The following is a 54,092-nucleotide window of genomic DNA, read 5'->3' on the forward strand; positions in this document are numbered from 1 at the left end:
CGGCTTCGGTCGAGGTCGCATGGTCGCGGCGCAGTGCCACCAGGGCGTACAGCGACAGCGACATCATTTCCAGGCCCAGGTAGATCGGCAGCATGTTGTTGCCGGAGATCATGATCATCTGGCCCAGCATGGTGAACAGCGCGAGCACGTAGAACTCGCCGCCCATGTTACCGGACATCATGCCGCGGTCGCCGGTGTACTGGCGCGAGTACACCAGGGTGATGCCGACGGCCAGGTAGGTGAACAGCTTCAGCAGGTTCGCCATCGGATCCGACACGAACATGTTGAAGAAGGTGTAGGTCGTGGTGCCGGCGCTGAAGTCGGTCCAGGTGATCGCCGCGCAGCCCACCAGGGTGAGCAGCGACAGGATGTAGGTCAGGTTGCGCTTCCCTTCCTTCAGGAACATGTCGATCAGGAGGATCGCACAGGCGGCAATCACCAGGAAGATTTCCGCGGCGAGCGGCGCCATGTTGATGGACGCCACCGATACAGTGTTGTTAATCATCGGATTCATATCGTTGTAGTTTCCTGCTTAGTGCAACGGCGGCAGCTTGCTGACCGAGACGTGCTGCAGCAGGTCGGCCACCGACACTTGCAGCGAATCGGTGAACGGCGCCGGATACAGGCCCATGTAGATGGTCAGGATCGCGAGCACGCCCAGCATGAAGAACTCACGGCCGTTCAGGTCGGTCAGTTCGGCCACGTGCTTGTTGCCGATCTTGCCGAACACGACGCGCTTGACCATCCACAGCGAATACGCTGCGCCCAGGATAAGGGCGGTGGCGGCCAGCAGGCCGGTCCAGAAGTTGAACTTCACGGCGCCCAGGATGACCATGAATTCGCCCACGAAGCCCGAGGTTGCCGGCAGGCCGCAGTTGGCCATCGCGAACAGGACCGAGAAAGCGGCGAACTTCGGCATGCGGTTCACGACGCCGCCGTAGTCGGCGATTTCACGCGAGTGCATGCGGTCGTACAGCACGCCGATGCACAGGAACATGGCGCCCGACACGAAGCCGTGCGAGATCATCTGCACGATACCGCCCTGCACGCCGATCTCGTTGAAGATGAAGAAGCCGAGGGTGACGAAGCCCATGTGGGCGATCGACGAGTAAGCGACCAGCTTCTTCATGTCCTTCTGGACCATGGCGACCAGGCCGATGTAGATCACGGCGGTCAGCGACAGCACGATGATCAGGGGCGCCAGGTAGTGCGAGGCGTCCGGTGCGATCGGCAGCGAGAACCGCAGGAAGCCGTAGCCGCCCAGCTTCAGCATGATCGCGGCCAGCACCACGGAACCGCCGGTCGGCGCTTCCACGTGGGCGTCGGGCAGCCAGGTGTGGACCGGGAACATCGGCACCTTGACGGCGAAGGCCATCAGGAAGGCCAGGAAGATCAGGACCTGTTCCTTCATGTCCAGCGGTAACTGGTGCCATGCCAGGATGTCGAACGAACCGCCCGACTTGTTGTACAGGTAGATGATCGCGATCAGGGTCAGCAGCGAACCCATGAAGGTGTACAGGAAGAACTTGAATGCCGCGTACACACGGTTCGGGCCGCCGAACACGCCGATGATGATGTACATCGGGATCAGGGTGGCTTCGAAGAAGAAGTAGAACAGCAGGCCGTCCAGCGAGACGAACACGCCGATCATCAGGCCCGACAGCATCAGGAAGGAACCCATGTACTGGGCCACGCGTTCCTCGATCACCTGCCATGCGGAGATGACGACGATGATGGTGATGAAGGCGGTCAGCGGCACGAACCAGAGGCTCAGGCCGTCGATACCCAGGTAGTAATGGATGTTGAAGCGCTCGATCCAGGCCGCCTTCTCGACGAACTGGGGACCGTGGGCGGTATTGCTGAAGCTCGACATCAGCGGGATGGTCGGCAGGAAGCTGACCACCGCGCCGATCAGCGACAGCACGCGGGTGAAGCCCGCCTTGCTGTCACGGCCGACGGCCAGCACGATCATGCCGAAGATGATCGGTAGCCAGACCGACAGGCTCAGGTACGGAGGAAATGTGGAAATCGTGGACTGCATCTTGTTTTTCTCTCTGTTTAAGCGCGCCAGAACGGGAAGAAGTACAGCAGCGTACCCAGCACGCCCAGGATCATCACGAACGCGTAGTGGTAGATATAACCAGTCTGGAACGTGCGGACGACGGTCGAGAACCAGCCCACCAGCTTGGCGGAACCGTTGACGACCAGGCCGTCGATCAGCACGCGGTCACCCACCTGCCACAAGGCCTTGCCCACGCCGCGGGCGCCACCGGCGAACACCACCTCGTTGAACTTGTCCATGTAGTACTTGTTGTCCAGCAGGGTGTGGAGCGGGCGCAGCTTGTTGTAGAACCAGGCCGGTACGCGCGGATTGATCATGTAGCAGTAGTAGGCGGCAACGACGCCGGCCAGTGCCAGCCAGAACGGCAGCGCGGTGAAGCCGTGCAGGGCCATCTGCAGCGGGCCGTGGAATTCTTCGGCCAGCTTTTCCATCGCCGGGTGACGCTCGGCGTTGATCGTGATGACCTTGTCGAAGAAGCCGCCGTACAGCATCGGCTTGATCGCGAAGAAACCGATGATGACCGACGGGATCGCCAGCAGGATCAGCGGCAGGGTCACCACCAGCGGCGACTCGTGCGGCTTCTGGCCCGGGGCCAGGCCGTGGTGGCCGTGATCGTCGTCCTCGTCCTCTTCGTGGTGGGCGGTGGCTTCGTGCAGGGCGGTCGGGTCCTTGCCCTCGTCGCCCTGGTTGCTTGCATGATGCGCATGGTCGTCATGGTGGTCATGCGCATGGGCCTTGCCAAAACGTTCTTCGCCGTGGAACACCAGGAAGTACATGCGGAAGGAGTAGAAGGCGGTGATGAACACGCCGGCGATGACCGCGAAGTAGGCGAAGCCCGAACCCCACAGGTGGGACTCGTGCACGGCCTCGATGATCGAGTCCTTCGAATAGAAACCGGCGAAGAACGGGGTACCGATCAGGGCCAGCGAACCGAGCAGCGAGGTGATCCAGGTGATCGGCATGTACTTGCGCAGGCCGCCCATGTTGCGCATGTCCTGGTCGTGGTGCATGCCGATGATGACCGAACCGGCGCCGAGGAACAGCAGGGCCTTGAAGAAGGCGTGGGTCATCAGGTGGAACACGGCCACGTTATAGGCCGACACGCCCAAGGCGACGGTCATGTAGCCCAGCTGGGAAAGCGTGGAATAAGCAACAACGCGCTTGATGTCATTTTGAATGATGCCCAGGAAGCCCATGAACAGCGCGGTGATCGAACCGATGACGATGATGAAGGACAGCGCGGTGTCCGACAGCTCGAACAGCGGCGACATGCGCGACACCATGAAGATACCGGCGGTAACCATGGTGGCGGCGTGGATCAGCGCCGAGATCGGGGTCGGGCCTTCCATCGAGTCCGGCAGCCAGACGTGCAGCGGGAACTGCGCCGACTTGCCCATCGCGCCGATGAACAGGCAGATGCAGGCGGCGGTCAGCAGCGGCCAGCCGAGGCCGGGCACGGTCATGCCGGCCAGGTCGTGGGCCTTGGCGAAGGTTTCGCCGTAGTTCATGGTGCCGGTGGCGGCCAGCAGCAGGCCGATGCCGAGGATGAAGCCGAAGTCACCGACGCGGTTGACCAGGAAGGCCTTCATGTTCGCGAAGATGGCGGTCGGACGGGTGTACCAGAAGCCGATCAGCAGATACGAGACCAGGCCCACCGCTTCCCAGCCGAAGAACAGCTGCAGGAAGTTGTTCGACATGACCAGCATCAGCATCGAGAAGGTGAACAGCGAGATGTACGAGAAGAAGCGGTTGTAGCCTTCGTCCTCGGCCATGTAGCCGATCGTGTAGATGTGGACCATCAGCGACACCGAGGTCACCACGCACATCATCATTGCCGACAGCGCGTCGATCTGGAAACCGACCGTCATCTTCATGCTGCCGATGGTCATCCAGGTGTAGACGTCGCCGTTAAAGGTCGCGCCGCCGAGCACGTCCATCAGGGTCATGATCGAGATGACCATGGCGATGAACACGCCGGCGATGGTCGCGGTATGCGACACCTTGCGACCGACCACGTTCCCGAAGAACTTGGTGCCCAGCAGGCCGGCGATCGCCGAGCCCGCGAGCGGTGCGAGTGGCACCGCCAGCAAGAGGTTAGGGTTAATTGGCCCCGTCATTTTCTATAGCCTTATGTCTTGTTTATCGAGGAGTTCACAGACCAAACCGCTTAGCCCTTCAGGCTGTCGAGGTCTTCCACGTTGATCGTGTCCAGGTTACGGAACAGGACCACCAGGATCGCCAGGCCGATCGCCGATTCGGCGGCCGCGACAGTCAGGATGAAGAACACGAAGATCTGGCCTGCCGCGTCTCCCAGATAATGCGAGAAGGCGACGAAGTTCAGGTTCACTGCCAGCAGCATCAGTTCGATGGCCATCAGCAGGATGATGATGTTCTTCCGGTTCAGGAAAATACCGACCACCGAGATCGCGAACAGGATCGCGCCGAGGATCAGGTAGTGAGCGAGCGACAGAGTCATGGAGCCTCCTTCTTGGCTTCTGCGGCGGCCACTGCGGCTGCATCGATCGCCTTCTGGTTCACCGTCTGCATCTTGATGATGCGCAGACGGTCGTTACGCTTGACGCTGACGGCCAGGGCCGGGTCGATGGCCTTGGTGTCCTTGCGCTTGCGCAGGGTCAGCGCCACGGCGGCGATGATCGCGACCAGCAGGATCAGGCCGGCGATCTCGAAACCGTAGATGTACTGGGTATAGATCAGCTTGCCCAATTCCTTGGTGCCGCCGATGTGGCCGACGGCGCTTTCAGCCGGCGCTTCCGAAGTGCCCAGGAAGCCGCGCCACAGGACGGCCGCCATCTCCAGCACGACCAGCGCGCCGATGCCCGAGGCCAGGGGCAGGTAGCCCCAGAAGCCTTCGCGCATGCGGTCGACGTTAATGTCGAGCATCATCACGACGAACAGGAACAGCACCATGACGGCGCCGACGTAGACCAGCACCAGCACGATGGCCAGGAACTCGGCCTTCAGCAGCATCCAGATGCCGGCAGCGTTGAAGAACGCGAGCACCAGGAACAGCGCGGCGTGAACCGGGTTCTTGGCGGTAATGACGCGCAACCCGGCGATGACCATGATCGCCGAGAACACGTAGAAAAGAACAGTTGTGAATTCCATGACTTACGCAGGAGCCCTCTTGTTATTAGCGCGATTAACGATATTTGGCATCAGCGGCACGTGCGGCGGCGATGTCGTTCTCGTAGCGGTCACCCACGGCCAGGAGCATTTCCTTGGTGTAGTACAGGTCGCCACGCTTTTCGCCGTGGTATTCCAGCACCTGGGTTTCGACGATCGAATCGACCGGGCAGGATTCTTCGCAGAAGCCGCAGAAGATGCACTTGGTCAGGTCGATGTCGTAGCGCGTGGTGCGGCGGGTGCCGTCTTCGCGCTGCGCCGATTCGATCGTGATCGCCATTGCCGGGCACACCGCTTCGCACAGCTTGCAGGCGATGCAGCGCTCTTCCCCGTTGGGGTAGCGGCGCAGCGCGTGCAGGCCGCGGAATCGCGGCGAGATCGGGGTCTTTTCTTCCGGGTACTGCACCGTGATCTTGCGCGAGAACGCGTATTTTCCGGTCAGCGCCAGGCCCTTGATCAGTTCGGACAGCATCAAGCTGCCGAAAAAGTCTTTTACTCGAGTCATTTCTTGCGCCTCTTTACTTCCAGGGGTTCCACGACGTCTGCATGACGCCGGCGACCAGGACCAGCCACACCAGGGTCAGGGGGATGAACACCTTCCAGCCCAGGCGCATGATCTGGTCATAGCGGTAACGCGGGAAGGTACCGCGCACCCACACGAACAGCGACACGACCAGGAAGGCTTTCGCGAACAGCCAGAAGAAGCCGCCCAGCGCGCCGAATTCCAGGAAGGAGAACGGTGCCGCCCAGCCGCCCAGGAACATGATCGACGCCAGCGTGGCCACCAGGATCATGTTGGCGTATTCCGCCAGCATGAACATCGCGTAGGACATGCCCGAGTACTCGACCATGTGGCCGGCCACGATTTCCGATTCGCCTTCCACCACGTCGAAGGGGTGGCGGTTACATTCGGCCAGGCCGGAGGTAATGTAGATCACGAACAGCGGCAGCAGCGGCAGCCAGTTCCACGACAGGAAGCTCAGGCCCATGCTGGCGAAGTGGCCGCGGGTCTGGGCGCCGACGATGTCGGAGAAGTTCAGCGAACCCGACACCATCAGGATCACGACCATCACGAAGCCCATCGGGATTTCGTAGGAGATCATCTGTGCCGAAGCGCGCATCGCACCCATGAAGGAGTACTTCGAGTTCGAGGCCCAGCCGGCGATGATGATGCCGTACACCTCCATCGAGGTGATGGCCAGCAGCAGCAGCAGGCCGGCGTTGACGTTGGCCAGCGCCGCTTCCGGACCGAAGGGAATGACGGCCCATGCGGCCAGAGCCGGCATGATGGTCATGATCGGGCCGATGATGAACAGGCTCGGGGTGGCCTTGGCCGGCACCACGATTTCCTTGAGCAGCAGCTTGAGCGCGTCGGCGATCGGCTGCAGCAGGCCCAGCGGGCCCACGCGGTTCGGACCCACGCGGATGTGGATCCAGCCGATCAGCTTGCGCTCCCACAGCACCAGATAGGCCACCAGGCCCATCAGCGGCAGCAGGACGCAGACGATTTTCAGCAGCGTCCAGGCAAAGGTCCAGACGGTCGGACCCACCAGGTGTTCGCCGCCAGCGTAAAAACTATTGAGTACGTCAGGCATCGACATTTTTATTAAGCCTTTTCAATCGAAATCGGACCGAACATGGCGCCCAGCGACGAGGTCAGCTGGTGAGCCGCGGCCACGCGCACGACGTTCGCCGGCAGGCGCGCGTCGACGGCGGCGACCAGGGTCGCACTGCCCTCCCCTTGCTGCACGGTGACCATGTCGCCGGCCTGCACGCCCAGCACTTCGGCCAGCTTGGCCGAGATGGTGGCCAGCGGCGCCTGGGCGTCGGCGGTGCGCAGCAGCGGTTCCGAACGGCGCGCGATGGCGTCGGCGAAGTAGATCGGCACGTCGGCCAGGCGCTCCAGCTTCAGCTCGCCGTCCTTGACGTCGGCATACTTGGCCGACACCGGCGCCAGCCTGGCGACGTTGTTCAGCCTGGCCGACAGGTCGACGTCCTTGCCGCCCAGCGCTTCGTCGCGGATCGACTCCGAGTTCTCGTAGTCGAAGCCCGACAGGCCCAGCAGGTTACCCAGCACGCGCAGCACTTTCCAGGCCGGACGGGTCTCGCCCAGCGGCTTGACGGTGCCGTTGAAGCTCTGTGCGCGGCCTTCGCAGTTGACGAAGGTGCCGGCGGTCTCGCTGAACGGCGAGATCGGCAGCAGCACGTCGGCGTAGTCCATGCCGTGCTTGAAGGCCGACATCGCGACGACCATCTCGGCGCCCTGCAGTGCCTTGATGGCTTGCTGCGGGTTGGCGGCGTCCAGTTCCGGCTCGGCGTTCAGCAGCACATAGGCTTTCTTCGGCTGGGCGAACAGGTTCGCGGCGTTCTTCGACGTGGCGTTGACCAGGTAGCCGCCGACGGTGTTGGCGGCGTCGACGAAGTAACCGAACTTGGCGCCGGTCTGCTCGGCGATCCACTGGGCACAAGCGTGCAGCTTCGAGGCTTCCGGATGCTGCATGGCGGCGTTACCCAGCAGGACGGCGCCCGGCAGGTCTGCGGCGTTCTCGACCACCAGGGTCGCGGCGATGGCCTTCACCGCGGCCGACACTTCGATGCCTTCGAAACCGGCCGGGGCTTGGACGCCCTTGGCGGCGGCGACGGCGACGGCGATTTCCGACAGCGCAGCCAGCCAGTCCGTCGGTGCGGCGATGATGCGGCCGTGGGTCGGGATCAGGTTGTCGTCGTCCGAACCGTGGACGATCGTCAGCTTGGCGCCCGACTTGACGGCGGCGCGCAGGCGGGTCGCGGCCAGCGGGTGATCCTTGCGCAGGAAGGAACCGACGACCAGCACGCGCTTGAGCGTCGACAGTTCGGCGATCGGCATGCCCAGGTGCGGGACCACCGTGCCGTCCAGCGCGAAGTCGCTCTGGCGCAGGCGGAAGTCGACGTTCTCGATGCCGAAGCCGCGCATGGCTTTCTGCAGCAGGAACAGTTCTTCGACGGTCGAGTGCGGGGTCGCGACGGCGGCGATGCTGTCGGCGCCATGCTCGTGACGGATGTTACGCAGGCCGTGGGCGACGTACTCGAGGGCGGTCTGCCAGTCGGTGTCGATCCACTTGCCGTCCTGCTTGATCATCGGGTTGACCAGGCGCTCGGCGTTGTCCAGCGATTCGTAGGCGAAGCGGTCCTTGTCCGACAGCCAGCACTCGTTGATGTTCTCGTTTTCCAGCGGCAGCACGCGCATCACCTTGCCGCCCTTGACCTGGACGATCAGGTTGGTGCCCAGCGAGTCGTGCGGCGACACCGAACGGCGGCGCTGCAGTTCCCACGGACGTGCCGAGTAGCGGAAAGGCTTGGAGGTCAGCGCGCCGACCGGGCACAGGTCGATCATGTTGCCCGACACTTCGGAGTCGACGGTCTTGCCGACGAAGGTGGTGATCTCCGAGTGCTCGCCGCGGCCGACCATGCCGAATTCCATGACGCCGGCCACTTCCTGGCCGAAGCGCACGCAACGGGTGCACTGGATGCAGCGGCTCATCTCTTCCATCGAGATCAGCGGACCGGCTTCCTTCGGGGTCACGACGCGCTTTTCTTCGCTGTAGCGCGAGCCGCTCTTGCCGTAGCCGACGGCCAGGTCCTGCAGCTGGCATTCGCCGCCCTGGTCGCAGATCGGGCAATCCAGCGGGTGGTTAATCAGCAGGAATTCCATCACGGACTTCTGTGCCTGCACCGCCTTGTCGCTGTGCGTACGCACGATCATGCCCGGCGAGACCGGCGTGGCGCAGGCCGGCATCGGCTTCGGCGCCTTCTCGACTTCCACGAGGCACATGCGGCAGTTCGCTGCGATCGACAGTTTCTTGTGATAGCAGAAGTGCGGGATATAGGTTCCCAGTTTGTTCGCGGCGTCCATCACCATGGAACCTGGTGGGACTTCTACTTTCTTGCCGTCTAATTCAATTTCAACCATTTGATCGTTACCTGACCTGGTTTAAAGGTATGCGGGCACGAGGCAGTGCTTGTGCTCGATGTGATATTCGAATTCCTCGCGGAAGTTCTTGATCATCGCTTCCACCGGCATCGCGGCGGCGTCGCCCAGCGCGCAGATGGTGCGGCCCTTGATGTTGAAGGCGATGTTGTTCAGCAGATCCATGTCTTCCGGACGACCCTGGCCGTGCTCGATACGGTGGACCATGCGGTACATCCAGCCGGTGCCTTCACGGCACGGGGTGCACTGGCCGCACGATTCCTCGTAGTAGAAGTAGGACAGGCGCAGCAGCGACTTGACCATGCAGCGGGTCTCGTCCATGACGATCACGGCGCCCGAACCGAGCATCGAACCGGCCTTGGCGATCGAGTCGTAGTCCAGGTCGGTGTCCATCATGACTTCGCCGCGGATCACCGGAGCGGACGAACCGCCGGGGATGACGGCCTTGATCTTCTTGCCGCCGCGCATACCGCCAGCCAGTTCCATCAGCTTGGCGAACGGCGTACCCAGCGGGACTTCGTAGTTGCCCGGACGCTCGACGTCGCCCGAGATCGAGAAGATCTTGGTGCCGCCGTTGTTCGGCTTGCCGAGGCCCATGTAGTTCTCAGGACCCATGTTCAGGATGAACGGGACGGCTGCGAAGGTCTCGGTGTTGTTGATGGTGGTCGGCTTGCCGTACAGGCCGAACGAGGCCGGGAACGGCGGCTTGAAGCGCGGCTGGCCCTTCTTGCCTTCCAGCGACTCCAGCAGCGCGGTTTCTTCGCCGCAGATGTAGGCGCCGTAGCCGTGGTGGGCGTGCAACTGGAACGAGAACTGCGAACCCATGATGTTATCGCCCAGGAAGCCGGCGGCGCGCGCCTCTTCCAGCGCCTCTTCGAAGCGCAGGTATTCCTGGAAGATCTCGCCGTGGATGTAGTTGTAGCCCACCGTGATGCCCATCGCGTAGGCGCCGATGGCCATGCCTTCGATCAGCGCGTGCGGGTTGTAGCGGATGATGTCGCGGTCCTTGAACGTACCCGGCTCGCCTTCGTCGGTGTTGCAGACGAGGTATTTCTGGCCCGGGAACTGGCGCGGCATGAAGCTCCACTTCAGGCCGGTCGGGAAACCCGCGCCGCCGCGGCCGCGCAGGCCGGAGGTCTTCAGGTCGGCGATGATCTGCTCGGGCGGAATGCCTTCTTCCAGGATCTTGCGCAGGGCCGAGTAGCCGCCACGCTTGACGTAGTCGGCCAGGTGCCAGTTGTCGCCGTTCAGATCCTTCAGGATCAGCGGATTGATGTGGCGGTCGTGCAGGCTGGTCATTTGTTCAGTTCCTCCAGCAGGGCGTCGATCTTCTCGTCGCTCATGAACGAGCACATGCGGTGGTTATTCACCAGCATGACGGGTGCGTCGCCGCAGGCGCCCATGCACTCGCCTTCCAGCAGGGTGAACTGGCCGTCTTCGGTGGTGCCGCGGTAGTCGATGCCCAGGGCATCCTTGATGCGCTGGCCGGCGCGCTCGCCGCCCGACAGGGCGCACGGCAGGTTGGTGCACACGGTGATCTTGTGCTTGCCGACCGGCTTCAGGTTGTACATATTGTAGAAAGTCGCGACTTCCTGCACGGCGATGGCAGGCATGCCGATGTAGTCGGCGATTTCCTGCATCGTTTCCGGCGCCAGCCACCCCTTTTCGACTTGTGCGTGGGCCAGCGCGGCCATCACGGCCGATTGACGCTGGTCGGCCGGGTATTTCGCCAGCTCGCGGTCAATTTTTTGTAAGCACTGCTCAGATAACATTTTTTCTCTTCCTTATCGACCGGATCAGCGGTCAATCGAACCGAACACGATGTCCTGCGTACCGATGATGGTCACGGCGTCGGCAATCATGTGGCCGCGCGCCATTTCGTCCAGGCTCTGCAGGTGCACATAGTCCGGGGTACGGATCTTCAGGCGGTACGGCTTGTTGGCGCCGTCCGACACGATGTAGATGCCGAACTCGCCCTTCGGATGCTCGATGCCGGTGTAGACCTCGCCCGGCGGCACGTGGAAGCCTTCGGAGAACAGCTTGAAGTGGTGGATCAGCGATTCCATGTTCGACTTCATGTCGACGCGCGACGGCGGCGCGATCTTGTTATTGTCGATCATGACCGGACCCGGGTTCGCCTTCAGCCAGGCGACGCACTGCTTGACGATGCGGTTGGACTGGCGCAACTCTTCGATGCGGACCAGGTAGCGGTCGTAGGAGTCGCCGTTGGTGCCGACCGGGACATCGAACTCGACCTTGTCGTAGGCGGCGTACGGCTGGACCTTGCGCAGGTCCCAGGCGATGCCCGAGCCGCGCAGCATCGGGCCCGAAAAGCCCATGCCCTTCGCGTCTTCCGGGGTCACCACGCCGATGCCGACGGTACGCTGTTTCCAGATACGGTTGTCGGTCAGCAGGGTCTCGTATTCGTCGACGTAGCCGTCGAAGCGCTTGGTGAAGCCTTCGATGAAGTCGAGCACCGAACCCTGGCGGATTTCGTTCAGCTCGTCCACGGCGCGCTGGTTGCGCACCAGCGACGGCTTGTGCTTCGGCATTTCGTCCGGCAGGTCGCGGTACACGCCGCCCGGGCGGTAGTAGGCCGCGTGCATGCGCGCGCCCGACACCGCTTCATAGACGTCGAACAGGTCTTCGCGGTCGCGGAAGGCGTACAGGAAGGGACCCATGGCGCCGATGTCCAGCGCGTGCGCGCCCAGCCACATCAGGTGGTTCAGGATGCGCGTGATCTCGTCGAACATGGTGCGGATGTACTGCGCGCGGATCGGGGCTTCGACGCCCAGCAGCTTCTCGATCGCCAGCACGTAGCCGTGCTCGTTGCACATCATCGACACGTAGTCGAGGCGGTCCATGTACGGCACCGACTGCAGGTAGGTGCGGGTTTCCGCCAGCTTCTCGGTGCCGCGGTGCAGCAGGCCGATGTGCGGGTCGGCGCGCTGGATGACCTCGCCGTCCAGTTCCAGCACGAGGCGCAGCACGCCGTGCGCTGCCGGGTGCTGCGGACCAAAGTTCAGGGTGTAATTCTTAAGCTCAGCCATTATTTCATCCCGTAGGTTTCTTCGCGGATCACGCGCGGAATGTTTTCACGCGGCTCGATCGTCACGGGTTGGTAGATCACGCGCTTCTGCTCGGGGTCGTAGCGCATCTCGACGTAACCCGAAATCGGGAAGTCCTTGCGGAACGGGTGGCCGATGAAGCCATAGTCGGTCAGGATGCGGCGCAGGTCGCCGTGACCTTCGAACAGGATGCCGTACAGGTCGAACGCTTCGCGCTCGAACCAGTTGGCGTTGCGCCAGATGCCGGTGATCGACTGGACCAGGGGCATTTCGTCGTCCGGGCAGAACACGCGGACGCGCACGCGCCAGTTGTGCTCGATCGACAGCAGGTGCACCACCACCGCGAAACGCAGGCCATCCCAGGTGCCTTCGCCATAGTTCAGGTAGTCGACGCCGCAGAGGTCGATCATTTCTTCGAACGCGAGCGATTTGTCGTCGCGCAGGGTCTGCATCGCCGCAAGATAGTCGGCGGCCTTGACTACCACGGTTACTTCGCCGAGAGCCGACGAAATGGCGGCGCGCTCGCCGAGCGCATTCTTCAGGGCGAGCTCAAGGACTTCGAGTTTTGTCGTCATGGTGTTAGCTGCTTGGTTTTATCGCGCGATGGTGTTGGTGCGCTTGATCTTGTTCTGGAGCTGGATGATGCCGTACAGCAGAGCTTCAGCGGTCGGGGGGCAGCCCGGGACGTAGACGTCGACCGGCACGATGCGGTCGCAGCCGCGGACGACCGAATAGGAGTAGTGGTAGTAGCCGCCGCCGTTGGCGCAGGAACCCATCGAGATGACCCAGCGCGGCTCGGCCATCTGGTCGTAGACCTTGCGCAGTGCCGGCGCCATCTTGTTGCACAGGGTGCCGGCGACGATCATCACGTCGGACTGGCGCGGGGACGGACGGAACACGACGCCGAAGCGGTCGAGGTCGTAGCGGGCGGCGCCCGCGTGCATCATTTCGACCGCGCAGCATGCGAGACCGAACGTCATCGGCCACATCGAACCGGTACGGGCCCAGTTGATCAGCTTATCGGCTGTGGTGGTAACAAAACCTTCGTTTAAAACGCCTTCAATAGCCATGGCTTATTCCCAATCAAGGGCACCTTTCTTCCAGATGTACCAGAAACCGACAACGAATTCGGCGATGAAGACCATCATCGTGACGAACGCCGGCCAGCCCAGGTCGCGAATCGAGACGCCCCATGGGAAGAAGAATGCCGTTTCCAGATCAAACAAAATAAACAGGATCGCGACCAGGTAGTACCGGACGTCGAATTTCATGCGCGCATCTTCGAATGCTTCGAAACCGCATTCGTACGGCGACAGCTTGGCAGCGTCGGGACGGTGCGGCGCAATGATGCGGCCAAGGACTTGCGGAGCGACGCCAACGCCGATGCCGACAAGAAGGAACAAAAGGACGGGGAAGTAATTCTCGAGGTTCACAGCAGAAAAGCCTTATTGAACGATCGGTTGATAAAACACTGCATTGACTGCAGCACCGCATCGCGCAATCCTGGCTTTTTGCCTACCACCAGGATCGTACGACCGAAGACCCTGGGATGTTTTCCAGGATCCTCAGAGATCCTCGTAAAAAAGCCAGCTAGTGCAGGAGCGGAGCCCGTGCGCCCTAGCTGGCTTCTGTATCTTGGTGCCGACGGCGAGACTCGAACTCGCACAGCTTGCGCCACTACCCCCTCAAGATAGCGTGTCTACCAATTTCACCACGTCGGCTGGAGACCAGTATTCTACCCTGCCTTAGCACCTTTTTTCAATGCTCAAATTGCGCTAGATCAAGGAAAACTACTGTTTTTTCTCTACTGTGTTTTCGCTGTATTCACAGCCTGGCGGGTCGAGAAGCCGCCAGGGCTTGCTGGCGGAGAGAATCCACCGATACTACACCACCCCGCGCAAGCCTGCACGGAGGGGTCCGCATTTGCCCGTGCGGAGCGGAGCTTGCCTTACTTGGACGGAGCCGGAGCCGGAGCCGGAGCCGGAGCCGACGGCACGCCGGCGGCCGCCGGGACGTCCTGGGTCGCGGCCGGCGCCGGAGCCTGGGCGGCCGGCGCCGTGTTCGGCACGGCATTGCCGGCATTGTTTGCAGGCGCAGTCGCCGGAACGGTCGCGTGCTCCATCACCCCGCCGCCGATGCTGGCTGCCGGACGGTTGGTGCCGAAGTAGGCCAGCGCGAGGGTCGAGGCGAAGAAGATCGCTGCGGCGACTGCGGTCGACTTCGACAGGAAGTTGGACGAGCCGCTGGCGCCGAACAGGCTGCCGGACGCGCCGGAACCGAAGGCGGCGCCCATGTCGGCGCCCTTACCGTGCTGGACGAGCACGAGGCCGATGATGGCCAGCGCGGACACGACCTGCAGAACAACGATCAGATTGAACAACACGTTCATTATTATTCCATTCCAAGGTTAACTACGTTGCAAATTCTATTCTGGCGGCATGCTCAGGTCGCGTGAATAATAGCCAGAAAATCCTGCGCCTTCAACGCCGCCCCGCCGATCAGTCCGCCGTCGATGTCGGGCTGGGACAGCAGTTCGCGCGCATTCTCCGGCTTCATGCTGCCGCCGTACAGGATGGCCACGCCATCCGCCGCTTCGGCGTTACGCACCCGCAGCTGCTCGCGCAGCCGCGCATGTACTTCCTGTGCCATCTCCGGCGTCGCAGTCCTGCCGGTACCGATCGCCCACACGGGTTCGTAGGCAACCACGATCTTCGCCACCGCTTCGGCCGGCAGCAGCTCCAGCACCGCGTCGAGCTGGGCGCCGACCACGTCGAAGGTCTGCCCCGCTTCGCGCTGCTCCAGGGTTTCGCCGACGCAGACGATCGGGGTCAGCCCCTCCTTCAGCGCCGCCTGCGCCTTGCGCGCCACCAGCTCGCTGCTCTCGCCATGGTAGGCGCGGCGCTCCGAGTGGCCGACGATCACGTAGCGGCAGGCGAAGTCGGACAGCATCTTCGCGCACACTTCGCCCGTATAGGCGCCGCCCTCATACGCGGACACGTCCTGCGCACCCCAGGCAATGACACTGCCTGAAAGCAGGTCTTCGCACTGCTGCAGATAGGGTGCCGGCACACACACGGCGGCCGATGCCTTCGCATCGCCGAGTCCCGCGGCGATATCCGCCAACAAGGCCGCATTGACCAAACGGCTACCGTTCATCTTCCAGTTACCTACGATGAGCTTGGGCCGCATCAGAACCTCACGGTCAAATAACCCGCTATTTTAGCGGTCGTTGAATGGACGGTCAAACGAAGGCTGACCAAAGGCTTGTCATTCATGGTGTTTTCCAAAGTTGTGGGTATTCGTTTCCCGGTAGCCTGCGCCGGCTCAGGCGGGCGCCACCTGCAGCATGATCTTGCCGACGTGGGCGCTGCTCTCCATCAGGGCATGGGCCTGGGCGGCCTGCTCGAGCGGGAAGCTGCGGTAGATCACCGGCCTGATCTTGCCGGCCTCGATGAGCGGCCAGACACGTTCGCGCAACTCGCGTGCGACCTGCGCCTTGAAGGCCACCGGGCGCGGACGCAGGGTGGAGCCGGTAATCGTCAGGCGGCGGCGCAGTACCTGGCCGAGGTCGACTTCGGCGCGCGCGCCGCCCAGCAGCGCGATCAGGGCGATGCGGCCATCGTCGGCCAGGCAGGCGATCTCGCGCTTGATGTAGTCGCCGCCGACCATGTCGAGCACCACGTCGACGCCCTTCCCGCCCGTCAGCTCCTTGACCACGACCGAAAAATCCTCGGTCTTATAGTTGACACCGCGTTCGGCGCCGAGCTGCTCGCAGGCGCGGCATTTGTCTTCGCTGCCGGCGGTGGCGAACACGCGGTGGCCCATGGCGCTTGCGAGCTGGATCGCGGTGACGCCGATGCCCGAGCTGCCGCCCTGCACCAGCAGGGTTTCGCCCGGCTGCAGGGCGGCACGCTGGAACACATTGCTCCAGACGGTAAAGAAGGTTTCGGGCAGCGAGGCCGCTTCCAGCGGGCTCAGTCCCTTCGGCACCGGCAGGCATTGCTCGAGCGGGGCCGCGCAGTATTCGGCATAGCCGCCGCCCTGCACCAGGGCGCACACCAGGTCGCCCTTGTTAAAGCCGCTATCGCCGAGTTCGCCGTCGACGATCTCGCCGGCCACTTCGAGGCCGGGCAGGTCGGAGGCGCCGGGCGGCACCGGATACTGGCCGAGGCGCTGGAACACGTCGGGACGGTTGACGCCGGCCGCGATCACGCGGATCAGGATTTCGCCGGCCTTCAGCACGGGCAGCGGACGTTCGCAGGGCTGCAGCACCTCGGGCGAGCCGGGCTGGGTGATTTCGATTGCGCGCATGGAGACTCCTGTGCGGATAGGCCTGTTGAACAAGTGGCAATTGTACGCCACCGGCAAGCTGCGACCAAGCGAACTGCCGCCCGGAAATTGCTGATAACGTTACCATTGCGCAACTAAATGCTCAGCCGCAGTCAAAATGCAACGGGGCTTGGCGTCAGCTCAACAACAGTGCCGGGCCGGCGTGTTGGGACGGTCGCGGCTGCCGGATTGGCTCAGCGGGCTCATGCGTAGCGCATTCCCCATCACCAATGAACGCAACATGAAGTTGAGCTTACAGGGGGCCCAGGACTGGAGCACCGAGCGCCGGGTCGGCACCTGGAGCGCGGGCCAGGGCGGCCCGCCGGACCTTCACCGACCAGACCTTGCGCCTGATCGTGCACTCCAGTATCGGAGGAAATAAGGTCCGGATCCGGATCTCAAACGGAATGGGCGCGCCCACGCCCAGCGGCGACCACCTGCACCCGAACGGCCTGGACTACCAAGGCGATGGGGAATGCCGTGCCTCTGGAGTTGTTCCGTTTCGCTGGGGACCGCGGCGGTGAAGGACTGGTGCAGCCGGCGGCGGCCACGCCGGGATAAAGGTCGTCCCCGCGAAGGCGGGGACGAGGTGGTTAGTAATTACTGAGTGGTTGGTGGTAATTACTTCTTGTTGTCGTTCTTGTGGCTCTGCGAGCCAGCCTTCGCATGCTGCGCCGACGAGCCGCCGCGAGTGCCGCCGCCGCTGCCACCGCTGCCGCTCTGCTGGCTGCCGCCGCCCTGGCTCTGCTGGCTGCCGTCGTTCTTGTGGCTCATGGAGCCGGCGCGGCGGGCTTCTTCCGAGTTGAACTCGTGGGCATTGCCCGAAGCGTGTGCTGCCTTGCCGCCTTCCGAAGCGATTTCGCGCTGTTTTTGCGGATCCATCGATGCGAAGCCGCGGTTGCTGGTGTCGCTCTGGTTGTTACCCTTGTTGCCGCCGCCTTGATTGTTCGATGCCATGCTTACCTCCGATAATTGGTGAGTTATGCACCAGCCCGTTCGAAAACTGGCTGAGACAAGACCATGGTAGTCACCATGCACCAACCCGCCCACCATGAAAGCCCCATGGCTTTGTAGGATCGGGCCTTCAAGCCACGTCAGCCTGGTCTTTGCACCTGAAAGCAACTCAAGGGGTGTTGTTGCCGGTTCTGGACTGGGTCGGCAAGGGGGTGCCGGGCTTCCAGTTGCGCGACAGCGCCTGCCCTTCCTCGACCTGCTCCTGGGTCATCTGGCGCGCGATCAGGGCGCGCTGCTCGGTGGCGCTGCGGTGGCCGCTGGCGGCCGCCAGGTTCCACAGCATGTAGGCGATGACGAAGTCCTGGGGCATGCCGGCCACGTGGTAGCGGTACATCAGGCCGAGCGCGTGCTGGGCATCCGGGTGGCCCTGCTCGGCCGCCTTGCGGAACCAGGTGACGGCCAGCTTCTGGTCCACGGGCACCGCGTTGCCGGTGTAGTACATCGCACCGATCACGTACTGGGCGTCGGCCTTGCCCTGCTGGGCCGCCTTGTAATGCCAGGCGAAGGCCTGCTTGTAGTCGCGCTGCACGCCGCGGCCCATGTAATACATCAGGCCCAGCAAGTGCTGGGCATCCGCGTCGCCGGCCTTGGCGAGCGGCGTGATCTCCTTCAACGCCAGCGCATAGTTGCGGGCGTTGTAGGCGTTGGCGCCTTCCGTGAAGCCTGCCATCGCACTGCTGTGCAGCCCCAGGGCCAGCAGGATGGCAACGATGTGTTTTCTCATTGTCTCGTTCGGAACGGTATTTTTATTGTTGTGCTACTTCCAACTGACCTTGCCCAGGCCGTCGACCGCCACCTTGCGGTTCAGGGGCTTGCCGTACACCGTTACCGAGCCCATGCCGGACAGGTTCAGGCTGGCGTTCTGGTGCGCCGTAACGCTGGCATTGCCGAGGCCGGACAGGTCGACGTTGACGCTGTCGGCGACGAATTCCTTCGCATCCAGGCTGCCCAGGCCGCCGAGGTCGGCCTTCAGCCATCTGGCGCGTCCATTGAGGGTCACGAAACCGGCGCCGCGCAGATTCAGGTCGACGCCCTCGCCGCTCAGGCTGGTCAGGTTCATGCTGCCGATGCCGCCCAGGCTGGCCGTCACCATCCTGTAATTACACGAGATGCGCATCGATCCGGCGCCATCCAGGCTCAGTTCCAGCTCGTCGCCGGAGAAACCGGAGACGTCGGTCGAACCCAGGCTCTCGGAACTCACCTCGCGCAGCGCGGGCAGGGTCAGCTCGGCGTGCAGGGAACCGAGGCGCACGCGGCCGTGGACGTCGGTATCGATGTTCAGCGTATCGCCGCTCTGCACCGTCACGGTCTTGGCCAGCCAGCGCGGATCGCCGCTCAGGGTCAGGGTGGCCGTGCTGCCCTGCCTGATCCGCAGGTCGACCGCGCCGTCGAGCTTCACGCGCACCACGCGTGCATCGATGGGGCGGGTCTCGGTGGCGACCTCGGGCGCTGCCTGCGCTACACCGAAACAGGCAACAATTCCCGCGGCCGCCATGCCGAGCTTAAAAACCTTGTTCATCCAGTTCTCCGAATCCATGTTCTTGTTGTGCAAGCGTACCGTGCTCGATGAAATTGTGCTAGTTCGACAATTTTCAAGATGGCATCACACATGGTCAGAGTAAAGCCCCGGCGCGTCCATGCCCACGGGATTGCGACGAACTGCAGAAAGCGGGCCCCGAGCGACACGATGGCGGGAATGACATGCAGGCCGGAGACGCGGCGGAACCGGCCATTATGCGCCGCCCCACCATGAAAAACTGTACGGATTTGTCATCGAATCGTCTCCGCTTTTAGTTGCCACCCAAACAAAAAGTTACTTATTTGCATGACATTGCGCTAATATGAGCCGCTGCCTGGATACGATCCGGACAGAAAGACGCAGTTTCTAGTTCAGCCCAAACCAGAGGTTATCAATGCGCATGCGCCTATTACCCGCCCTGCTGGCCGGGGTGTCGCTGTCGATGTCCGCGTACGCCGCGAACAGCGACCAGTGGACCCTGCCGGTCAACGTCAAGAAGCTCGACAACGGCCTGACGGTCGTCGTCTCCGAAGACCACAGCTCGCCGACCGTCGGCGTGTCGGTCGTCTACCACGTCGGCATGCGCCTGGAGCCGCGCAACCGCACCGGTTTCGCCCACCTGTTCGAACACCTGATGTTCCAGGGCACGCCGAATTCGCCGAAGGGCGTGTTCGACCGCACCATCACCGGCGGCGGCGGCCGCAACAACGGTTCGACCCGTCCGGACTTCACCAACTACATCGAGACCGCGCCGGTGTCCTCGCTCGAGCCCATCCTGTGGCTGGAAGCGGACCGCATGAAGACCCTCGACTTCAACCCGGCCACGCTGAAGAACCAGCAGGACGTGGTGAAGGAAGAGATCCGCGTGAACGTGAAGAACCAGCCCTACGGCGGCTTCAACTGGATCGATATCAGCAAGCTGGCCTTCAACAAGTGGGAGAACAACCACGACGGCTACGGCAGCTTCGAAGACCTCGAGGGCGCCAGCCTGGACGACGTGCGCGGTTTCCACCGCGACTACTACGGCCCGAACAACGCGGTGCTGGCGATCGCCGGCGACGTCACGCCGGCCCAGGGCTTCGCGCTGGCCCAGAAATACTTCGGCGGCATCGCCAGGCGCGCGACCCCGAAAGCCACCGACTTCTCGGAAGGCCTGAACACCCAGGAAAAACGCATCGAGCAGAGCGACGCCCTGGCCCAGGTGCCGGCCGTGGCCGCCGCCTGGAAAGTACCGGCCCGTGGCACCGCCGACCAGGCCCCGATGGCCGTACTGGCCGAACTGCTGGCCGGCGGCGACGCCTCGCTGTTCTACCAGGGCATGGTGAAGGGCCGCGAGATCGCGCTGAACATCTCCGGCGGCTTCGGCCTGACCGGGCCGTTCGAGTACGACGGCCCGACCCTGTTCACCGTCACCGGCCTGTACAAGCCGAACAGCAGCGCCGACGCCATGCTGGCCGCGATGGACGAGGAGATCGCCAAGGTCGCCAGGGACGGCGTCGACGAAGCCACCCTGAAGCGCGTCAAGACCAGCATGCTGTCCGACTGGAACAACGGTCTCGAAAACATCCTGAGCCGCGCCGATACCCTGGCCAAGCTGCAGACCCTGTGGGGCGACGCCAACGTGGTCAACAAGGTGCCGGGCTGGATCGAAGGCGTGACGTCGAAGGATGTCCAGCGCGTCGCCGCCACCTACCTGGTGAAGGCCAACCGCACCGTGATCGACCGCAGGCCGGTGGCGAAGCCCGCACCGGCGGCCGCGCCGCAGCCGGCCAACAAGGCCGACACCGCCCCGGCCCCAACCGACAAGAAATAAGGAGAGCACGATGAAAAAACTGATGCTCATTTCCGCCATCTCGATGGCGTTTGCAAGCCCGGCCTTCGCCGCCGAAGCCGCCGCCCCGGCCAAGCCGGCCGGCATGCCCGCCTACGGCAAGGACAAACCGCTGCCCTCCCCGCACATCGCCAAGAAGACCCTGGCCAACGGCCTGCAGGTCTGGGTGGTGCCGCGCAACGGCGTGCCGCGCGTCGACATGGTACTGGCCGTGCGCGGCGCCGGCTTCATCGCCGACGACGCCGCCCATCCGGGCTTCGCCAGCATGTTGGCGGGCCTGCTGAACGAAGGCACCGCCAAACACGATTCGCGCGCCATCGCCGAACTGGCCCAGGGCCTGGGCGGCTCGGTGGGCGGCGGCGCCAGCGCCGACGGCATCACCGTCAGCGCCAACGCCCTGGCGTCGCAGGCCGGCGCCATGATGCAGCTGCTGGCCGAAGTCGCGCGCACACCAATCTTCCCGGCCAAGGAAGTGGCACTGGCCAAGGCCAACGCGCTGCAGTCCCTGCGCGTGCAGGAAACCCAGCCGCGCTTCCGCGCCGAGCGCGCCGTCAACCGCGCAGTATTCGGCGAGCACCCCTACGGCCACACCACGCCGACCGTCGAAGGCATCAATTCGGTCGACGAAGCGTTGCTGCGCGCCGAGCACGCCAAGCGCTTCCGTCCGGACCAGGCGCTGCTGGTGATCACCGGCCGCATCAAGGAGGCTGATGCCATGAAGCTGGCCCAGCATGCCTTCGGCGACTGGAAGGCCGAAGGCTCCGCCCCGGCGGCAAGCGCAACGGCGCCGGCCGCCGCCAAGCCGGTCCACATCCTGCTGGAGCGTCCGGGCAGCGTGCAGTCGACCATCCGCGTGGCCGGCTCCGGCATCGCCGCCACCGCCGGCGACCAGGTGCCGCTGCGCCTGGCCAGCACCATCCTGGGCGGCGGCTTCTCGAGCCGCGTCAACATCAACCTGCGCGAGGAAAAGGGCTACACCTACGGCGCCTCGGCCGGCGCGCGCATGATGCGCGAAGGCGGCAGCATCGTCGGCGGCGCCGACGTACGCAACGAAGTCACCGGCGCGGCCCTGAGCGAGTACTTCAACGAGTACAAGCGCATCGGCGGCGAGCTGATCTCGCCGCAGGAAATGGAGATGCACAAGCGCTACGTGGCCGGCGGCTACGTGCTGTCCAACCAGATGCAGCGCGCGGTGGCCGCCACCCTGGCGATGAACTGGCTGGTCGGCCTGCCGCCCGAGTTCCTGTCCCAGTACGTGCCGCTGATCCAGAAGGTCACGCCGGAACAGGTGCGCGACGTCTCGAAGAAGTACTTCAACCCCGAGCACCAGTCGATCGTCGTGGTCGGCGACAGCAAGTCCGTGGGTGAGCAGTTGAAGGCTTTCGGCGACTTCACCGTCACCGACAAGTAATCCCTCGCAAGGACGAGCAAGAGCCTCCCGGGTGCGAGCCCGGGAGGCTTTTTTCATCCGCGGATCACTTCTTGGCCGACTGCTTGCTGCCGCCGCTCGACGACTGCTTGGTCTCGCCGTGCTCGGCGCGCTGCTTGTTGACGATGCGCGAGGCGACTTCCTCCTCGCGGCCGGGGTAGCGGTGTTCCTTCTTGAACTCGGTCTCGAGCTTCTTGTACTCGCGCTCGCGTTTCGGGCTGGCTCCCTTGGGCATGATGACCTCCGTGTGGTGGCGATGCCGCCAGAATAGGACGTCGGCCAGTGCGATTCCGTGCGTTGGCGAACGCAATGCGTGGGCACGCCCGTCTTGAGGCCCCGGCCTCAAGACCCCACGCATCGTTCGATCAGCCCTGCAGGGCTTTTTCGAGGTCGTCCAGCTCCGCCGGCTTCACCAGGTGTGCATCGAAACCCGCCTCCTGCGCCTTGCGGCGGTCTTCCGGCGAACCGTAGCCGGTGTGGGCCACCAGCCGGATCGACTTCAGTTCCGGGTGCTGCTTGAGCATGCGCGCCACCTCGTAGCCGTCGACGTTCGGCAGGCCGATGTCGAGCACGATCACCTCTGGGCGGAGGGCCGAAGCCAGCTCGACGATGCCGCTGGCGTCGGCCGTGGTATGGGCTTCGTAGCCCATCTCGGTCAGCAGGAAGGCCATCATCTCCATGGCGTCGACATTGTCGTCGACCAGCAGCACGCGGCGCCCCTTCGTTCCCGCCTGACCGCCCTCCTCCGCGGCCGGCGCGGCCTGTTCCGGCATCGAGGTGCGCAGCACCGGCAGCTCGACCGTGAAGGTGCTGCCCATGCCGATCCCGGGGCTGCTGGCGGTCAGGCGGCCGCCGTGCATCTCGAGCAGGCGCGAGACCAGCGACAGGCCGATCCCCAGCCCTTCCGGCGCGCGGTCCGGCGGCACGGCGGCCTGGGCGAACATGCCGAAGATGCGCGGCAGGTTGTCCTCGGCGATGCCGATGCCGTTGTCCTGCACCGCGATACGCACGGTATCGCCGTCCAGCTGGACCTCGACGTGGATCAGTCCGCCCTTCGGCGTGAACTTGGCGGCGTTGTGCAGCAGGTTGCCCATCGACTGGGCCAGGCGCACCGGATCGCCCGAGACCCAGACCTGGCGCTCGGGCTGGACCACCTCGAGGCGGTGCGCGCGCGCCGCGATCAGCGGACCGGCGGTCTCGATCGCCTGCGCGATCACGCCCTTGATGTCGACTTCTTCCCTGCGCAGCGCGATCTTGCCTTCCGAGATGCGCGCCACGTCCAGCAGGTCGTCGACCAGGTGGGCCAGGTGGTCGACCTGGCGCGTGATGACTTCGCGCGCGCGCGCCTGGAGCTCGGCGGCGGCGGAGCCGGTGGAGCCCAGCAGCGCGGCCGCATTGCGGATCGGCGACAGCGGATTGCGCAGCTCGTGCGCCAGGGTCGCCAGGAATTCGTTCTTGTTGCTGTCGGCCGCGCGCAGCAGGCCTTCCATCTCCTTGCGCCGCGTGATGTCGCTGGTGACGCGCGCCACGCGGTAGACCTCGTCGCGGCCGTCGCGCACCGGGAACAGGCGGTCGCGCACCCAGCGCAGCGAACCGTCCTCCAGCACGATACGGAACTCGGCCTCGTAATGCGGATTGCCCTGCAGGCCGCGCCACAGGCTGTCGATATGGCTGCGGTCGTCGGGATGCACCGAATCCCTCCAGCTGCCCGGCTCGCGTTCCAGCGACTCGATGCTGCGGCCCCAGATCGCGGCATAGGCCGGGCTCACGTATTCGAGCGCCCCCTCGGGCACCGAGAACATCCAGAACACGTCCTCGATGTTGTCGGTCAGCTGGCGGAAGCGCTCCTCGCTGTCGCGCAGCGCGCTCTGGGTGCGGCGCATGCGCAGCAGCGCCTTGACGTTGGCGATCAGCTCGTCGGCTTCGATCGGCGCCGCCAGGTAGTTGTCGGCGCCGCCCTCGAGGCCGCGGATCTTGTCGGCGCGCCCGGTCAGCGCGGCCGAGGTCTGCAGCACCAGCACCAGGGCACTGTCGGGGTCGGCCTTGATGCGGCGGCAGACCTCGATGCCGTTGATGTCGGGGAGCTTGACGTCCAGCAGGACCAGCGCGATCCCGCCGCGCTTGACGGCCGCCAGCGCGTCGGTGCCGTTGGTGGCTTCGACGACCTCGAATCCGGCGCTCTGCAGGATCCGCGTCTTGGCGTAGCGGGCGCCGTCGTTGTCGTCGACATTCAGGATCAGGGTGGAGTTCGTCATCGTCTATCCATCGATTTGCGGGAAGCGCCGCGGCAGTACCAGGCTGAAGGTCGAGCCGATACCGACCTCGCTCTCCACTTCGACCCGGCCGCCGAGCAGATCGGCCAGCTTGCGGCACAGCGGCAGGCCGAGGCCCGTTCCCTTGCTGCGGCGCTGCAGCGGGTGTTCGATCTGGCTGAATTCCTCGAAGATCAGCTGCAGGTTGTCCGGGCTGATGCCGATCCCGGTGTCGGCCACCGCGAAGGTGATGGTATCGCATTCCAGGTCGCGGACCGCGCGGACGCGGACCTGGCCCTGTTCCGTGAACTTGAGGGCGTTCGAAATGAAGTTGCGCAGCACCTGGGCAATCTTGCCCTCGTCCGATTCGAAGGGCTCGTCGAAGTCCGGCGCCTCGAACACCAGCTCGACCCGGGCCTCGTCGACCAGCGGCCGCAGCATGCCCTTGAGCGCGCGGAACAGGTTGTCGGCCACCACCGGCGCCAGCTGCACCTCGACCTTGCCGGCCTCGATCTTGGCCAGGTCGAGCAGGTCGTTGACCAGCTCGGACAGGTCGTTGGCGGCCTTCTCGATGAACTTCACCTGGCGCTCCTGTTCCAGCGTCAGGTCGCCATCCAGGCGGGCCAGCAACAGCTGGGCCAGGGCCCGGATCGAGGACAGCGGCGTGCGCAGCTCGTGGCTGGTGTTCGACAGGAAGCGCGACTTCATCTCGTCGGCGCGGCGCAGGCGCTCGGCCTTGTCCTCGATCTCGGCGTACAGCGCGACGATGCCGCGGTTGGTGTCCTCCAGCTCGCGGGTCAGCTCCAGCAGGTCTTCCTGGCGCTCGCGCAGCTCGGCCAGGGTAGCCACCAGTTCCTGGTTCTGCTGGTGCACCTCGAGGTAGCTGTTGGCGACCGGGCTGTCCTTGGCGAGCTGGGCGCCCAACTCGGCCAGCCGGGCCGCGTCGACCCGGACCTGGGACGGCAAGGCCTTGCACATCGTGACCGTCGGGATGCCGCGCGCGTCCTTCGCGATCGTGCACTCGTCCATCAGGCGGTGCGCCGTCACCACCGCGTCGTCCGGCAGGGAGGCGCCGGCAGGCGTGTCGCCGCCTGCCGAAATCATCATCTGCAGGCACTGGCGGCCGCCGCATTCGCGCATCTGGAAGGTGGCGCGCCCGCCGAAGGCGAGCTGGCAGGCGCCGCGCGCCACTTCCGACACGGCGGTGGCGATGCGCACCTGGTCCTGCTGCGAGAAGCCGAGCAGCGCCGACAGCTGGCGCGCGCGCTGGCGCACCAGCACCACGTCCTGGTCGGCGGACAGGCTGACGCCGAGGATGCGCTGGTTGTTCATGTGTGTTCTCCCCGGCGCCGGCCGACCAGCACCATGGCGTCGTCGCGGCGGCGGATGAAGTCGCGCATCAGGATGCCGGCCACCAGCACCGGCGTGCGCGCATACAGGCCGGGATAATCGCTCAGGTCCCACTGGGTCTGCACGCCGTCCGAATGCAGGATCACGATCGCGCCCGGCGGGCAGTCGGCGGTGAACTCCTGCACCTTGCGCATATTGGCGCCGACGATGCCGTTGTGCGACACCAGTGCGCGCCGCGCCGCTCCGTCGTGGACCACGCAGCTGACGTTGCCGATGCCGGCGAAGCGTATGTCGTTGCCGCTGTAGTCGATGCGCGCCACCGACAGCGCCGCGCCGCGCGTGATGCGCAGCGCCTCGTGGGCCGTGTGCAGCACCTCGGACGGCGCCGAGGCCGGCTTGCGCTCGAGGGCATGCACGGCCGCGTGCGCGGCCTTGGCCGCTTCCGGACCGTGGCCCAGGCCGTCGACCCCGAGCAGGGTGGCGCCGTCGAGGTCGCAGCTCACGGCCCAGCCGTCGCCGCAGGCTTCCTCGCCACCCATCGGCACGCACAACGCGCCGACCTCGACCCCGCAGGGACGCGGCGGCGGACTGCCGCGCCACAGGCGCATGAAGAAGGCGGCGCCGCGGCCGGGCATCGACCAGACGTCGAACTCGTCCGACTGGCGCTGCAGCGCGCCCAGGCCGGTGCCGGCCGTGCCGGCGGTGGACACGCCGTCGCGCAGGCTGCTGGAAAAGTCATGGATGCCGGGACCGTTGTCGACCGCCAGCACGTCGATGCCCGGCATCGAAGCGCCGGACTGCGCGCGCATGAGGTAGAGGGTCCCCTCGCCCGCGTGCTTGAGGATATTGGTGCAGGCCTCGGTGACCACGATCGCCAGCCGGCCCGCCTGAACCTCGTCGAAGGCCAGCTCGCCGGCAAGCTTCTGGCCCGCGCGGCGGGCGGCCGCGATGTCACTGGCGTGACTGATCGGGAAGACGAGCTGCGGTAACAGCGAACTGATCAGCGTTTCCATTTGACCACAGACACTGCGGTGCCCTCTCCTGCGCGGGAATCGATTGCGAACTCGTCGACCAGGCGTTTCGAACCGCCCAGTCCGAGGCCCAGGCCGCCGCCGGTCGTGAAACCGTCGCGCAGCGCCTGGTCGAGGTCGGGAATGCCCGGCCCATTATCCACGAAGATCAGGCCGATCCCGCGCTTGAAACCGTCTTCCAGCGCGTCGAGGTGGACCTCGCCGCCGCCGCCGTACTTGATCGTGTTGCGCGCCAGTTCGCTGGCCGCCGTCACCAGCTTGGTCTGGTCGACCAACGACAGCGCGATCGCCACCGCGCGCTCGCGCACCTGCTTGCGCAGGCCCACCACGTCCTCGTCGGAGCGCAGCGGAAGCGTGGTGCGCGCGGTGCGCAACCGGCTGTCGCGCTCCAGGAGCGCGGTCTCGAAAGTCACTGCGTGATTGAGAGCTGCGCTCATCAAAAGTGCGTCTTTCCTAACAGGGTCATGCCCTTTTCCACGTTGAGTGCCGTCTTCACGCCGTGCAGGGTCAGGCCCAGCTCCACCAGCGTGATCGCCACCGCCGGCTGCATGCCGACCACCACCGTCTGGGCGTCCAGCACGCGCGCCATCGCGGCGGTATTGCTGATCATGCGCCCGATGAAGGAGTCGACCAGGTCCAGCGCCGAGATGTCGATCAGCACGCCCTTCGCATTATCGCGCACGATGCGCTCGGTCAGGTCGTCCTGCAGCGTCATCGCCAGGCGGTCGTGCATGTCGACCTGGATCGTCACCAGCAGCAGGTCGCCCATGCGGAGAATCGGGATGCGTTCCATGCGGATCTCAGCCCTTCTTCACGATCGAGGTGCCGGTGCGCTCGAGCGCCACCACGAAGGCGTCGGCCAGGCTGGCCTTGGTCGTCACGTCTTCCAGGTTGACGCCGAGGTGGACGATGGTCTGGGCGATCTGCGGGCGGATGCCGCTGATGATGCAGTCGGCGCCCATCAGGCGGGCCGCGGCGATGGTCTTCATCAGGTGCTGGGCGACCAGGGTGTCGACGGTCGGCACGCCGGTGATGTCGATGATCGCGATGGAGGCGCCGGTGTCGACGATCTTCTGCAGGATGTTTTCCATCACCACCTGGGTGCGCGCGGAATCCAGGGTGCCGATCAGCGGCAGCGCCAGGATGCCGTTCCACAGCTTGACCACCGGGGTCGAGAGCTCCAGCAGTTCCTGCTGCTGGCGCACGATGATCTGGTCGCGGGCGCGCTGGAACACTTCGATGGTGTACAGGCCGAACTTGTCGAGCAGCGTACCGATGGTCCAGGAAGCGTTGGCCAGGGCCGCCGGGTCGTTGGCGAAGCCGGCGTTCAGGCGCGCGAACAGCGGCTGCTTGAGCGAGAACACGAAGGTTGCGGTCTCGCTCGGGGTCGAGCCGTTCCTGGCGCGGGTCGAGGAGATCTCGGCCAGCAGGTCGCGCACCTCGTCCCAGGAACGATGTTCGATATTGTTCAGCTCGCCACCGCGGGTGCCGTTGCTGAAGGCGGTGAGGAATTGCTGGCAGTGCTTGCGCAGCTGCTCCTTCGAGACCACGTTCGAGCGGACCGTCAGCGCTTCCAGCTGCGCCATCCACTCCGCACCGATATCGGCCTCGTGTTCCTGGATGAGCTGGCTGATGCGGTTCGCGTAGTCCTGAGTGGTCATCATTGGTTCCTTTGGCTTTGGAAGATTGAGCCCCTTTATGTCACAGCAAGGGCATTCTGTTAAATAAATGACTAACTATACCATTCCTTGCCTTCGCGACACGATACGATTGCGTACCGAACCGGGAGCGCCTGCCGGGGGTGCTACAGTCGCGAATGCTCAAGCATTACGAGCCGGTTCTGCCGGATCAGACTATTTCAATCGGACAATAAAGATGAGTTTACAAAATCTGCTGGAAATCGGCAGCCTCGACGAGGCCCGCCCCGACCGCGGCGACATCCAGCGCCTGCTGGCGGCAGCCGAGCGCAATCTGGACGATGCCGCCGTCACCGCGATCAGCAACGAAAACCGCTTCGACGCCGCCTACAAGTGCGTCATGCAATGCGCCATCGCCGGCCTGCTGGCGAACGGCTATCGCACCTCGACCGGCAAGCCCGGGCATCACCAGACCGCGATCCAGTCCCTGCCGGTCGCCGTCGGCCTCGACAAGGGCACCATGGTCGAACTCGACGATTTGCGGCAGCTTCGCAACTGCGACGACTATGAAGGCGCCGCCGTCAGTGACGGCGCAGTCGAGGATGCCCAGGCGCAGGCGAAGGCGCTGCTCGCGCATGTCAGGGGCTGGCTCAGGGAGCATCATCCGGAACTGGCCTGAGCGCCAATAAAATCCTAAGCGCCGAAGAAAAATCCACGAATTGCCTTTGCTTGCCCGGCAACAACTCAAACCACGCGTTGTCACGCCATCATCGTGCGTTGTCGCCTTCAAAAGGAGAAGCACATGGCCGAGCAAGCATCGATGACAGCGCTCGCAAAGTGGAAAAGCGGTCTGCGGGGCGCCGTCAAGGACTCCAATCAAAACGGCAATCGATGACTACAATCGCCATCTAGGCTGCAGCCCTGGATTCCACCCTCTCGACTGGAAGGTTATCAAGGCCATGACCTGGGTCGAGACGGGAGCCGAGAACGCGGAATGGAAGACCAAACCCATGCAAATCGGGGTGCAAGGCGACCCGGGTCTAGCCTCCCCACTTCGCGGAGACGAAGGCGGAGACCTGATCATTCCGCCGCAACGGCGGGGTCAGTTCACTCACGCACTGGCGGTTTTCATGTGGCCGGCCGCCGGAGTGGCCTATCGACTGGACGCTAAGTCCGTGGAATCAGGCGGATATCGGTGATGCGCCCACTTGCTTTGTCGGTCAGGAAGACCAGCAGGTAGCCGTCTCCGAACTCACTCTTGACCGTTCCGGGACCGACGAAATAGGCGGGATTTTCGTCGTATTCGTAATAACCTGTCGGCTTCCCCAATAGAGCCACTGCTTCCTTGGCCGGGTGTCCTACGAGCCGATGTTTGTCGAGCAGCGAAGCCAGCATTTCACCGCGCTCTTCCTGGGTGGCGCCTTGCCACGCCTGTGCGGTAAATTCGCGGTTTCCTAGCTGCTTTGCCTGCTTCTCGACCGAATGACCGGAGCAGCCGGCCACGGCGAGCGACAACAGGCTGGCGATCAGGAACAAGCGCATGGTTCAGCCTCCGCTTAACACCTTCAGCCTGCCCGCCCTCAAGGCAGACAGGCACATGGCCGCAAGCTGCTGGTCCGTGCGATTACCTTTCCCTATGCCAAGGCCAACGCGGTTGTTGTGCAAATCCATGGCTTTTTCGGCGGGATCGTTAGCAGGAGAGGATTCGTGTGCGGTCGTGAATTTCAACGCGTTCTCGTATCCTGTTTCGCGCGCCAATAGTGCTGACCAGAAGCAATGGCGAAACGCATCCGACTTATCGTTACGACCATTACGCCCAAACCACCGCTTGGTTTCGATAAACTCCAGATATCTCGATTCCCTGATGGCGACGGCATGATGCGGATGACTAAGGATATACGACTTTTCGTCCGGAGTAAGCTGCTCGAATTGATCGTAAACGGTGCTGTCAGCCATGTGGCGCTCCTCGCAGTGCCCCCTGGCGCACAATGCACAATCGTCGGGCAATGCGAGGCATTCTTACGCCGGATTTCCTGTGCGGAGTTCAAACGCATCAAACAGCGCAGAAAGAAAAAACCGCCAGGCTCACGCACTGGCGGTTTTCATTTGGCAGGCCGCGGAAGCGGCCGAGGGAGCACGCAGCTTACTGCGCCGCACCCGCCGCCGCGTCATCCGCGGCGGCAGCCTTCATCGACAGCTTCAGACGGCCGCGCTCGTCGGTCTCGAGGACCTTCACGCGCACTTGCTGGCCTTCCTTCAGGTAGTCGGCAACGGCGTTGACGCGCTCGTTGGCGATCTGCGAGATGTGCAGCAGGCCGTCCTTGCCCGGCATGACCTGGACGATGGCGCCGAAGTCCAGCAGCTTCAGCACGGTGCCGTCGTAGGTCTTGCCCACTTCGACCGATGCGGTCAGCTCTTCGATGCGGCGCTTGGCTTCCTGGCCGGCGGCGGCGTCGACCGACGCGATGGTCACGATGCCTTCGTCGGTGATGTCGATCTGGGTGCCGGTTTCTTCGGTCAGCGCGCGGATGACTGCGCCGCCCTTGCCGATCACGTCACGGATCTTTTCCGGGTTGATGCGGATGGTGATCAGGCGCGGTGCGAAGTCCGACAGCTCGGTCTTCACGGTCGGCATGGCCTTCTGCATCTCGGCCAGGATGTGCTGACGGCCGTCCTTGGCTTGTGCCAGCGCCACCTGCATGATTTCCTTGGTGATGCCCTGGATCTTGATGTCCATCTGCAGCGCGGTGATGCCGTTGGCGGTACCGGCCACCTTGAAGTCCATGTCGCCCAGGTGGTCTTCATCGCCCAGAATGTCGGTCAGGACGGCGAACTTGCCGCCTTCCTTGATCAGGCCCATGGCGATGCCGGCCACGTGGGCCTTCATCGGCACGCCGGCGTCCATCAGCGCCAGGCAGCCGCCGCAGACCGAAGCCATCGACGACGAACCGTTCGACTCGGTGATTTCCGAGACCAGGCGCACCGAGTAGCTGAACTCTTCAGGCGCCGGCAGTGCGGCGACCAGCGCGCGCTTGGCCAGGCGGCCGTGGCCGATTTCGCGGCGCTTCGGGGTGCCGACACGGCCGGTTTCGCCGGTGGCGAACGGAGGCATGTTGTAGTGCATCATGAAGTCGTCGGTGTACTCGCCCATCAGCGCGTCGATCTTCTGGCTGTCGCGGCCGGTGCCCAGGGTGGCGATCACCAGGGCCTGGGTTTCGCCGCGGGTGAACAGGGCCGAACCGTGGGTACGCGGCAGGACGCTGGTGCGGATCGAGATCGGACGCACGGTGCGGGTGTCGCGGCCGTCGATGCGCGGCTCGCCGTCCAGGATCTGCGAACGCACGACCTTGGCTTCCATGTCGAACAGGATGTTGCCGACTTCGGCCGCATCCGCTTCGATACCTTGCTCGGACAGGCCGGCCATCACTTCGCCCGACAGCGACTTCAGCTTCTGCTGGCGCGCCGATTTTTCGCGGGTCTGGTAGGCGTCGCGGACCTTGGCTTCTGCCAGTTGCGCGACTTGTGCGATCAGGGTCTCGTTCTTCGGTGCCGGGCTCCACTCGACTTCCGGCTTGCCGCCTTCTTCGACCAGGGCGTGGATGGCGTCGATGACTGCCTTCATCTGCTCGTGGCCGTAGACGACCGCGCCCAGCATGATTTCTTCCGACAGCTGCTGGGCTTCGGATTCGACCATCAGCACGGCGTGTTCGGTGCCGGCGACGACCAGGTCCATCTGCGAGGTCTTCAGCTGGGTGGTGGTCGGGTTCAGGATGTACTGGCCGTTGGCGTAGCCGACGCGGGCGGCGCCGATCGGGCCGCTGAACGGGATGCCGGCCACGCACAGGGCGGCCGAGGCGCCGATCATCGACGGAATGTCCGGATCGATCTCAGGATTCACGGACAGCACGTGGATGATGACCTGGACTTCGTTCAGGTAGCCTTCCGGGAACAGCGGGCGGATCGGACGGTCGATCAGGCGCGACGTCAGGGTCTCCTTCTCCGACGGACGGCCTTCGCGCTTGAAGAAGCCGCCCGGGATCTTGCCGGCGGCGTAGCTCTTCTCGATGTAGTCGACCGTCAGGGGGAAGAAGTCCTGACCCGGCTTGGCGTCTTTCTTCGCCACCACGGTTGCCAGGACGACGGTGTCCTCGACCGACACGAGGACGGCGCCGGAAGCCTGGCGAGCGATCTCGCCGGTCTCCAGGGTCACGGTATGGTCGCCGTACTGGAAGGTTTTCGTAACTTTGTTAAACATGGGTAATCCCTTTCTATTTGCCGACAGATTTTCAGGCGCTGTCGTTCACCTCACCACGGGCCATCTGGCTTCGATAGCCTTTACTGCAAGTCAGTTGGCGCTTTTCGGGGTCAGGGCCCACCCGAGTGAACCGGGCTCTGACCCCGAAAAACGCCAAAACGCAGAAAAACAAAATGCCTGCGGCAGCCGAACTGACGCAGGCATTTCGTGATCAAGCCGATTGGCTCAATGCGTAGATTACTTACGCAGACCGAGCTTGGCGATCAGGTCGCGGTAGCGGTTCAGGTCTTTGCGCTTCAGGTAAGCCAGCAGGCTCTTACGACGGTTGACCATCATGATCAGGCCGCGGCGCGAGTGGTGGTCCTTCTGGTGCTCTTTGAAGTGGCCGTTCAGTTCGTTGATGCGGGCGGTCAGCAGTGCAACCTGGACTTCCGGCGAACCGGTGTCTTTGTCGCCACGTGCGTTGTCCGCGATGATGGCGGCTTTGTTGATGTTTTCTACGGTCATGATGTTACCTTTCACATGCGGTGCAAGAGTCGGAACCCAGCGCACCGTGAGTTGTTAAGAAACCTGGCCTTGAGGCCAAGACCGGGAAGTATATTTGAAAACGCCGGGTGAAGCCAGAAATTCTTCGGCTTCGCTATACAATGTGGGGGACCGGCATTGCCGTTTTGGCATGCCTCATGGACTTTGAATGCATAAACCGATGACGAAAACGCTCAACACCGCCGCTACCCTCGCACTGATCCTGTCGCTCTCCGCCTGCGCCCCGATGATCCGCCGGACGCCCGCCGTCGGCGCGCCGCTGGCCGAAGTCACGGCCAGGCTCGGCAAGCCGGATGCAATCTACCCCGACCCGGCCGGCGGCCAGGTGCTCGAATACCGCGGCCAACCGATGGGCCAGTTCCAGCACATGGCGCGCATCGGCGCCGACGGCAGGCTGATCTCCTACGAGCAGGTGCTGACCAGCGAGAACTTCGCCAGGATCGAGGTCGGCCGCTGGAACCGCGATGACGTCCTGCGCAACTTCGGCCGCCCGGCCGAGGTCGTACGCTCGCGCCTGGAGGAAGGCGAGATCTGGTCCTATCGCTACAAGGAAAAAGGCGTGTGGAACTCGGTGATGAACGTGGGCTTCAATGCGCGCGGCACGGTGCTGCGCGTGTTCAACAGCCCGGACCCGCTGCTCGACGACCGTTACAAGGGTCTGTGAGCGCCGGCTGCACTTTGCACAAGGAGGCTAGCAATGAAGCATTCGATCGGGACGATGACGCTGGCGGCGGCGCTCGCATTCTCCCTGTCCGCCTGCGCCCCGCTGTTCCGCCAGCCGCCGCCGGTCGGCGCGCCGCTGGCCGAGGTCACGGCCGCGCTGGGCCAGCCGGCCGCCAGCTACCCGGAGCCGGACGGCGGCCAGGTGCTGGAGTACCGCGGCCAGCCGATGGGCCAGTTCCAGCACATGGCGCGCATCGGGCCGGACGGCCACCTGCTCTCCTACGAGCAGGTGCTGACCAGCGAAAATTTCGCCAAGGTGAAGGTCGACCAGTGGACCAAGGACGACATCCTGCGCAACTTCGGCCGCCCGGCCGAGATCTCGCGCGTGGCCTTCCACAACTACGAAGTCTGGTCCTACCGCTACAAGGAAGCGGGCGTGTGGAATTCGATGATGAACGTCCACTTCGACCAGCAGGGTGTCGTGCGGCAGATGCTGAACGGGCCGGATCCGATGTACGACGACCGCTTCCGGCACCGCTGAGTCTTAAGGCCGGGTTAAGCGGACGGTGAGGATGTGTGAGAAAGCGGCGCCCGGCGGCCGCTATACTTTTTCTGCATGAACCTTGCCTACAACACAGCTGCCACCGACCGCCGCCTGGGCTTGCTGCTGACAGCCTTCGTGCACCTGGCGCTGCTGATCGGCTGGCAGGCCTTGCGCACGCTGCCGGCGCCGGCCCGCCCGGATGACGAGACGCGCGGCCGCACCGTATGGATTCCGCTGCCGAGACCGCGGCCTCCGACGGCGACGGCGCCGAAGGACGAGGACGCCCCACCGCGCAAGGAAGCTCCCGCACGGCATCCGCACCTCCCCACCCCCGCCATCACCCTGCCGCCCTTGCCGGCATCACCACCGCTCGCGGCGCCGGCAGACAGCATGGCTCCGCCATCCAGCACGAGCGCCGAGGCGCCATCCCGGCCCGCCGCAACGAAGCCGAGCGCCGAACAGATCATGGAACGCGCCAGGCGCGACATCGGCGGCATCGACAAGGCGCTGCGCAAGGAAAACAGGCCGTATATCGGCGCCCCGCTGGACAGCCCGCAGATCCGCATGCGCAGGAAGATGGAGGAAGCCGCCGCGCTGGCGCCCGGCAGGATCTGGGAAGCGCCGAAGGTGGAATCGCTGGTGAACGACACCGGCGACGGCGCGCGCCGCTCGCGCGTCATCACCGGCAACGGCACCTACTGCATCACGGACCGCTCGCCCGCCACCAGCATCGACATGATCGAAAAGCACGGCAAGCAGAGGATTACCAGCTGCCCGCAGCACGAGCAGCCGGCGACGCAGCAGGAGTGGCGCACGCTGCGGGATTAGGCCGGCGGGCCGAAATTACTCGTCGTCGAAATCCTCGGCCAGGTTCTTCCAGCCGCGGCTCTTGGCGAAGGCGGCGAACTCCTCGGGCGCCTCGAGCACGATCAGGCGGCTTTCCTGCAGGCCGGGATCGCTGAGCCCGAAGTCCGGCCCCTTGTAGCCGACCGCGCGCAGGCGGTCGACGATCTGGCGCAGCAGCACCGGATCCTTGTGGGCGCCGGGCTCGAGCTGGGCCTTGAACTCCACGTACACGTCGATGATCCCGTAGCCCTCGTCGAAGATGCGGATCGCTTTCACGTCGAGGGTACGGCCGTTGCCGTCCTTGGCCTGGAAAGGGCCGGACAGCTCAATGTCGGAATCGGTAGTCATGGCTTCAGCATACCATCGGGCGCGCGGATCAGCGTCGCTCGCTCGGATCCAGCGGCTCTTCCTCGGTCTGCACGATGCTGACCGGCTTGCCCTTGGCCAGGCGCCACAGGTACACGGCATAGCCGGACAGGCCGTACAGCACGAACAGCGGCCACAGCACCTTCGGCGGGTCGATCGCCAGCAGGGCCAGTCCCAGCGCGACGAGGAACACGACGATGAAGGGCACCGACTTGCGGAAGTTGACGTCCTTGAAGCTGTAGAACGGCACGTTGGTGACCATGGTGAGGCCGGCGAACAGCGCGATGCACCAGGAGATCCAGTCGGCCTGGCGCGGGCTGATGTTGATCTCGGGATCGGTCATCATCATCACGAAGCCGACCACCAGGGCCGCCGCGGCCGGGCTGGGCAGGCCCTGGAAGAAGCGCTTGTCGACGACTTCGATATTGGTGTTGAAGCGGGCCAGGCGCAGCGCGGCGCCGGCGCAGTAGACGAAGGCGGCGATCCAGCCCAGCTTGCCCAGGCCGCGCAGCGACCATTCGTAGATCACCAGGGCCGGCGCGGCGCCGAAGGACACCATGTCGGACAGCGAATCGTACTGGGCGCCGAATTCCGACTGGGTGTTCGTCAGGCGGGCCACGCGGCCATCCAGGCCGTCGAGGACCATGGCGATGAACACGGCCCAGCAAGCCTGGTCGAAGCGCTGGTTCATCGCCATCACGATCGCGTAGAAACCGCCGAACAGGGCGGCGGTCGTGAAGGCATTCGGCAGCAGGTAGATGCCGCGCCGCGGGCGGGCCGCCGCGTCCGTCTTGCGCGGAGCGCGGCTGAAGCGGCTGAAACGGCCGAAGCGCGAGGTCTTGGGTGCGCCGCTCTTTCTGCGGCGTGGAAATGTTGGCATAAGTATTGTTATTCGGTAACAGCGCGCGCGGGCGCGGACCACGCCATTATATGGCCGCGCACGGGTGTTAGCGAACCGATACGCTTACCGGAATTTCACCTTGCCCACCAGGCGCATCTGCAGACGGGTCTCGCCCGGCTCGAAGCTGGGCTCGGGCATCTCGGCGGCTTCTGCGTGCTTGGCGCGCATCATGGCCATCGGCGCCGCGGCCACATCGCCCTGCCCGCCCACGTAATTGCCGCTGCCTTCGAAGTCGACGGTATCGATGACGGCATCGTTGACGTTGCGGCCCATCGCGCGCGCGATCGAGGCGACGCGCTCGTTCAGGTTGCGGTAGGTGGCGGCGATGCGCTCGTCGTCCAGCTTGCGAGTCAGCTCCGGGCTCAGGTGGTAGTCGATGTTGGTGATGCCCAGCACCTTCTGGGCCGCGGCGGCGGTCTTCGGCAGGTTGTCGAGGCTACGGGTCTTCACTTCCAGGTACTGGCCGACGCGCCAGCCGATCGGCACCCGGCGCGCGGCCTGCTGGTTGGCCATCGGACGCGGCGTGTCCGGCACTTCCGGATACACCGGATAGCTGTAGTAGTTGACGGTCTTGAGCTCCGCACGCGGATCCTCGCGGCGCACGATCTCGGTGCCCTGCTTCATCTTCTGGTTCACGCGGGCGGTGGCGGCGGCGCGGTCCTTGTCCTGCTCTTCGACCGAGAAGGTGACGGTGGCTTCGTCATTGGCATGACGGACTTCGCCGTAGGCGGGGACGATGACCAGGGTGCCGCTGGTGGTCGCGACTGCGGCGGGTGCGTTCTGGGCCTGGGCGTTCAGGGCCGGGACGGTAGCCAGTGCGATGCTGATGGCGAGAATGAGGGGGGACGGACGCATTGTTGTTCTCCTGATTGGTTACAGGCGGAACGATAGCGTGTTTTGGGGTGGGCGCGTATTTATGTAATGGAATATTGCAAACGGTTGCAATTCATTACCGTCGTTCATGCGGACAGTAGCGTCATCCCCGCGAAAGCGGGGATGACCTTCCTGGCTGACTTAGTTCTTCGACTGATCCACCAGCTTGTTCTTCGCAATCCACGGCATCATCGCGCGCAGCTTGCTGCCCACCTGCTCGATCTGGTGCTCGGCGTTCAGGCGGCGGCGCGAGATCAGGGTCGGGGCGCCGGCCTTGTTCTCGAGGATGAAGGACTTGGCGTACTCGCCGGTCTGGATGTCCTTCAGGCACTGGCGCATCGCGTTCTTGGTGTCTTCGGTCACGATGCGCGGGCCGGTCACGTACTCGCCGTATTCCGCGTTGTTCGAGATCGAGTAGTTCATGTTGGCGATGCCGCCTTCGTAGATCAGGTCGACGATCAGCTTCAGCTCGTGCAGGCACTCGAAATAGGCCATCTCCGGTGCGTAGCCCGCTTCGGTCAGGGTCTCGAAACCGGCCTTGATCAGCTCGACGGCGCCGCCGCACAGCACGGCCTGCTCGCCGAACAGGTCGGTCTCGGTCTCTTCACGGAAGTTGGTCTCGATGATGCCGGCGCGGCCGCCGCCGTTGGCCATCGCATACGACAGCGCGATGTCGCGCGCGGCGCCGGACTTGTCCTGGTAGACGGCAACCAGGTGCGGCACGCCACCACCCTGGGTGTAGGTGCCGCGCACGGTATGGCCCGGGGCCTTCGGTGCGACCATGATCACGTCGAGGTCGGCGCGCGGCACGACCTGGCCGTAGTGGACGTTGAAGCCGTGGGCGAAGGCCAGCACGGCGCCCTGCTTGGCGTTCGGCTCGACGTTTTCCTTGTAGACCTGGGCGATGTTCTCGTCCGGCAGCAGGATCATGATGACGTCGGCAGCCTTGACTGCCTCGTTGACTTCGGCGACCTTCAGGCCGGCCTGTTCGACCTTGGTCCAGGAAGCGCCGCCGCGGCGCAGGCCGACGGTGACGTTGACACCGGATTCCGACAGGTTCTGGGCGTGGGCGTGGCCCTGCGAGCCGTAGCCGATGATGGCGACGTTCTTGCCTTTGATGAGGGAGAGGTCGCAGTCTTTGTCGTAGAAAACTTTCATTTTTGTGTCCTGTGTTTTGGTGTGTGGTATGTAGTGCGTGGGCACGGAGTACCCACCCTACCGCAGGGTGGGCACTCCGCCCACGCCTTGACGTTTAAACTTTCAAAATCCGTTCGCCGCGCCCGATGCCGCTGCCGCCCGTACGCACGGTCTCCAGAATGGAAGCGCGGTCGATGGCATCGATGAAGGCGTCGAGCTTGCTCTTGGCGCCGGTCAGCTCGATCGTGTAGGTCTTCTCGGTCACGTCGATGATGCGGCCACGGAAGATGTCGGCGGTGCGCTTCATCTCTTCGCGCTCCTTGCCGACCGCCCTCACCTTGATCAGCATGAGCTCGCGCTCGATGTGCTGGCCTTCGGTCAGGTCGACCACCTTCACCACCTCGATCAGGCGGTTCAGGTGCTTGGTGATCTGCTCGATGATGTCGTCGGAGCCGGTGGTCACGATGGTCATGCGCGACAGCGTCGGGTCTTCGGTCGGCGCCACGGTCAGCGTCTCGATGTTGTAGCCACGTGCGGAGAACAGGCCGACCACGCGCGACAGGGCGCCCGCTTCGTTCTCGAGCAGGACGGAAATAATGTGGCGCATTACAGGTCCTCCGAGCTCAGCAGCATCTCCGACAGGCCCTTGCCCGTCTTGACCATCGGCCAGACGTTCTCGCTGCGGTCGGTGATGAAGTTCATGAACACCAGGCGGTCCTTCATGGCGAAGGCGTCGCGCAGGGCCCCCTCGACGTCGCCCGGCTTCTCGATGCGCATGCCGACGTGGCCGTAGGCCTCGGCGAGCTTCTCGAAATCGGGCAGCGCATCCATGTACGACTCGGCATAGCGCGAGTTGTAGTCGAGTTCCTGCCACTGGCGCACCATGCCCAGGAAGCGGTTGTTCAGGAGGATGATCTTCGGCGTCAGGTGATACTGCTTGCAGGTCGCCAGCTCCTGGATGTTCATCTGGATCGAGCCCTCGCCCGTGATGCAGGCGACGGTGGATCCCGGGTTCGCCATCTGCACGCCCATCGCGTACGGCAGGCCCACACCCATGGTGCCGAGACCGCCCGAGTTGATCCAGCGGCGCGGCTGGTTGAACGGGTAGTACTGGGCAGCCCACATCTGGTGCTGGCCGACGTCCGAGGTGACGAAGGCGTCGCCGCCGGTCACCTGCCAAAGGGTCTCGACCACCGATTGCGGCTTGATGACTTCGTCGGACGGCGTATAGCGCAGGCATTCGCGCGAGCGCCATTCGCCGATCTGGCCCCACCACTTCTGCAGCGCCTGCTCATTCGGCTTCTGTTCGGCGGCGTCGAGCTGGGACAGCAGCTCGACCAGCACGTCCTTGACGTTGCCGACGATGGGAATGTCGACCTTCACCCGCTTCGAGATCGACGACGGGTCGATGTCGATGTGGATGATCTTGCGCGGGTTGCTGGCGAAGTGTTTCGGGTTGCCGATCACGCGGTCGTCGAAGCGGGCGCCGATCGCGATCAGGACGTCGCAATGCTGCATCGCCATGTTCGCTTCATAGGTGCCGTGCATGCCAGGCATGCCGACGAAGTGGCCGCTGGAGGCGCGGTAGGCGCCCAGGCCCATCAGCGTGTTGGTGACCGGATAGCCGAGCTTGTCGACCAGGCGGTTCAGCTCGTTCGAGGCGTTCGCCAGGATCACGCCGCCGCCCGTATAGATCATCGGGCGCTCGGCGGACAGCAGCAGCTGCACGGCCTTGCGGATCTGGCCCGCATGGCCCTTGTCGACCGGCTTGTACGAGCGCATCTCGATCTCGCGCGGATACTCGTACAGGGCCTTCTGCATGCTGATGTCCTTCGGGATATCGACCAGCACGGGACCGGGACGGCCGGTACGGGCGATATAGAAGGCTTTCTTGATGGTCGCGGCGACGTCGCGCACGTCCTTGACGAGGAAGTTGTGCTTGACCACAGGCCGGGTGATGCCGACCGTGTCGCACTCCTGGAACGCGTCCTGGCCGATCGCGTGGGTCGGCACCTGGCCGGAAATCACCACCATCGGGATCGAGTCCATATAGGCGGTCGAGAGGCCGGTGACGGCATTCGTGACGCCCGGACCGGACGTGACGAGGGCCACGCCGACCTGGTTCGAGCTGCGCGAATAGGCGTCGGCCGCATGGATGGCCGCCTGTTCGTGGCGTACCAGGATGTGCTGGAATTTGTCCTGCTTGAAGATGGCGTCGTAGATATACAGGACCGCGCCGCCCGGGTAGCCGAAGACGTGTTTCACGCCCTCCTCCGCCAGACAACGGACCAGTATCTCAGCGCCCGTGATGGGAACTGCCGAATCGTGACTCATTACGTTTCCTTTCAAGACCCATAGGGAGATTGATCGGATGCTCGTTCCTGACGAGATACGTGTCACGCAACAGTGCTCATGCTTCCCTTCTTCCTGCGGTCACGTCGATCTTTCAGCCACCCGTAGATGACTTACGAACCGGCGCTGGGCGCAAACTCGTTCAGCGTGAGTTTCTGTGTGCGGAATGCGTGTCTCTCGCGCTTTTGGCGCGGGTTGGAGCAAACTGCCTACATGTGAAAGCGCGTCATGCGGGAGCGGCCTTGTGTGCCGGTCCTGCCTGACCGTGGGCTTCGGGGTTGCAAAGCGTTAGTTACATTACTGCGTTGCACCATTCTGGTCAAGTTAAAAAAGGATTTTCTTTTTCGAAATTTTCATATCGACACGCGGCGCGTGAAATGTTGCCGTGCTCAGGCATTCATCCCTTACCCAGCAATACAAGCGATCCCTAGATGACGAGTTGCCAGCTTGTCTTGCACAGGGCCAATGCCCGGATTTATCCCTCTTTTAGATTCCCTACTGCACTCATCTCCTCAAAGTTTCGAAAGAAAAAGGTACGCGACGCAATGAACTTGTGCGATGCACATTGCGCCGATCGTTCCTTTGCTGGCGATCTATCGTGTGTCCCGCCGCAGTCGGAATCGAGCAGAAGTGCCGCCCGTTGGTCATGCCAGCATTACAGCTTTTTATGTGAAGCCAAAGATGACAGATCCATTGCGTCGTTTGAAAGATCCCGTAATCAACGAGGACGGCAGCCTCAGTGTGCGCACTGTCCTGACGCCGACCAGTTTCAAGACGCGCGGCCTGGTGTACAAAGGTTCGAACAAGGTTGTTCCAGTCATATTTATTCCAGGAACGATGGGAACGAATCTGCGTGTCAGGCGCGATGTGAAGCTGCCGCCGGGTTACCCGCTCAAGCCGGGGGAGCCGGCCTGGCGGCCGCCGAACAATGATGCGGCTGCTTTGCTGTATGCGAACGAATGGAAGAAGCGAAGTCCGAGAGCACGCCAACTCCTCCTGCATCCAGACTATGTAGAAGTCGACGATACCGGCGACCTGGATATCCCTCACTGCCATCTCGAGCAGAGCGTCATGCGCGAGCGCGGCTGGGGCGAGATCTTCAATGGTTCGTACGGGAACCTGCTGTTCGAACTGCAGAGCCACCTTGAAATGACCTTTCGATTCGATGCGCTCAACCAGCGACACATCCGTACCCGCTGGAAGGAAGTCATGCAGGCCATGCAGAGCGAGCCGCTCCGGCGCTGGGGCGTGCGCTCGGTAGCGCCCCTGACGGAAAGCGAACTCGAAACATACGCCGGGTACCAGTACCCGATCTACGCCTGCGGCTACAACTGGCTCCAGTCCTGCGGCAAATCGGCCAGGCGTCTCGAGCGGCGCATCGACGAGATCGTCAAATGGTGGCGAACCCGCAAGCACGAATGCGACAAGGTGATCCTGGTTACCCATTCCATGGGCGGCCTGGTCGGGCGTGCCTGCGCCAAGCGCATTCCGGACAAGATCCTGGGTGTGATCCACGGCGTCATGCCGGCCTTGGGCGCGCCCCTGGCTTACCGCCGCCTGGCCTGCGGCACGGAATGCGACAACCCGGCGAACGATACGCTCGACAACTACAAGGCGGGTAAATTCGCCGACATCGCCGGCAGGCGGCCCGAGGATACGACGCCTGTGTTGTCTGTTGCGCCGGGGGCTCTCGAGCTGTTGCCGAACAAGCTCTACCCGCGGCCCTGGCTGCATGTCCGGGTGGCCCGGACTCCCGCACCGAACGCGCGGCGCGAGGCGACCAACGATTGCCTGAGCCTGCCGAACGAATCGCAGCCGAATCCCTACGATCTGTATCGCGACATGGATTCATGGTACGGATTGATCAATCCTGCTCTCACTAACCCCGCTGATCTGTACCAAGACTTGTTTGGGGGAGTTGGAAAAAGAGTCCGTGACGCCATCGACACCGCAGAAAAATTTCACGACTGGCTGGCGGATTACTACCATCCCACAAGCTTTGCCTTTTACGGCGCGGACCAGGCTCATCCTGCATATGGCCAGATCCGCTGGGTGGCGCATGAGCCGTCCAACGGGCCACATGGGCCGGTAACGATGTCGAATATTCGAACGGCAAAATACCTGGGCCATGCGCCGGACGGCGCACGGACCGTACAGGTCGAAGGCAAACGCACCCTCACCTTCTCGGTCGAGCAACAGGAGTCGGCCGGTGACGACACGGTATCGCAACAGTCCGGCGCGGGCCCGGGCGGCAAGGTCAGGCAGTTGTTCGCCACCCAGGGCTACCGCCATCAGGAAAGCTACAAGCATCACGACGCTATCCTGCTGACCTGCTATTGCATCGCCAAAGTTGTCCAGGAACTCGGAAAGAATGGATAAAACGCGCAAGAAGACGCATCCATTGATCGGTGTCCTGGCGACACTCTACGGGATTTATCTTCTTTACGGCATAGGGGCTGCAATGATGGACCGCTATTCGGTGGCAAAACTGACGCAACAGATGAAGACGGCCTGCATCGGCAGGTTCCTGATCGATCTGCCGCAGTCCATGGACTTTTCCTACGGCCGCGCATACATGAAAGGATTCTGGATTTCAGCCCAGGAGGAAACCCAACAGGAGTTTGAAGCACGGGTCTTGGCAAGACAAAAAGAAATAGAAGCCGAGCCAAACCAGCTCGGCCAGAAGAATCTGGAAGCCGCAGAGGATTATCAGAAAAATGGTTTTACCGGAAAGCTCTTCCGGTTCGGACGAAATTTGACGAAAGGCCAAGAAAACGGCAAACCGGTCGATTGGATCAACGTCAAACTGGAAGCCTATGTTCACGCCAAGGGAACGAGCTTCGACTTCATCGCCGATGATTACGATCCCAGTAAGATCGGCAACCTACCAATGCTTCTCGACCAGCTGAGGCTGGTACCGGCGAACGAAATACCCACTGCCGCCGGATTCTGCTTCGGCCCCGGCATCTTGCTGGACCCCTTACCAGCCGACTATACCGAAGGCGTGGTGATGTTTGCGGGCTTCAAGGATCATCCGGATCTAGCCTTGGCATTGAATACTCGCGCAGGAACAAAACCGGATAAGGAAGGACGCCTCGAGCGCGACACGGCTGTGGACGCGGAAATGCCTTTGTGGCAGAAGCCGCTCATGAATAAATTAAGGAAGGGCAAGCGAAGTATCAGCGGGATTGAAGGCGATGAAGTAGCGGAAAAATGGACAGAGCTGAATTTTGTACATACCTTCGGCTTCAACTGGGAAGTGAATGGCACGAGCGATAACGTCTTCGTCCCATTCATGCACCTCGAAATGTCGACCGGCCACCCCGTCAATGCAGGCGCCCGGCCCGTCATCAGCTTCCTGGGCGAAGAAGCCCTGATCCAGCTATGGGACAAGATCTCGTCCAGTATCCGGGTGCGTCCGACCAGTACCGCGCCGACGGCGAAACCTGAACAAGCACCCGGCTCCAAGCCGGGCGATACGGCATCTGCAGGAGACATTTGTCCCGAAACCGGCTGGTGGCAATGCAAGGATGGCAGAAAACGTGCTGAAGTGGCAGGAGGCCAGCGCCAGTTCCTGAAAAAAGGCCAACGCATGCCACAGGCGCTGCTGCTCCAACCACAGAAGCTGTGGGACAAGCTCCGCAGGGAACAGTCGAGCTACCAACTTGACCAGCCTACCTGCTGGATGCTCCTCGATCGAAGAAATCAAGCACGGGTAGTACCGGCAATCCAGCTGGCGGAGCCGGGGCTTTCAAAAGAAAGCATCCATGTGCCTGCCACAAGCCAAACCGCTCCCACGACGCCGGTCGGGAACTTCGCTGCCACCGGCGCTCCCTGTCCGGCAAGCGGTTGGTGGCGTTGCGAGGATACAGAAGCGCTCGACGGCACCCGATGGTTCGCAAGGGACGAACTGCTGCCCCCTGCAAGCTTCCAGGTCGCGCGCTCCAGATTCCGGATAGGGGCGGCAGCCGCCGACGTATTCCAGCGCCGCAGCCGGTGGCAATTGGTAAGGCAAGCACCCGACCGCGGTAGCGAAGAGACCTCTTCATCATCTCGTCTTGAGGCCGGCAAGGTTCGAAGCAAGGGCCTTGGCAAGAACACGAGAAATTGAAGCGGAACCAAATAAGCTTGGCCAGAAGAATCTGGAAGCCGCAGAGGATTATCAAAAGAATGGCTTTATCGGAAAACTCTTCCGTTTCGGGCTCTCGTCGACAAAAGGCGAAGAAAATGGCAAGCCAGTCGACTGGATCAACGTAAAACTGGAAGCGTATGTCGATGCGGGCAAGGCCTCATAAACGTCATGCTCCCGGGCAGACTTTTACACCTCGCAGTTGCGTCTCCCTGACGATCCTGCCCAAGCGTATCCACGGGCCGTCCGGGGTCAGGCAACCCCGTTCATGCCGAACTCGCGGCATCCCGCCCGCTCGCGCAGGCGCGCCACATACGCTTCGATGGCCGGATAATCGGGACGTGCCATCGGCGTCATCAGCCAGCGGTTGGTGGACAGCCCCAGCACCACGTCGGCCAGCGTGAATTCCGGGCCGGCGGCAAAAGCGCCGGTCTTGTCGAGCTGGCGCTCGAGGATGCCCATGTGCCGGTGCCATTGCGCCACGCTGGCCTCGACCTGGGCCGCATCGGCGTGGGCCGGGCTGTTGCGCACCAGGGCCATGAAGGCGTAGCGCCAGGCGTTGTTGAGATCGGTCGCCTGCCAATCCATCCACTGCTCGACCCTGGCCCGCGCGGCTGGTTCCGCAGGCAGCAGCGACTCGTTCTTGCCGTAACGCCCGGCCAGGTAGCGGCAGATCGTGTTCGATTCCCACAGGACCAGGTCCGCATCGACGATCACTGGCACCATGGCATTCGGGTTTATGGCGAGGAATTCCGCCTGCTGGGTGGACTGGAAACCGCTGCCCCAGTCTTCGCGGATGAATGGAAGATCCAGTTCGGCGCAGGTCCACAAGACCTTGCGAACATTGATCGAGCTTGCCTTTCCCAGGACGCGCAATGTGTTCATTCTTCTATTTTACAGTGCGCTCAGCCGTAATTTTTGCTAGCATTCGAAGGTTTTCCGACCCTTCATCGCATGGCCACTGACAAAGAACTAAACGACTTCCTCGAGAGTGTCGAGCGGCGCGCCTTCAAGCAGGCTGCGTACGCGGTCCGCAAGGACGAGGCAGCGCTGGACATCGTTCAGGACGCCATGATCAAGCTGGCCGAAAAATACGGCGACAAGCCGCTGGCCGAACTGCCGATGCTGTTCCAGCGCATCCTGCAGAACACCATCCTCGATTATTTCCGCCGCGAGAAGGTCCGCAACACCTGGATCAGTCTGTTCGGAAGCCTCGGGCGGCGGGATGAGGACGATGAAGACTTTGATATACTCGCCTCTTACGAGGCCGAGGAAGGGACCGCCGCCGCCGAGTCGAGCGCGGACCAGGTCGAACGCGCCGAAACCCTGCGCCTGATCGACGAGGAGATACAAAAGCTCCCGGCGCGTCAACGGGAAGCCTTCCTCATGCGTTACTGGCAGGACATGGACGTGGCCGAAACGGCCGAAGCGATGGGGTGCTCCGAGGGCAGTGTAAAGACACATTGTTCTCGCGCCACGCATGCCCTGCAGAAAGCCCTGGGGGCCAAGGGAATTAAACTATGAACACCGACGACATCAACCTGGCGTACAAAATCCGCCATGCGCTGAACGAAAACCTCGATAACCTGCCGGCCTCGACCACCGATCGGCTGGCGGCTGCACGCGCCCTTGCCCTGTCGCGCAAGAAGGCCGACGCGCAGGCGCCGGTTCGCGGCCAGCAGAAGCGTCCGCTGTTCGATGTCCGCTCGCTGTTCTCGATGCAATGGGTGGCGCGCGCCGCCGTGGTCGCCCCGCTGCTGGCGATGGTTGCCGGCATGGTCGGCGTCTACCACGTCGAGCGCGAGCAGCGCGTGGCCGAGCTGGCGGACCTGGACGCCGCCGTGCTGTCCGACGACCTGCCGCTCACCGCCTACACCGACCACGGCTTCAACGCCTACCTGGCCCAGCAACAGCAGCAAGCGCCGCAACGCGCACAGTAAGGCCCAGCTTTGATGACGGCAAACAAGGGTAAAGTCGCTGCCGCCGGCGCCGCCGCCGCATTCGCCGCCATCGTGCTGCTGTTCAGCCATCAGCACGAACTGTTCGGCACGCCGGACGCGGGCAACGCCACGCCTGCTAGCGCCGCCGCCGATGCCACCGCCCATCCCGCCAAGCCCGGGACTGTCAACGCCCACAAGACCGGCGACAAGCCGCTGTGGCGCTCGCTGAGCCCGGCCCAGCAGGTGGCATTGCAGCCGCTGCAGGGCGAATGGGACCAGATGGACGGTGTGCGCAAGCAGAAATGGCTGCAGCTGGCCAACCGCTTTGCCAGCATGAAGCCGGAAGAACAGCAGCGCGTCCATGATCGCATGCGCGAATGGGCCAAGCTCACGCCCGCCCAGCGCGAACTGGCGCGCGAAACCTATGCGCGTGCGCGCAAGATCGCGCCGGAACAGAAAACCGCGAGCTGGGAAAGCTACCAGCAACTGCCCGACGACCAGAAGAAGAAACTGGCCGCCTCGGCCGCCGGCCGCAAGTCGACCTCGGTGGTGCCGAGCCAGACCAGCGGCAAGGCCGTGGCGCCGCTCGGCCAGGGCGCGACCTCCTGTCCTGCCGGGACCGTCAAGAACGCCGTTTCCGCGACCCCGCCCTGCGTGGCGGTGCCGGCGACGCCGCAGCAGCCGGTGCCCGCACCGGCGACGCCGCAACCGGCCCAGCCCGCCCAGCCGGCCAATCCGCCCCAGCAGGAAAAGCCGGTGCCGGCCAACTGGGGCATTACTCCGAACAACGCCTGAGTCCAGCTTCGAGCCCGATCCGATGAGCGACACCGCCAGCAGCACCCCGACCGTCAAGCGCCGCCTGATCGTCATGGTCTACGAGACCTTCCTCCTGCTGGCCGTCGAGATGCTGGCCGTCGCCCTCTACCTGCTCGTCACGCGCAACAGCCACGCGCCGCTGGCCCAGCACGGCCTCAAGCTCTTCCTTTTCCTGGTGACCGGCGCCTACTTCGTCTGGTGCTGGACCGACAGCGGCCATACGCTGGCGATGAAGACCTGGCGCCTGCGCCTCACCAGCGACGGCCAGGCCCGCGTGCCGCTGCGCACAGCCGTGCTGCGCTACCTGCTGGCCTGGGGCTGGTTCCTGCCGGCGCTAATGGTCTGCGCCGCCTTCGGCCTGCACGGGAAGACCGAAATCTCGGCCGCGATCGCCGTCGGCGTCGTCGCCTGGGGCCTCACGGCCTTCCTCGACAAGGACCGCCAGTTCCTGCACGACCGCCTGGCCGGCACCCGCCTGGTGCAGCTGCCGAAAGCGAACGCCAAGCCGGCCGCCGATACGGCCCAGGCCGCGGGCGCTTAAGAGCGTCCAACAAACCCCTCAGGGCAAGGCACACCGTCGAAGACAGTACGCTAGTACGGCGAGACGATGCAACGCAGCCATGGGGGCGTTTGTCGGACGCTCTAAAACTTCTCGCTATCCTTCAGGTAACGCCACTGCCCCAGCGGCAGGCTGCTGAGCGCCACGCGGCCGATGCGCAGGCGGCGCAGGGCCGTCACCTGCAGGCCGACTTCCCCGCACAGTGCCTCGATCTGGCCCGGGACGATGCCCTTGCCGGCGAAGCGCAGCCGCGCCTCGCTCTGCCAGCTGGCCTTGATCGGCGCGTTCGGGCGGCCGCCCCGGTTCAGGCGCGCCAGGCCATCCTCGGCGATGGCGCCGGTGACCTCGGCCACGTATTCCTGTTCGATGCGGTCGCCGTCCTCGCCCAGCTTGCGCAGCACGCGCCAGTCCTGGCTGAACACGACCAGGCCGCTCGCCATGGCTTCCAGCGGCATCGCCGGCGTCAGCTTGGTGAGGTGGCGCTTGAGCACGCGCTGGCCCTTCCCGGCGTCGAACACGGTGTCCAGCTGCAGGGAATCGAGCGCCGCCTTGCCGTGCAGGCCGGCCGGCTTGTGCAGCAGGATGGTGACCGGCGGCGGCTCGACCGGCGTCGCGCCCGGCAGCAGCACGACCTGCTGGGCGGACGTCACGCGCGTGGCCGGGTCGTCGACCGTTTCACCGTCGACGCTGACCCAGCCGCCGGCGATGTAGCGCTCGGCTTCCCCGCGCGAGCAGGGAAGGATTTCGGCCACGCGCTTGGCGAGGCGGATGCCGTCTTCGGTCATTGGAAGAAGTCCTTGAACGCGGCGATGGTCTTTTGCACGTCCTCTTTGCTGATGTCCAGGTGGGTTACCAGGCGAGTGTGGGTGCCGATCGAGGCGCGGATGCCTTGCCTGGCCAGGTGCTCGCGCAGCCCGGCCACGGCGGCTTCCGGAATCTCGACGTAGAAGATATTGGTTTGCGGCGTGGTGACACGCAGCTGTTCGATCCCGGCCAGGCCGCTCGAGAGGTCGGCGGCATTCTGGTGGTCGTCCGCCAGGCGCTCGACGTTGTGCTCGAGCGCGTACTGGCCCGCGGCGGCGATCACGCCGGCCTGGCGCATGCCGCCGCCCAGCATCTTGCGCCAGCGCTTGCCCTGCTCGATGAAGGCCTTGGGGCCCAGCAGCACCGAACCGACCGGCGCGCCGAGTCCCTTCGACAGGCAGACCGAGACGGTGTCGAAGCCTTCGACTGCTGCGCGCAGGCTGATGCCGTTCTTGACGGCGGCGTTGCAGACGCGGGCGCCGTCCAGGTGGGTGGCCAGGCCCTTGTCGTGGGCCAGCCTGGTTGCGGCGAGCACGTAATCCTGGGACAGCACGCGGCCGCCGATGGTGTTCTCGAGCGCCAGCAGGCGCGTGCGCGCGAAGTGCATATCGTCCGGCTTGATGTAGGCCGCGATGTCGGACAAGGCGATCGAACCGTCCGCCTGGTTGGCGATCGGCTGCGGCTGGATACTGCCCAGCACCGCGGCGCCGCCGCCTTCGTACTTGTAGGTGTGCGCTTCCTGGCCGACCAGGTATTCGTCGCCGCGGCCGCAGTGGGTCATCAGCGCGATCAGGTTGGTCTGGGTGCCGGAGGCTGCGAACAGGCCGGCCTCGTAGCCGAACAGCTCGGCCGCGAAGTCCTGCAGGCGGTTGACGGTCGGGTCGTCGGCATACACGTCGTCGCCGACGGCGGCCGCAGCCATTGCGGCCCGCATCGCGCTGGATGGTTGGGTGACGGTGTCGCTGCGCAGGTCGATCCAGTGTTCGTGTCGGTCGCTCATGAGTCTCTGGCTATCAGTCGTTGGTGGAGACGGCGGGTTCGCCGGTATAGAAGCGCTGGGCCATCTCGTCCAGGCCCACTTCGGCCAGCACCTGCTGCAGGCGCTCGGCGGGCCGCTTGCGCGGCAGGTTTTTATACGTGGCGACGATCAGCTCGTTCTTCATCGAGTGCTCCCAGCCCACCAGTTCCGTCACCGTCACCTGGTAGCCGTGCGCCTCCAGCTGCAGGCAGCGCAGCACGTTGGTGATCTGGCTGCCGAACTCGCGGGTGTGGATCGGGTGGCGCCAGATCTCGGTCAGCGCGCTGCGGCCCAGGTCCTTGCCCTTGTTCTTGCGCAGCACGGATGCCACTTCGGCCTGGCAGCAGGGCACCAGCACGATGTGCTTCGCCTTCTTCTTCAAGGCGAAGTCGATCGCGTCGTCGGTCGCGGTATTACAGGCGTGCAGCGCGGTGACCACGTCGATGGCCGCGGGCAGCTTGCCCGAGTCGGTCGACTCGGCCACCGACAGGTTCAGGAAGGACATGCCCCCGAACTGGAGTCTCGCCGCCAGCTCGGTCGATTTCTGCACCAGCTCTTCGCGGGTTTCGATGCCGTAGATGTGGCCGCCCTCGCCCGCCGCCTTGTTTTTAAAGAGAAGGTCGTACAGGATGAAGCCGAGGTAGGACTTGCCGGCGCCATGGTCGACCAGGCTCACGCCATGCTTGCTCTCGCCCTGCTTTTCCAGTACGTCGCCGACCAGCGGCTCGATGAACTGGACCAGGTGGTAGACCTGCTTGAGCTTGCGGCGGCTGTCCTGATTCAGCTTGCCGTCGCGGGTGAGGATGTGCAGCTCCTTGAGCAGCTCGATCGACTGCCCGGGCTTGACCTCGGGGAGGAGTTCATAAACCGACTGCGCGGCCGGCGCCGGCTTCTTCGGGGCGCCTTCTTTTTTAGCTTGCTTCATCTATCCAGGCCGTTTGTATGGCTTCCAGCACGCGCTCGCCGCCGCGCGCGCGGTCGTCGTCGAAGCCTTCCAGCCCGACGACCCAGTTGTGCAGATCCACGAAGCGCACCGTGCGCGGGTCGACGTCCGGGTAGGTCTCGTACAAGGCCTCGGCGATGGCGGCGACGTCGGTCCACTTCATGGCAATCTCCAGTTCAGGCGATCAGTGATTCTCTGCGGCGTGGTTGATCGTGTATTTCGGGATCTCGACCACCAGGTCCTCATCGGCGATGATGGCCTGGCAGGACAGGCGCGAGTTCGGCTCCAGGCCCCAGGCCTTGTCCAGCATGTCCTCTTCCTTTTCTTCCTGCTCGTTCAGCGAGTCGAAGCCTTCGCGCACGATCACGTGGCAGGTGGTGCAGGCGCACACGCGGTCGCAGGCGTGCTCGATCTCGATGTCGTTTTCGAGCAGCGTGTCGCAGATCGACTTGCCGCTCTGGCCTTCGAGCACGGCGCCTTCGGGGCAGAAGACGGGATGGGGGAGGATGACGATTTGTGGCACTTCTTTTACCTCGTTTGTTTTATTGCTTGACGTGGGCACGGGGTGCCCACGATCCATCACACCTGATCCAGCGATTTACCGGCCAGCACCTTGCGCACACTCTTGTCCATGCGCCGCGCCGCGAATTCCTCGGTGCCGTGGGCCAGCGCCTGTACGGCGTCGTGCAGCTTGTGCTGGCGCTCGTCCACGCCGAGCGCCTCGTCGGCCGAGCGGGCCAGCGCGTCGCGCACGCCCTGCTCCAGGGTCGCCACCGCGGCGCGTTCCTCGTCGTTCAGCAGGTCGGCGTCGGCGTCCAGCGCCGACTGCGTGGCCAGCAGGATGCGCTCGGCCTCGACCTGTTCTTCGCGCAGCGCGCGCGCCACCATGTCGACTTGCGCGGAGTTGTACGAATCCTGCAGCATGCGCGCGACTTCGTCGTCACCCAGGCCGTAGGACGGCTTGACGGTGATGTGCGCCTCGACGCCCGAGCGGGTCTCGCGCGCCGACACCGACAGCAGGCCGTCCGCATCGACCTGGTAGGTCACGCGGATGCGCGCCGCGCCGGCCGCCATCGGCGGGATGCCGCGCAGCTCGAAGCGCGCCAGCGAACGGGTATCTAGCACCAGCTCGCGCTCGCCCTGCACCACGTGCACGGCGAGGGCCGTCTGGCCGTCCTTGAAGGTCGTGAACTCCTGGGCGCGGGCGCAGGGAATCGTCGAGTTGCGCGGGATGATCTTCTCGACCAGGCCGCCCATGGTCTCGATGCCCAGCGACAGCGGGATCACGTCCAGCAGCAGCCAGTCGTCGCCCGCCGCGCGGTTGCCGGCCAGCAGATTGGCCTGGATCGCGGCGCCCAGCGCCACCACCTTGTCCGGGTCGATGTTCGCGTGCGGGATGGTCTTGAAGAAGTCGCCCACCGCGCGGCGCACGTGCGGCATGCGGGTCGCGCCGCCCACCATCACGACGCCGTCGACGTCTTCGACGCTGACGTTCGCATCGCGCATGGCCTTGCGCACCGCGTTCATGGTCTTGGCGATCAGCGGCTGGGTGATCTCGGCAAAGGTCCTGGCGCTCACCAATACCTGCACGATCTCGCCCGACTTCAGGATCGCCTCGACAGTCGTCTCTTCGTTGGTCGACAACAGTTCCTTGGCCTGGCGCGCCTTGACCATCAGGGTCGCCGTGTCTTCGTCGGACAGCGGCGCGAGGCCGGCCTGCTGGGTGATGTGGCAGAACAGGCGCTGGTCGAAGTCGTCGCCGCCCAGGGCCGAATCGCCGCCGGTCGACAGCACTTCGAACACGCCTTTCGAGAGCTTGAGGATCGAGATGTCGAAGGTGCCGCCGCCCAGGTCGTAGACCGCGAACACGCCTTCCTTGCCGTGGTCCAGGCCATAGGCGATGGCGGCCGCGGTCGGCTCGGACAGCAGGCGCAGCACGTTCAGGCCGGCCAGCTGGGCCGCATCCTTGGTCGCCTGGCGCTGGGCGTCGTCGAAGTAGGCCGGCACGGTGATCACGGCGCCGACCAGTTCGTCGCCGAGGGCGTCTTCGGCGGTCTGGCGCAGGGTCGCCAGGATCTGTGCCGAGACTTCCACCGGGCTTTTCACGCCGGCCACGGTCTTGACCTGCACCATACCAGGAGCATCGACGAAGTCATACGGCAGGTTCTCGACGTGCGCGATGTCCTTCAGGCCGCGGCCCATGAAGCGCTTCACGGAGACGATGGTGTTCTTCGGATCGGTGGTGCGGGCCGCCATCGCTTTGTAGCCGATGTTGGCGTGGCCGTTCGGCAGGTAGCGAACGATCGATGGCAGCAGCGCGCGGCCGTCTTCGTCGCTCAGCACTTCGGGAATGCTGGAGCGGACGGTCGCGACGAGGGAGTTGGTGGTGCCCAGGTCGATGCCCACCGCCAGCCGGTGCTGGTGCGGTGCGGTCGACATGCCGGGTTCGGAAATCTGCAGTAGTGCCATGGTCGTGTTACCTGTTTGTTTTTATGTACCGCGCTGCGCTGGCCTGCCGGGCCACTTGGTGTGGCGCTTCGTGCCCACGTTATGATTCGAGCGCTTCGAACGCGTAATGCAATTCGTCGGCGAACTTATCGAGGAACATCAGCGCGCGCACGCCCTGCGCGGCCTGGCCGTAGTCGCCGGCGTCGAGCAGCTTGCCGACCTGGGCCAGCCGGCTCTTCTTCTCGCTGCGTACCTGAGCGTCCAGTTCGTCCAGCGCCTCGGCATCCTTGCTTGCTCTCGCATCGCCGAGGGCCTCGCG

General features: G+C 64.0%; 58 protein-coding genes and 1 tRNA gene (2 of these 59 cut by a window edge). 13 read left to right on the forward strand and 46 right to left on the reverse strand.

The annotated features are described in order from the left end of the window. The 21 genes from nuoN to AC1DOP_RS10345 all read right to left on the reverse strand — a co-directional run. Window positions 1-514, reverse strand: partial view of an NADH-quinone oxidoreductase subunit NuoN gene (gene nuoN / locus AC1DOP_RS10245; protein ID WP_442121781.1) — the 5' portion only. It extends 1,013 nt beyond the left edge of the window; the window shows 514 of its 1,527 coding nt (coding positions 1-514); the start codon lies at window positions 512-514; its stop codon lies off the left edge, out of view. An 18-nt stretch (window positions 515-532) separates the two neighbouring features. Next, a complete protein-coding gene (locus AC1DOP_RS10250) occupies window positions 533-2,041 on the reverse strand; it encodes an NADH-quinone oxidoreductase subunit M (RefSeq protein ID WP_442121782.1) in 1,509 nt (502 codons plus the stop codon). Between the two features lie 17 nt (window positions 2,042-2,058). Then, complete coding sequence (gene nuoL / locus AC1DOP_RS10255) at window positions 2,059-4,179, reverse strand: NADH-quinone oxidoreductase subunit L (protein ID WP_442121783.1); 2,121 nt, start codon at window positions 4,177-4,179, stop codon at window positions 2,059-2,061. Between the two features lie 50 nt (window positions 4,180-4,229). Beyond that, window positions 4,230-4,538 (reverse strand): NADH-quinone oxidoreductase subunit NuoK, encoded by a 309-nt coding sequence (gene nuoK, locus AC1DOP_RS10260; protein WP_036168632.1) that lies wholly within the window; start codon window positions 4,536-4,538, stop codon window positions 4,230-4,232. Then, window positions 4,535-5,188 carry an NADH-quinone oxidoreductase subunit J gene (locus AC1DOP_RS10265; protein ID WP_442121784.1) on the reverse strand — a complete coding sequence of 218 codons (654 nt, stop codon included), beginning with the start codon at window positions 5,186-5,188 and terminating at the stop codon, window positions 4,535-4,537. The genes nuoK and AC1DOP_RS10265 overlap by 4 nt, the downstream gene beginning before the upstream one ends. A gap of 34 nt (window positions 5,189-5,222) precedes the next feature. Beyond that, window positions 5,223-5,711 carry an NADH-quinone oxidoreductase subunit NuoI gene (nuoI, locus tag AC1DOP_RS10270; RefSeq protein ID WP_442121785.1) on the reverse strand — a complete coding sequence of 163 codons (489 nt, stop codon included), beginning with the start codon at window positions 5,709-5,711 and terminating at the stop codon, window positions 5,223-5,225. A gap of 13 nt (window positions 5,712-5,724) precedes the next feature. Continuing rightward, a complete protein-coding gene (gene nuoH, locus AC1DOP_RS10275; RefSeq protein WP_442121786.1) occupies window positions 5,725-6,807 on the reverse strand; it encodes an NADH-quinone oxidoreductase subunit NuoH in 1,083 nt (360 codons plus the stop codon). Window positions 6,808-6,812: 5 nt separating this feature from the next. Then, on the reverse strand, window positions 6,813-9,155 hold the full coding sequence (nuoG, locus tag AC1DOP_RS10280; RefSeq protein WP_477250936.1) for an NADH-quinone oxidoreductase subunit NuoG: 2,343 nt from the start codon (window positions 9,153-9,155) through the stop codon (window positions 6,813-6,815). Window positions 9,156-9,176: 21 nt separating this feature from the next. Beyond that, window positions 9,177-10,472 carry an NADH-quinone oxidoreductase subunit NuoF gene (nuoF, locus tag AC1DOP_RS10285; RefSeq protein WP_477250938.1) on the reverse strand — a complete coding sequence of 432 codons (1,296 nt, stop codon included), beginning with the start codon at window positions 10,470-10,472 and terminating at the stop codon, window positions 9,177-9,179. Continuing rightward, window positions 10,469-10,945: an NADH-quinone oxidoreductase subunit NuoE gene (gene nuoE, locus AC1DOP_RS10290; RefSeq protein WP_442121789.1), complete on the reverse strand. Its 477-nt coding sequence runs from the start codon at window positions 10,943-10,945 to the stop codon at window positions 10,469-10,471. Before nuoE ends, nuoF begins: the two co-directional genes overlap by 4 nt. A gap of 24 nt (window positions 10,946-10,969) precedes the next feature. Beyond that, window positions 10,970-12,223: an NADH-quinone oxidoreductase subunit D gene (locus AC1DOP_RS10295; RefSeq protein WP_442121790.1), complete on the reverse strand. Its 1,254-nt coding sequence runs from the start codon at window positions 12,221-12,223 to the stop codon at window positions 10,970-10,972. Next, complete coding sequence (locus tag AC1DOP_RS10300) at window positions 12,223-12,816, reverse strand: NADH-quinone oxidoreductase subunit C (protein WP_442121791.1); 594 nt, start codon at window positions 12,814-12,816, stop codon at window positions 12,223-12,225. Before AC1DOP_RS10300 ends, AC1DOP_RS10295 begins: the two co-directional genes overlap by 1 nt. Window positions 12,817-12,834: 18 nt before the next feature. Further along, window positions 12,835-13,311: a NuoB/complex I 20 kDa subunit family protein gene (locus AC1DOP_RS10305; protein WP_135190173.1), complete on the reverse strand. Its 477-nt coding sequence runs from the start codon at window positions 13,309-13,311 to the stop codon at window positions 12,835-12,837. Between the two features lie 3 nt (window positions 13,312-13,314). Then, a complete protein-coding gene (locus AC1DOP_RS10310) occupies window positions 13,315-13,674 on the reverse strand; it encodes an NADH-quinone oxidoreductase subunit A (RefSeq protein ID WP_442121792.1) in 360 nt (119 codons plus the stop codon). Window positions 13,675-13,877: 203 nt separating this feature from the next. Next, a tRNA-Leu gene (locus AC1DOP_RS10315) sits at window positions 13,878-13,962 on the reverse strand. A gap of 227 nt (window positions 13,963-14,189) precedes the next feature. Beyond that, entirely contained in the window at window positions 14,190-14,630 is a 441-nt protein-coding gene (gene secG, locus AC1DOP_RS10320) for a preprotein translocase subunit SecG (protein ID WP_477250942.1), read from the reverse strand. Window positions 14,631-14,683: 53 nt separating this feature from the next. Further along, the gene (gene tpiA / locus AC1DOP_RS10325) at window positions 14,684-15,430 is read right to left on the reverse strand and encodes a triose-phosphate isomerase (RefSeq protein ID WP_477250944.1); all 747 of its coding nucleotides are present in this window, start codon (window positions 15,428-15,430) and stop codon (window positions 14,684-14,686) included. Between the two features lie 135 nt (window positions 15,431-15,565). Continuing rightward, window positions 15,566-16,552, reverse strand: coding sequence for an NAD(P)H-quinone oxidoreductase (locus AC1DOP_RS10330; protein WP_477250946.1), 987 nt, complete (start codon window positions 16,550-16,552; stop codon window positions 15,566-15,568). Between the two features lie 639 nt (window positions 16,553-17,191). Then, window positions 17,192-17,527: a KGG domain-containing protein gene (locus AC1DOP_RS10335; protein WP_442121796.1), complete on the reverse strand. Its 336-nt coding sequence runs from the start codon at window positions 17,525-17,527 to the stop codon at window positions 17,192-17,194. 166 nt (window positions 17,528-17,693) lie between these two features. Further along, entirely contained in the window at window positions 17,694-18,308 is a 615-nt protein-coding gene (locus AC1DOP_RS10340) for a tetratricopeptide repeat protein (protein WP_442121797.1), read from the reverse strand. Window positions 18,309-18,341: 33 nt separating this feature from the next. Next, window positions 18,342-19,103, reverse strand: a complete 762-nt coding sequence (locus AC1DOP_RS10345) for a GIN domain-containing protein (protein WP_477250949.1) — start codon at window positions 19,101-19,103, stop codon at window positions 18,342-18,344. 400 nt (window positions 19,104-19,503) lie between these two features. On the opposite strand from AC1DOP_RS10345, the gene AC1DOP_RS10350 reads away from it, so the two are divergent. Together AC1DOP_RS10350 and AC1DOP_RS10355 are read left to right on the forward strand one after the other, a co-directional pair. Beyond that, window positions 19,504-20,916: a M16 family metallopeptidase gene (locus AC1DOP_RS10350; protein WP_442121799.1), complete on the forward strand. Its 1,413-nt coding sequence runs from the start codon at window positions 19,504-19,506 to the stop codon at window positions 20,914-20,916. A 10-nt stretch (window positions 20,917-20,926) separates the two neighbouring features. Continuing rightward, window positions 20,927-22,345, forward strand: a complete 1,419-nt coding sequence (locus AC1DOP_RS10355; RefSeq protein WP_442121800.1) for a M16 family metallopeptidase — start codon at window positions 20,927-20,929, stop codon at window positions 22,343-22,345. Window positions 22,346-22,409: 64 nt separating this feature from the next. Here AC1DOP_RS10355 and AC1DOP_RS10360 read toward each other — a convergent pair whose 3' ends face one another. The 7 genes from AC1DOP_RS10360 to AC1DOP_RS10390 all read right to left on the reverse strand — a co-directional run bounded on the left by AC1DOP_RS10360 (window position 22,410) and on the right by AC1DOP_RS10390 (window position 28,657). Next, entirely contained in the window at window positions 22,410-22,598 is a 189-nt protein-coding gene (locus AC1DOP_RS10360) for a hypothetical protein (RefSeq protein ID WP_075796307.1), read from the reverse strand. Between the two features lie 130 nt (window positions 22,599-22,728). Further along, window positions 22,729-24,618 carry a hybrid sensor histidine kinase/response regulator gene (locus AC1DOP_RS10365; RefSeq protein ID WP_442121801.1) on the reverse strand — a complete coding sequence of 630 codons (1,890 nt, stop codon included), beginning with the start codon at window positions 24,616-24,618 and terminating at the stop codon, window positions 22,729-22,731. A gap of 3 nt (window positions 24,619-24,621) precedes the next feature. After that, window positions 24,622-25,947, reverse strand: a complete 1,326-nt coding sequence (locus AC1DOP_RS10370) for an ATP-binding protein (protein ID WP_442121802.1) — start codon at window positions 25,945-25,947, stop codon at window positions 24,622-24,624. After that, complete coding sequence (locus AC1DOP_RS10375) at window positions 25,944-26,978, reverse strand: ATP-binding SpoIIE family protein phosphatase (protein ID WP_477250953.1); 1,035 nt, start codon at window positions 26,976-26,978, stop codon at window positions 25,944-25,946. Before AC1DOP_RS10375 ends, AC1DOP_RS10370 begins: the two co-directional genes overlap by 4 nt. Then, window positions 26,966-27,433, reverse strand: coding sequence for an anti-sigma regulatory factor (locus AC1DOP_RS10380; RefSeq protein WP_477250955.1), 468 nt, complete (start codon window positions 27,431-27,433; stop codon window positions 26,966-26,968). Before AC1DOP_RS10380 ends, AC1DOP_RS10375 begins: the two co-directional genes overlap by 13 nt. Beyond that, a complete protein-coding gene (locus AC1DOP_RS10385; protein WP_230029853.1) occupies window positions 27,433-27,789 on the reverse strand; it encodes an STAS domain-containing protein in 357 nt (118 codons plus the stop codon). The genes AC1DOP_RS10380 and AC1DOP_RS10385 overlap by 1 nt, the downstream gene beginning before the upstream one ends. Before the next feature lie 7 nt (window positions 27,790-27,796). Then, window positions 27,797-28,657, reverse strand: coding sequence for an STAS domain-containing protein (locus AC1DOP_RS10390; protein WP_477251136.1), 861 nt, complete (start codon window positions 28,655-28,657; stop codon window positions 27,797-27,799). Between the two features lie 214 nt (window positions 28,658-28,871). Between AC1DOP_RS10390 and AC1DOP_RS10395 the strand changes: the two genes are divergently transcribed. After that, entirely contained in the window at window positions 28,872-29,312 is a 441-nt protein-coding gene (locus AC1DOP_RS10395) for a DNA-binding protein (protein WP_477250957.1), read from the forward strand. 488 nt (window positions 29,313-29,800) lie between these two features. Here the strand turns inward: AC1DOP_RS10395 and AC1DOP_RS10400 are convergent, their stop codons facing one another. The 4 genes from AC1DOP_RS10400 to rpsO form a co-directional block, all read right to left on the reverse strand. Then, window positions 29,801-30,175: a hypothetical protein gene (locus tag AC1DOP_RS10400; RefSeq protein ID WP_442121806.1), complete on the reverse strand. Its 375-nt coding sequence runs from the start codon at window positions 30,173-30,175 to the stop codon at window positions 29,801-29,803. A gap of 3 nt (window positions 30,176-30,178) precedes the next feature. After that, window positions 30,179-30,589 (reverse strand): DUF6973 domain-containing protein, encoded by a 411-nt coding sequence (locus AC1DOP_RS10405; protein WP_477250959.1) that lies wholly within the window; start codon window positions 30,587-30,589, stop codon window positions 30,179-30,181. A 187-nt stretch (window positions 30,590-30,776) separates the two neighbouring features. After that, a complete protein-coding gene (gene pnp, locus AC1DOP_RS10410; protein ID WP_442121808.1) occupies window positions 30,777-32,888 on the reverse strand; it encodes a polyribonucleotide nucleotidyltransferase in 2,112 nt (703 codons plus the stop codon). A gap of 237 nt (window positions 32,889-33,125) precedes the next feature. Further along, the gene (gene rpsO, locus AC1DOP_RS10415) at window positions 33,126-33,395 is read right to left on the reverse strand and encodes a 30S ribosomal protein S15 (RefSeq protein WP_036175277.1); all 270 of its coding nucleotides are present in this window, start codon (window positions 33,393-33,395) and stop codon (window positions 33,126-33,128) included. A gap of 199 nt (window positions 33,396-33,594) precedes the next feature. Here rpsO and AC1DOP_RS10420 point away from each other — a divergent pair, with 199 nt between their 5' ends. From AC1DOP_RS10420 to AC1DOP_RS10430, 3 genes are all read left to right on the forward strand, one after another. Next, window positions 33,595-34,098: a hypothetical protein gene (locus AC1DOP_RS10420; RefSeq protein ID WP_477250962.1), complete on the forward strand. Its 504-nt coding sequence runs from the start codon at window positions 33,595-33,597 to the stop codon at window positions 34,096-34,098. 33 nt (window positions 34,099-34,131) lie between these two features. Further along, window positions 34,132-34,638, forward strand: coding sequence for a hypothetical protein (locus AC1DOP_RS10425; protein WP_442121810.1), 507 nt, complete (start codon window positions 34,132-34,134; stop codon window positions 34,636-34,638). A gap of 75 nt (window positions 34,639-34,713) precedes the next feature. Next, a complete protein-coding gene (locus AC1DOP_RS10430; protein WP_477250965.1) occupies window positions 34,714-35,469 on the forward strand; it encodes a hypothetical protein in 756 nt (251 codons plus the stop codon). Window positions 35,470-35,484: 15 nt separating this feature from the next. Here the strand turns inward: AC1DOP_RS10430 and AC1DOP_RS10435 are convergent, their stop codons facing one another. From AC1DOP_RS10435 to AC1DOP_RS10460, 6 genes are all read right to left on the reverse strand, one after another. Then, window positions 35,485-35,835 carry a hypothetical protein gene (locus AC1DOP_RS10435; protein WP_477250967.1) on the reverse strand — a complete coding sequence of 117 codons (351 nt, stop codon included), beginning with the start codon at window positions 35,833-35,835 and terminating at the stop codon, window positions 35,485-35,487. A 28-nt stretch (window positions 35,836-35,863) separates the two neighbouring features. After that, complete coding sequence (gene pssA, locus AC1DOP_RS10440; protein WP_442121813.1) at window positions 35,864-36,733, reverse strand: CDP-diacylglycerol--serine O-phosphatidyltransferase; 870 nt, start codon at window positions 36,731-36,733, stop codon at window positions 35,864-35,866. An 84-nt stretch (window positions 36,734-36,817) separates the two neighbouring features. Continuing rightward, window positions 36,818-37,609 (reverse strand): SIMPL domain-containing protein, encoded by a 792-nt coding sequence (locus AC1DOP_RS10445; protein ID WP_477250969.1) that lies wholly within the window; start codon window positions 37,607-37,609, stop codon window positions 36,818-36,820. Between the two features lie 159 nt (window positions 37,610-37,768). Continuing rightward, entirely contained in the window at window positions 37,769-38,785 is a 1,017-nt protein-coding gene (gene ilvC / locus AC1DOP_RS10450; protein WP_047826307.1) for a ketol-acid reductoisomerase, read from the reverse strand. A 94-nt stretch (window positions 38,786-38,879) separates the two neighbouring features. Then, window positions 38,880-39,371: an acetolactate synthase small subunit gene (gene ilvN / locus AC1DOP_RS10455; protein WP_442121815.1), complete on the reverse strand. Its 492-nt coding sequence runs from the start codon at window positions 39,369-39,371 to the stop codon at window positions 38,880-38,882. Further along, window positions 39,371-41,098 (reverse strand): acetolactate synthase 3 catalytic subunit, encoded by a 1,728-nt coding sequence (locus tag AC1DOP_RS10460; RefSeq protein ID WP_477250972.1) that lies wholly within the window; start codon window positions 41,096-41,098, stop codon window positions 39,371-39,373. Before AC1DOP_RS10460 ends, ilvN begins: the two co-directional genes overlap by 1 nt. A gap of 576 nt (window positions 41,099-41,674) precedes the next feature. Between AC1DOP_RS10460 and AC1DOP_RS10465 the strand changes: the two genes are divergently transcribed. Genes AC1DOP_RS10465 through AC1DOP_RS10475 form a run of 3 tightly spaced genes read left to right on the forward strand, consistent with a single transcriptional unit; the run spans window position 41,675 to window position 45,411 of the window. Then, window positions 41,675-43,495 (forward strand): PGAP1-like alpha/beta domain-containing protein, encoded by a 1,821-nt coding sequence (locus AC1DOP_RS10465; protein WP_477250974.1) that lies wholly within the window; start codon window positions 41,675-41,677, stop codon window positions 43,493-43,495. Further along, entirely contained in the window at window positions 43,488-45,227 is a 1,740-nt protein-coding gene (locus AC1DOP_RS10470) for a T6SS immunity protein Tli4 family protein (protein ID WP_477250976.1), read from the forward strand. The genes AC1DOP_RS10465 and AC1DOP_RS10470 overlap by 8 nt, the downstream gene beginning before the upstream one ends. Then, window positions 45,205-45,411 (forward strand): hypothetical protein, encoded by a 207-nt coding sequence (locus AC1DOP_RS10475; RefSeq protein ID WP_477250978.1) that lies wholly within the window; start codon window positions 45,205-45,207, stop codon window positions 45,409-45,411. The genes AC1DOP_RS10470 and AC1DOP_RS10475 overlap by 23 nt, the downstream gene beginning before the upstream one ends. An 86-nt stretch (window positions 45,412-45,497) precedes the next feature. Here the strand turns inward: AC1DOP_RS10475 and AC1DOP_RS10480 are convergent, their stop codons facing one another. Then, entirely contained in the window at window positions 45,498-46,130 is a 633-nt protein-coding gene (locus AC1DOP_RS10480) for a glutathione S-transferase family protein (RefSeq protein WP_477250980.1), read from the reverse strand. Window positions 46,131-46,199: 69 nt separating this feature from the next. On the opposite strand from AC1DOP_RS10480, the gene AC1DOP_RS10485 reads away from it, so the two are divergent. The 4 genes from AC1DOP_RS10485 to AC1DOP_RS10500 are packed head-to-tail and all read left to right on the forward strand — an operon-like array spanning window position 46,200 to window position 48,542. Continuing rightward, window positions 46,200-46,769 (forward strand): RNA polymerase sigma factor, encoded by a 570-nt coding sequence (locus AC1DOP_RS10485; protein ID WP_442121821.1) that lies wholly within the window; start codon window positions 46,200-46,202, stop codon window positions 46,767-46,769. Next, window positions 46,766-47,185: a DUF3619 family protein gene (locus tag AC1DOP_RS10490; protein WP_442121822.1), complete on the forward strand. Its 420-nt coding sequence runs from the start codon at window positions 46,766-46,768 to the stop codon at window positions 47,183-47,185. The genes AC1DOP_RS10485 and AC1DOP_RS10490 overlap by 4 nt, the downstream gene beginning before the upstream one ends. Before the next feature lie 12 nt (window positions 47,186-47,197). Continuing rightward, on the forward strand, window positions 47,198-47,980 hold the full coding sequence (locus tag AC1DOP_RS10495) for a DUF3106 domain-containing protein (protein ID WP_477250983.1): 783 nt from the start codon (window positions 47,198-47,200) through the stop codon (window positions 47,978-47,980). A 22-nt stretch (window positions 47,981-48,002) separates the two neighbouring features. After that, window positions 48,003-48,542, forward strand: a complete 540-nt coding sequence (locus tag AC1DOP_RS10500) for an RDD family protein (protein ID WP_477250985.1) — start codon at window positions 48,003-48,005, stop codon at window positions 48,540-48,542. A gap of 101 nt (window positions 48,543-48,643) precedes the next feature. On the opposite strand, the gene AC1DOP_RS10505 is transcribed toward AC1DOP_RS10500, so the two are convergent. The 7 genes from AC1DOP_RS10505 to hscB all read right to left on the reverse strand — a co-directional run. Next, a complete protein-coding gene (locus AC1DOP_RS10505) occupies window positions 48,644-49,345 on the reverse strand; it encodes an RNA pseudouridine synthase (RefSeq protein ID WP_442121825.1) in 702 nt (233 codons plus the stop codon). Beyond that, complete coding sequence (gene ltaE / locus AC1DOP_RS10510) at window positions 49,342-50,364, reverse strand: low-specificity L-threonine aldolase (protein ID WP_442121826.1); 1,023 nt, start codon at window positions 50,362-50,364, stop codon at window positions 49,342-49,344. Before ltaE ends, AC1DOP_RS10505 begins: the two co-directional genes overlap by 4 nt. A gap of 13 nt (window positions 50,365-50,377) precedes the next feature. After that, window positions 50,378-51,307 carry a class I SAM-dependent methyltransferase gene (locus AC1DOP_RS10515; protein ID WP_442121827.1) on the reverse strand — a complete coding sequence of 310 codons (930 nt, stop codon included), beginning with the start codon at window positions 51,305-51,307 and terminating at the stop codon, window positions 50,378-50,380. After that, window positions 51,294-51,488: a Fe-S cluster assembly protein IscX gene (iscX, locus tag AC1DOP_RS10520; RefSeq protein ID WP_442121828.1), complete on the reverse strand. Its 195-nt coding sequence runs from the start codon at window positions 51,486-51,488 to the stop codon at window positions 51,294-51,296. Before iscX ends, AC1DOP_RS10515 begins: the two co-directional genes overlap by 14 nt. 21 nt (window positions 51,489-51,509) lie before the next feature. After that, window positions 51,510-51,848 (reverse strand): ISC system 2Fe-2S type ferredoxin, encoded by a 339-nt coding sequence (fdx, locus tag AC1DOP_RS10525; RefSeq protein WP_166858900.1) that lies wholly within the window; start codon window positions 51,846-51,848, stop codon window positions 51,510-51,512. A gap of 56 nt (window positions 51,849-51,904) precedes the next feature. Continuing rightward, window positions 51,905-53,794, reverse strand: coding sequence for a Fe-S protein assembly chaperone HscA (hscA, locus tag AC1DOP_RS10530; protein ID WP_442121829.1), 1,890 nt, complete (start codon window positions 53,792-53,794; stop codon window positions 51,905-51,907). A gap of 79 nt (window positions 53,795-53,873) precedes the next feature. Further along, window positions 53,874-54,092: the 3' end of a Fe-S protein assembly co-chaperone HscB gene (hscB, locus tag AC1DOP_RS10535; protein ID WP_442121830.1), read on the reverse strand. It continues 297 nt past the right edge of the window; the window shows 219 of its 516 coding nt (coding positions 298-516); its start codon lies off the right edge, out of view — the gene reads right to left on this strand; the stop codon is at window positions 53,874-53,876.

The sequence above is a fragment of the Massilia sp. 01N410 genome (assembly GCF_056399665.1).

Bases quoted from the DNA above. Each gene is read 5' to 3' on its own strand.
- rpsO (WP_036175277.1), bottom strand. From the start codon at position 33,395: ATGACCGTAGAAAACATCAACAAAGCCGCCATCATCGCGGACAACGCA.
- AC1DOP_RS10345 (WP_477250949.1), bottom strand. From the start codon at position 19,103: ATGAACAAGGTTTTTAAGCTCGGCATGGCGGCCGCGGGAATTGTTGCC.
- ltaE (WP_442121826.1), bottom strand. From the start codon at position 50,364: ATGAGCGACCGACACGAACACTGGATCGACCTGCGCAGCGACACCGTC.
- AC1DOP_RS10305 (WP_135190173.1), bottom strand. From the start codon at position 13,311: ATGGCTATTGAAGGCGTTTTAAACGAAGGTTTTGTTACCACCACAGCC.
- hscA (WP_442121829.1), bottom strand. From the start codon at position 53,794: ATGGCACTACTGCAGATTTCCGAACCCGGCATGTCGACCGCACCGCAC.
- ilvC (WP_047826307.1), bottom strand. From the start codon at position 38,785: ATGAAAGTTTTCTACGACAAAGACTGCGACCTCTCCCTCATCAAAGGC.
- AC1DOP_RS10355 (WP_442121800.1), top strand. From the start codon at position 20,927: ATGAAAAAACTGATGCTCATTTCCGCCATCTCGATGGCGTTTGCAAGC.
- AC1DOP_RS10395 (WP_477250957.1), top strand. From the start codon at position 28,872: ATGAGTTTACAAAATCTGCTGGAAATCGGCAGCCTCGACGAGGCCCGC.
- AC1DOP_RS10375 (WP_477250953.1), bottom strand. From the start codon at position 26,978: ATGGAAACGCTGATCAGTTCGCTGTTACCGCAGCTCGTCTTCCCGATC.
- AC1DOP_RS10460 (WP_477250972.1), bottom strand. From the start codon at position 41,098: ATGAGTCACGATTCGGCAGTTCCCATCACGGGCGCTGAGATACTGGTC.
- AC1DOP_RS10390 (WP_477251136.1), bottom strand. From the start codon at position 28,657: ATGACCACTCAGGACTACGCGAACCGCATCAGCCAGCTCATCCAGGAA.
- AC1DOP_RS10420 (WP_477250962.1), top strand. From the start codon at position 33,595: ATGACGAAAACGCTCAACACCGCCGCTACCCTCGCACTGATCCTGTCG.
- nuoH (WP_442121786.1), bottom strand. From the start codon at position 6,807: ATGTCGATGCCTGACGTACTCAATAGTTTTTACGCTGGCGGCGAACAC.
- AC1DOP_RS10265 (WP_442121784.1), bottom strand. From the start codon at position 5,188: ATGGAATTCACAACTGTTCTTTTCTACGTGTTCTCGGCGATCATGGTC.
- AC1DOP_RS10445 (WP_477250969.1), bottom strand. From the start codon at position 37,609: ATGCGTCCGTCCCCCCTCATTCTCGCCATCAGCATCGCACTGGCTACC.
- AC1DOP_RS10250 (WP_442121782.1), bottom strand. From the start codon at position 2,041: ATGCAGTCCACGATTTCCACATTTCCTCCGTACCTGAGCCTGTCGGTC.
- nuoG (WP_477250936.1), bottom strand. From the start codon at position 9,155: ATGGTTGAAATTGAATTAGACGGCAAGAAAGTAGAAGTCCCACCAGGT.
- AC1DOP_RS10365 (WP_442121801.1), bottom strand. From the start codon at position 24,618: ATGACGAACTCCACCCTGATCCTGAATGTCGACGACAACGACGGCGCC.
- AC1DOP_RS10405 (WP_477250959.1), bottom strand. From the start codon at position 30,589: ATGGCTGACAGCACCGTTTACGATCAATTCGAGCAGCTTACTCCGGAC.
- pnp (WP_442121808.1), bottom strand. From the start codon at position 32,888: ATGTTTAACAAAGTTACGAAAACCTTCCAGTACGGCGACCATACCGTG.
- AC1DOP_RS10490 (WP_442121822.1), top strand. From the start codon at position 46,766: ATGAACACCGACGACATCAACCTGGCGTACAAAATCCGCCATGCGCTG.
- iscX (WP_442121828.1), bottom strand. From the start codon at position 51,488: ATGAAGTGGACCGACGTCGCCGCCATCGCCGAGGCCTTGTACGAGACC.
- AC1DOP_RS10335 (WP_442121796.1), bottom strand. From the start codon at position 17,527: ATGGCATCGAACAATCAAGGCGGCGGCAACAAGGGTAACAACCAGAGC.
- nuoE (WP_442121789.1), bottom strand. From the start codon at position 10,945: ATGTTATCTGAGCAGTGCTTACAAAAAATTGACCGCGAGCTGGCGAAA.
- AC1DOP_RS10370 (WP_442121802.1), bottom strand. From the start codon at position 25,947: ATGAACAACCAGCGCATCCTCGGCGTCAGCCTGTCCGCCGACCAGGAC.
- nuoK (WP_036168632.1), bottom strand. From the start codon at position 4,538: ATGACTCTGTCGCTCGCTCACTACCTGATCCTCGGCGCGATCCTGTTC.
- AC1DOP_RS10515 (WP_442121827.1), bottom strand. From the start codon at position 51,307: ATGAAGCAAGCTAAAAAAGAAGGCGCCCCGAAGAAGCCGGCGCCGGCC.
- AC1DOP_RS10295 (WP_442121790.1), bottom strand. From the start codon at position 12,223: ATGGCTGAGCTTAAGAATTACACCCTGAACTTTGGTCCGCAGCACCCG.
- AC1DOP_RS10500 (WP_477250985.1), top strand. From the start codon at position 48,003: ATGAGCGACACCGCCAGCAGCACCCCGACCGTCAAGCGCCGCCTGATC.
- AC1DOP_RS10340 (WP_442121797.1), bottom strand. From the start codon at position 18,308: ATGAGAAAACACATCGTTGCCATCCTGCTGGCCCTGGGGCTGCACAGC.
- AC1DOP_RS10480 (WP_477250980.1), bottom strand. From the start codon at position 46,130: ATGAACACATTGCGCGTCCTGGGAAAGGCAAGCTCGATCAATGTTCGC.
- ilvN (WP_442121815.1), bottom strand. From the start codon at position 39,371: ATGCGCCACATTATTTCCGTCCTGCTCGAGAACGAAGCGGGCGCCCTG.
- AC1DOP_RS10385 (WP_230029853.1), bottom strand. From the start codon at position 27,789: ATGGAACGCATCCCGATTCTCCGCATGGGCGACCTGCTGCTGGTGACG.
- AC1DOP_RS10470 (WP_477250976.1), top strand. From the start codon at position 43,488: ATGGATAAAACGCGCAAGAAGACGCATCCATTGATCGGTGTCCTGGCG.
- nuoL (WP_442121783.1), bottom strand. From the start codon at position 4,179: ATGACGGGGCCAATTAACCCTAACCTCTTGCTGGCGGTGCCACTCGCA.
- AC1DOP_RS10380 (WP_477250955.1), bottom strand. From the start codon at position 27,433: ATGAGCGCAGCTCTCAATCACGCAGTGACTTTCGAGACCGCGCTCCTG.
- AC1DOP_RS10485 (WP_442121821.1), top strand. From the start codon at position 46,200: ATGGCCACTGACAAAGAACTAAACGACTTCCTCGAGAGTGTCGAGCGG.
- nuoF (WP_477250938.1), bottom strand. From the start codon at position 10,472: ATGACCAGCCTGCACGACCGCCACATCAATCCGCTGATCCTGAAGGAT.
- secG (WP_477250942.1), bottom strand. From the start codon at position 14,630: ATGAACGTGTTGTTCAATCTGATCGTTGTTCTGCAGGTCGTGTCCGCG.
- tpiA (WP_477250944.1), bottom strand. From the start codon at position 15,430: ATGCGGCCCAAGCTCATCGTAGGTAACTGGAAGATGAACGGTAGCCGT.
- AC1DOP_RS10400 (WP_442121806.1), bottom strand. From the start codon at position 30,175: ATGCGCTTGTTCCTGATCGCCAGCCTGTTGTCGCTCGCCGTGGCCGGC.
- AC1DOP_RS10505 (WP_442121825.1), bottom strand. From the start codon at position 49,345: ATGACCGAAGACGGCATCCGCCTCGCCAAGCGCGTGGCCGAAATCCTT.
- AC1DOP_RS10300 (WP_442121791.1), bottom strand. From the start codon at position 12,816: ATGACGACAAAACTCGAAGTCCTTGAGCTCGCCCTGAAGAATGCGCTC.
- pssA (WP_442121813.1), bottom strand. From the start codon at position 36,733: ATGCCAACATTTCCACGCCGCAGAAAGAGCGGCGCACCCAAGACCTCG.
- AC1DOP_RS10465 (WP_477250974.1), top strand. From the start codon at position 41,675: ATGCACATTGCGCCGATCGTTCCTTTGCTGGCGATCTATCGTGTGTCC.
- AC1DOP_RS10430 (WP_477250965.1), top strand. From the start codon at position 34,714: ATGAACCTTGCCTACAACACAGCTGCCACCGACCGCCGCCTGGGCTTG.
- nuoI (WP_442121785.1), bottom strand. From the start codon at position 5,711: ATGACTCGAGTAAAAGACTTTTTCGGCAGCTTGATGCTGTCCGAACTG.
- AC1DOP_RS10495 (WP_477250983.1), top strand. From the start codon at position 47,198: ATGACGGCAAACAAGGGTAAAGTCGCTGCCGCCGGCGCCGCCGCCGCA.
- AC1DOP_RS10350 (WP_442121799.1), top strand. From the start codon at position 19,504: ATGCGCCTATTACCCGCCCTGCTGGCCGGGGTGTCGCTGTCGATGTCC.
- AC1DOP_RS10425 (WP_442121810.1), top strand. From the start codon at position 34,132: ATGAAGCATTCGATCGGGACGATGACGCTGGCGGCGGCGCTCGCATTC.
- AC1DOP_RS10435 (WP_477250967.1), bottom strand. From the start codon at position 35,835: ATGACTACCGATTCCGACATTGAGCTGTCCGGCCCTTTCCAGGCCAAG.
- AC1DOP_RS10360 (WP_075796307.1), bottom strand. From the start codon at position 22,598: ATGCCCAAGGGAGCCAGCCCGAAACGCGAGCGCGAGTACAAGAAGCTC.
- AC1DOP_RS10330 (WP_477250946.1), bottom strand. From the start codon at position 16,552: ATGCGCGCAATCGAAATCACCCAGCCCGGCTCGCCCGAGGTGCTGCAG.